We start from the raw sequence: 57671 nt of genomic DNA, 5'->3' as shown, positions 1-57671 counted from the left end.
TCGGGGCCCCACAGGAACAGCAGGGAGTGTCCGAGGCTGTTGGCTGGGGTGGAGACTGCTACGGTGAGGAAGTTGGCTCCTTCGAGGTAGGAGCTTGCCAAACCGTGGGTGTACCAGGATGTGACGAAGGTGGTGCCTGTTAACCAGCCACCGATGGCTAGGTAGGCGCAGGGGAATAGCAGGATGCCAGACCAGCCTACGAAGACGAAGCGATCGCGTTTGAGCCAGTCGTCGAGGACATCAAAGATGCCTCTTTCGGTCTGGGCGCGTCCGACTGCGATTGTCATTTACGCAAATCTCCAAATGGATATAATTACAACGGATCTGTCTCTAGTCATGAGTCTTCCACCGTTGCCTCTGCTTAGCAGAAAACAAGTTGGATTATGAACAGAGTTTACTTTTCTTTACCGTATTGACGATTATAGAGGTAATTCTTTACAAGAGCAAGTTTTTATTAAAAAACTTCCGACTTTTGACTTTTGACTTGTGGGAAGTCCCCGAAGCCCTCGAAGCCCCCGAAGTCTTTGCCCTGCATTTGGGAACTTCTACTATATAGGAGTCTCTGCGCTTTGCGTCAGAAGCCCGGTGGCTTGGTAGATATATCGGCCTCAACCTCTGATTTTTCTAAGAAACTGGGTTTCCGTGGGTAAGTCCTATATATATACTGAGGATAGAGCTCCAAACTTAGGTTTTTAAGACTATATGTTCAGCATTGACATCATTGTGAAGAATACGCCCGTCTCGCTGTCGGTGCAGCGGAAGTTGGAGGAGGACGCTGAGACTGTTTACCAGCAGGTGCTGGCGGCGATTCGCAACTCCCAACCGCAAATTTTGGAACTCACCTGCGAGAAAAATCCTGAGAAAAAGGTGGCTGTACTCAGCAGCGAGATTTCTGGGGTGGTGGTTTCTCAGAAATCGGGGGCGTCATCTACAGGCAGATCCCCTGGTTTTGTCTCGATGACAGCAGAATGAGGACTGGGGGTGTTGGTGCCGATATGAGCCAGTCAGCCGTTGCTGTGCGGGATTTGGGTTTTTGCTGGCCGTCGGGCGATCGAGTGTTGCAAGGTTGCTCTCTGGATGTACCTAAGGGCGAGTTTTGGATGCTTTTGGGCACTAACGGCAGCGGCAAGTCTACGCTGTTGAGGCTGATGGCTGGGCTGCTGCACCCCCAGTCGGGGGAAATTGACCTGGGCGGGCGGGTGGGTTTTGTGTTCCAAAACCCGGATCACCAATTGGTGATGCCGACGGTGGGTGCGGATGTGGCTTTTGGTTTGGTGGAGGAAAAGCTTTCTAACGTTCAGGTGCGGGAGAGGGTGGCGGAGGCTTTGGAGGCTGTGAATTTGCTGGATTTGCAGCGGCGGCCGATTTATGCTTTGAGTGGCGGTCAGAAGCAGCGAATTGCTCTTGCTGGGGCGATCGCCCGTCACTGCGAAATTCTGCTGTTGGACGAACCGACGGCTTTGTTAGATCCTGATTCTCAGTTGGATTTGGTGGCGGCGGTGCAGCGGTTGGTGAAAAATCGCGGGATTACGGCTTTGTGGGTGACTCACCGTTTGGATGAGTTGAATTATTGTGATGGGGCTTTTTTGTTGGAAAAGGGTCAAGTTGTCGATCGGGGAGATCCGGCGCGTTTGAAGCAGCGGTTGATGCAAAGTCAAGATGTTTAGCTGTTAAGTAGCGATTGAAAGCTATTTGTTGTTAATATCAACCATTAAGTTACTAGGAAGCCGACAGAGGAATCGCCCGCAAATAATTAGAGTTTTGTTACTTATTCCAATAACATACAGGAATAAATAGTATTTTGATTATTTAGGAGATACTCATGAACAATTATCCTGACTTATCTTACCAAGGATATGAGGTGATCCGCGAACTAGGACGTAATCGAGAAGGGGGACGAATTACCTGGCTTGCCTCAACTATTGATACTACTGAGATAAAACAGCAAGTGGTTGTCAAGCAGTTTTGTTTTGCTCAATCTGGTTCTGACTGGTCAGCTTTTAGTGTTCATGAACGAGAGATTCAGGTTTTGCAAGGACTCAACCATCCTGGTATTCCTCGCTACTTAGGAGGGTTTTCCACGTCGGATGGTTTCTGTATGGTGCAGGAGTATATCGATGCACCATCTTTAGGAGTGTTACGCAGTTTTGAACCCGAAGAAATCAAGCAAATTGCTGTATCTGTGCTAGAGATTTTAGTTTATTTGCAAAATCGAATTCCGCCAGTCATCCATCGAGATATTAAACCAGAAAATATACTGGTGGACGATCTACTCAGGGTTTATCTGATCGATTTTGGGTTTGCGCGAATTGGCAGTCAGGAAGTATCTGGCAGTAGCGTTTTCAAGGGAACGCCCGGTTTTATTCCCCCCGAACAGTTACGGAAACCTACAGAAGCCTCTGACTTATATGGGTTGGGAGCAACCTTGATTTGTTTGCTTACAGGTACGCCCTCGACAGCACTTCAGGACTTAACGGACGAGGATGACCCCTATCTTATTCGGTTCAGCCAGCTAATCCCACATCTAAGTTTACGATTTGTTAGCTGCTTGGAAAAGATGGTGCAACCGAGGCTCAGAGAGCGCTATCCAAATGCTGTTACAGCTTTGGAAGACCTTAAATCGTTGTATGTCTTTCGAGTACCAGAAGTCAGCTTAAATATAAATTCTCTGGTTTTCCAAGCAACTCGGTTAGGTGAAAAAATCACACAAAAAATTCAATTTCGCAACTTAATGTCTGACACTTTGCTAGAGGGAAGTTGGGAAGTAGCTCCTCATCTTCAAGATCCGCCACATACTCCAGATTCCCATGCTTGGATTTCTTTCTCACCTGCTAGTTTTAAGGAGAATTTAGTCAAGTGTGAAATTACCGTAGATACTTCCCTCCTTGCAGCAGATAAACATTACGAGCGTCATCTTCTTTTACATACAAATGCCTCGCCAGAAATACATGATGTAACTATCAGGGTTCAGACAGCACCTTTGCCAATTGATGTTAAGAAACCTCCCTACAAAAACATGGCAGTATTGTTGATATTTTCAACAGTAATAACAACTATAGTCATCGGTAGTTTAGGTTGGTCTCAACCAGCTATAGGAATTATTGCTCTAGCTGTTGCCACAGTAGCAACTATTTGGGGGACAGGAGCAAACCTTGGAATTAAAGCATGGAGTTGGATAGGGGGCGGTATAGGCTTAACTTTTATAGGACTGGCGATACAGATAACTCAAGGTTTCTCTAGTGCCCTTTTCGCGCTGATTTTTGGCGCGATCTCAGGTGCAATGCTTGGAGCGGTGTTTGGAGTTTGGGTTGATATAATTGTTATTCATCTTCTGGAGCGTGACTTTTTGAGAGAAATCACACTCGATCGCTTTGTGTTAACGCTGTCAGCACTAAGCACAGTGCTGGGAATTGCTTTAGGTATGGGATTTGTAGTCGGCTTTATAAATGTCTATACTTTGCTAACGTTGGGGGGATCGGGACTGCCTCTTGCAGCTATGTTGTTGTATCCATCCCTTAAACATCGCTGGTTGATTGCCCGCTACCGTAAGTCCGAACAAAACTTGATTCAGCCGTGAGATATAGGCGACGGCATAACAACTTCACAGAAGACTATTCTAACAAAAATTCATAGAGCGTGAAGTTCACTCTAAAAGTTTCTGGGAAATTAAAATTAATTCATCGGACGATCGTGATGAGTTAGACAAGAGCGGTGTAGCAATGTTTGATACCCAATCAATCTCGCAATCCTCGATCGCGCAACCAAGTATCTGCCCAAATTGTATCGGCTTCTGACAGCGGTGGTATGACTTCCCAGTTGCGATAATCTATCTTCAGGTCGTAACTTGCTAGGTCGTAAATTTGAGTGAATAATTCCTGCAAATTGATTATAGGTTCGGTATCGCCCGATCGCAGTGGTAAAGGAAAGGCAGGCAGCGGGTTCTGCACGTTAAAAGCGTACAAATCTGCTCTGGGACGGCGATTTCCCCGACACACCAAAACGCTATAGTGGCTTTCAATGTCATTGCCAATAACTGGCATTTTTTGACCGCGCCGCAATAAATCTATTTCAATTAAATGAGTGCGGCTACCTAAAATTTCTTCTCGCTTTTCTTCGTACATTTGTCGTCCTTTTCCTGTGCGCTTATTGCTAGGCGAGAGGATTTCAATCAGGGTGATTAATTCTTGGTTTCCTCTTTCTCTAATTTCTAAATAGCCTTCCCGAACCTGGTAGGGCATGGGAATATTTACTGTCAAGGGTTGGGTTGGTGGCGCTGCAACTGCTACGTTTGATGTGATTAATTCGGTTGTGGTTCTTGGCTGAATTACGTTTACATCAGGAATGCCAATTGATAAATTGTCGTCAGCGGTTTCATAGATTCTCACTTCCAAGGAGACTAAATACTTAGGACGAAGTTGGGGAGACAAAAATCTAAAAATTTCACTAATTAACAAGTGGTGTAGGGCGGGCCAGAGTTCGGGATGCTCTAAATACGGGTCCATACCAGGAAAGGGAGATGGCATTGATGTGACTCCTTGACTTAAATCTATTTACAGTTTAGCAATGTGGTTTTGGGAAAATTAGGGTCGATCGCACTTCCTGTCAAATAGAATAATTCCTATTTGTGGAAGGGCGATCGCACTTGTTAACGGTTAAACTTCGATCTGCAATTGTGTTTCAATTGGAACGCTGTTTTCATTTAACACAGACACCGCATTTACGAAAACAATTGTATGCGGGACTGCAGGCATTAAGCGGCGCAGCGCGTTCAAGTAAGATTCGGCATCGGGGCGGCGGGCGAAACGGGCGACTGTTAACCGCTGACAGTTGGGGAGGTGGCGAATTAGATGCCAAGGTTGAAGTCGATCGCGATATGTCGGTTGTTTTGGTATCATAGGAAAATCCTTCCCACTTTTGTGGGTGGTGAATGAAAGGCGATCGCTCTAGATTTCTCAGGTCGGAGGGCGATCGCTGTTAACTATCTTTATTAAAAGATATGAGCATAGCTGCTGTCAAGCATAAATGGGATTAATTCGATTACGAGTTCGAGAACTCGCTGAGGAGAAGGGTTGGACGCTCAAAGAAGTCTCGGACAGAACGGGAATTCCTTACAGCACGGTTAAAAAATACGCCCAAGCTCCTAAACTGGCAACAGTGGACTATACGGCTTTGCAGAAACTTTCTGCTGTCTTCGATTTGATGATCGAAGATTTAGTCGAGGTTTTGGAAAATTAAACTGATTTGTCAGCGGGAAAATGGGTCTAATTCGATTGCGGGTTCGAGAACTAGCCGAAGAGAAGGGTTGGACATTAAAAGAAGTTTCTGAGCGATCGGGCATTCCTTACAGTACGGTTAGAAGTTATGCCCATTCTCCCAAACTGGCAACGGTAGATTACACAGCTTTAAACAAAATGGCTCGCGTGTTTGATATTGCGGTCGAAGATTTAGTTGAGATTTTGGAACAGTAAAGAAAAAATAATGCTCGCGAAGATTCAAAGAGAGTTGATTGTCTGAGGACATAACATTGTTGTGCTTCTAGTATTTTACTCAAAAAAACCAGGACACAACATTGTTGTGTCCCTACTGTATTGTCGGCAATTGAGCAATCGTATTTTACTCAAAAAAGCCAGGAGACAACATTGTTGCGATTTCTTACCTCATCTCATATCCAAACAAATTCGGATCGACTTCTCCCAAATTCAAATCTGCCAAACCATACTCGGCCCAACGCCTTTCTACCATCGCCGCCACATCCGGATCTGACTCCAACACTTCCCCCCATTCGTGATCGCTTTCCGGCGGCATCTTCGTAGTAGCATCAATCCCCATTCTGCCTCCCAAACCAATCTTTTCACTGGCAAAATCTAACGTATCAAAAGGCGTATTCGGCAGAATAAATACATCCCGAACCGGATCGACTTTAGAACTAATTGCCCACACTACTTGACGCGGATCGCGAATGTTGATACTTTTATCGACAACAATCACAAACTTAGTGTAAGTAAACTGCGGTAATGCACTCCAAAATGCTAAAGCAGCCCGGCGCGCTTGACCGGGATATGCTTTATCGATCGAGATAATTGCCGCTTTATAACTCAGGGCTTCCATCGGTAAGAAGAAATCGACAATTTCCGATACTTGCTGCCGCAAAATAGGGGTATAAATACGGTTAAGCGCGATCGCCATCATTGCTTCTTCTTTCGGCGGGCGCCCGCTAAATGTGGTCAGATAAATCGGGTCTTTGCGGTGCGTCATGCAGTGGAACCGCACCAACGGCGAATCTTCCACGCCGCCGTAATAACCCATGTGATCCCCAAAGGGCCCGTCGGGCAGAACTTCACCGGGGGTAATCGTTCCTTCTAACACGATTTCCGAGTCCGCCGGTACTTCCAAATCTACCGTTTTGCACTTCGCCAATTGCACGCCGGAACCGCCGTAAAGTCCCGCAAATAACCATTCCGATAAATCTACAGGAATTGGCGTTGCTGCGGCGAGAATAATCAGGGGATCGACTCCAAGGGCGATCGCAACTTCCAACTTTTTACCAGCCTGCGCCGCTTTCCGCAAGTGTCGCGCCCCGCCCCGCACCGATAACCAGTGTACAGTCATCGTGTTTTTTGACTGCAACTGCAACCGATAAACCCCCACATTCGGAGTGCCCGTTTCGCAATCTTTGGTAATTACCAAACCCAGGGTGATAATTTTGCCCGCATCTCCCGAATAAGGGCGAATCATCGGGATTTTGTTCAAATCCACCCCTTCTCCCTCAAATACCACTTGCTGACAAGCTGGGAAAAAGTCGCGGCCCGGTTTAGCTTTCACTACATCAAACAGCACTTTGCCGAATTCTATCGCTTGGGAAATCTTTTTCGGCGGTTTTGGCTGTTGCAGCATTCCCAGTTTTTTGCCGAGCTCTTCTAGTTCGATCGGCTTTTCCATGTTCATCGCCCAGCAAACGCGCTCTTCTGTGCCCAACAGGTTGATTGCGACGGGGAAATCTGCCCCTTTGACGTTTTCAAACAGCAATCCAGGGCCGCCTTTTTGCAGCATTTGGTTGGAAATTTCGGCAATTTCGAGGTCGGAATCGACTAAAGCGCTAATCCGGCGTAGTTGTCCCCGTTCTTCGAGTAGTTTTAGGAATCCCCGCAAGTCTCTTGCCATTGTTGTTAAAGAATTGTTAAGTGTCCCTACTATTATGCGGCGATCGGGGGATGGAGTGCGGGGTGGGGGCGATCGGGCGATCGCTAAATAAATTTCTATTGTTATCGTTACTCTATGACTTGGTGTTTCTCTGATTCATCAAAAATTGACTTTAGCTAATTTTTATTTCCAATACTCTTAACCATAATTTAAACAAAGCTTATTCTATTGTTAGTTAATCTACTATTAACCAAAATTTAAAACAAGCTTATTCTATTAAATCCATTTGTTGGTGGATTTCAGTCTATCCTATGGAGGAGATTTGCAAAGCCTGCTATCAATAATATTGAGGACGAGGAGTATGAATTTCTTCACTGCACGTTGGCGACGTGGTTTTATAGTGGCACTAGCAGTAGCGGCATTCTCGCTGACTTTGATTAGTTCTGCTGTAGCTGCTGTCACACTAAACGGTTCGGGAGCAACTTTCCCTAAACCTCTTTACGATCGCTACTTCTCTCAGATGAGAAGTGCCAATCAAATTACTGTAAACTACGAAGGAACTGGCAGCGGTGCTGGTATCAAAGCATTAATTGCAGGCACTGTTGATTTCGCAGGCAGCGACGCGCTGATGACGGCGGCGCAAATAGCCGAAGTAAAGCGCGGCGTCATGGCAGTTCCGACTGCTGGCGGCGCTGTTGCAGTTGTCTACAACTTGCCAGGAGTGACCAATCTCAGGCTAAATAGCGAGGCCATTAAAGGCATCTTTGAAGGGAAGATTACTCGCTGGAACGATGCTAAAATAGCGGGAATTTCTGGACAAGCTAAAAACTTGCCAAATACTGCGATTCGAGTAGCTGTACGGGCAGATAGCAGCGGTACAACGTTTATTTTTGCTAACCACTTGCAGGCTATCGGCAGCAGCATCAAAGCTGCCGCTCAGCCGAAGTGGCCAGACAACGTTGTCAGCGGTCCAGGAAACCCTGGCGTAGCTGCTTTGGTGAAAAATACAGCGGGTGCGATCGGCTACGTTCAAGATACTTTTGCTCGGCAAAACAATCTCCAAACAGCGTTTCTTCAAAATAAAGCTGGTAGGTTTGTAGATCCTAGCTTGGCTGAAGCAGAGAAAGCTTTAGCAGGGGAAACATTCCCCGCAGACTTCCGCTTAGTAGAAGGCAATCCCAATGATGGTTATCCGATTGTTGGCTTGACTTGGCTGTTAATCTACAAACAGTATCCTGCTGCGAAAGCAGAGGCTATTAAAAAGATGGTTAATTGGGTGATGACTACAGGTCAAGGTATCAACAAACAGCTAGAGTTTACTCAGATTCCTTCAGCTACAGCTCAAAAGGTGGTTCAAACAGTTAATCAGACTGTGATTGCCAGAGGTTAATTGGGGCGATCGCACGGGGTTATGAGTTGACGAGTTAAATCGATGACTCAAAATTCATAAATTATCAGGTTAATGTGCGCTAAATTTACTGTGTAAGGTACGTAATGCGTACCTTACACACCAGGTACGTAGCGCGCAGCAAGCGCATTAGAATTACTCTTCTTACAAGCAAATATTTGCCTTTTTACGCACTGATTCCGCTATGACGAATATTTCAAAAAAACCGAAGAAATTGACTCGAAAATCGCCACAAGCAAACACAGAAGTAGACTTGACAGATACGGCTGGTGAAGGTCTATGGATGGAGTCAGGATTTACACTATTTGTATGGGGTTTTGCCCTAGTGACAGCGGGTACGTTGTTTTGGATGAGTGCGGTAATTTTTAAAGATGCTTGGCCTGCTATTAGCCAATTTGGACTCTCATTCTTATGGAATCCCAAGTGGGATATCGGCGAGTTGCAGTTTGGGGCTTTGCCGTTTATTTACGGCACTGTGATTAGTTCTGCGATCGCCATAATCATCGCACTTCCTTTAGGGCTGTCAGTAGCTATAGTTACTAGCGAGAACTTCTTACCCGCTTGGGTGCGATCGCCTTTGGGATTCATGGTTGAATTAATCTCGGCTATTCCCAGCGTAATAGTTGGCCTTTGGGGAATCTTTGTTTTGATTCCCTTTTTGTTGCCATTGCAGCAGTCATTGTTTGATAATTTCAGTTGGTTTCCCCTGTTCAGCAGCGAACCTTTAGGCCCCGGAATGCTCCCGGCAGGAATACTGTTATCAATTATGATTTTGCCAACAGTAGCCGCCATCAGCCGCGATGTATTGCTATCTGTTCCAGTAGATTTGCGAAGTGCTTCGATGTCCCTCGGTGCCACCCGCTGGGAAACAATATTTAAGCTGTTATTACCAGCAGCTAGTTCAGGGATTATAGGCGCTACAATCTTGGCATTAGGACGCGCTTTAGGCGAAACAATGGCCGTCACAATGGTGATTGGCAACTCGATTCAAATCAACCAATCCCTGCTAGCTCCCAGCTACTCAATTCCTGCGGTTTTGGCAAGTCAATTTCGGGAAGCTCTCGAACCGCTGCACATTGGCGCTTTGATGTATTTAGCCTTGATTCTATTTGTCATCACTCTGTTGGTGAATGCAGTGGCAGTATTGCTGGTTAAGCTAATGGGCGTTAAGGGAGCTAAAAATTAAAAATGACTCAAGCACAAAAATCAAACGGTGTTCTGGATGGAGAAATCTACAACCCCCTGTCACTGAGCAGAAATTTGTTCAGTCGGGGAATGACACTTATTGCCTGCTTTCTCACAGCTCTTGCCGTGCTACCTTTGTTCGCTATTTTGTACAAAATATTGGGGGAAGGACTTACACATTTGAGCTGGGAAGTGCTAGTATCTTTGCCCGCACCCGTCGGAGTTGAAGACCAGCCCAACGGCTTTGCCAATGCCATTCTCGGCACTGCTTTAATGGTGGGAATTGCGACATTAATCAGCGTGCCTATCGGCGTAATGACGGGAATATTTTTGTCTGAGTTTGGTAGAGAAAACAAAGCGATGGCCAATAGTATTCGCTTTATCACCGTCATTCTCAGCAGCGTTCCCTCGATCGTAGTTGGCGTCTTTTCCTACGCCCTAATTGTCGTTACCACCAAAGCATTTTCATCATTAGCAGGCGGTTTTGCCCTCGGCATCATCATGCTTCCAGTTGTTGCTCTGACAACAGAACAAGCATTAAAATTAGTGCCTACTTCTTACCGCCTCGCTTCTGCTGGTTTGGGAGGCGGACGCTTTCAAACTATGTTTCGCATTATCATACCCTCAGCACTTCCAACTATTACCACAGGTATTTTACTCGCTGCTTCCCGGGCCGCCGGCGAAACCGCGCCGCTGATTGTAACAGCGTTGTCGAGTCAATTTTGGCCTCCTTTAGTTGATAAATTAGGCGAGATAATGCAGTCTCCCATAGGTGCAGAAACTATCTCAAAACTCAAAGAAATGCCCGAGACACTGCTGACTCCGACTCCTTCTATGTCGGTATTAATATATAGCTACGCCAGCTCTCCTTACAAGGAGCAGAACGAATTGGCATGGACTGCTGCCTCTGTCCTTTTGGGCATGGTTTTAATTGCTAGCGTCGCATCCCGTACAGTAACTCGGAAACGCTTGCAAAACCGATAAATCAATAACTAAAGTGCATCTGTCAGTCAAATATTAACAATATAACCAGCCAAATAATGAAACCTAAAGCTAACTTGAAAGCAGAAAACTATACAGAGCAATTCCTAAACGATCTCACCCCGGAAATTGACCCCAATGCAATGCCAGCACTGCGGGTTCAGGACTTGAGTTTTTATTACGGAACTCACAAAGTCTTAGAAAATTTATCGATGAATATCCCTCACCCGCAAATTACGGCGATTATTGGCCCTTCAGGTTGCGGCAAATCTACCTTTCTCAAAGCTCTCAACCGGATTGGTGAATTGGAGGGAAAGGTTCAAATTAAAGGAAGAGTAGAGTTTTTTGGACAGGATATTTACAGCAATAAAGTAAACATTAATAGTTTGCGCCGCCAAATTGGGATGGTGTTTCAAAGACCGAATCCTTTTCCGCTGAGTATCTACGATAATATTGCTTACGGGGTGAGAATTTTTGGTCGCAAAAGCAAAGCAGAATTAGATGAAATTGTGGAATCTGCACTCAAAAGTGCGGCACTTTGGAATGAAGTCAAAGACGATTTGAAGAAATCGGCTCAGGGGATTTCGGGCGGACAGCAGCAGCGGCTTTGTATTGCTCGCGCTTTGGCGGTAAAGCCAAAAATTTTGCTGATGGATGAACCTTGTTCTGCTCTAGATCCGATTTCAACGATGAAGATTGAGGAGTTATTTCAGACTCTCCGGCAGCAGTTAACTGTTGTGATTGTGACGCACAATATGCAGCAGGCGGCTCGTGTTTCTGATTACACGGCATTTTTTAATACTGATGAAAGTCGCATCGGCCGGCTGGTGGAATTTGGGCCGACAAGTAAGATTTTTACTTCTGCGGGCAATTCGAGTACGAGAGATTACATTCAAGGCCGTTTCGGTTAATACTAGGGTTCTTCCCTTTCTCTCAGTCGCTATATTCCGACAGGGGCTTAAGTCCCTGTCTCGCAGTTAAAGTCCTCTTAAGAACACTATGAAATAGTAATAGTATTTGAGTTATATCAAATCCGTTAGCATCAGAATTATTCATCTCTCTGTTCTCTTCCTCTGCGTTCTCTGCGTACTCTGTGGTTTAATCATTCCAATGCAAGCAGAATTGATATTAGTGTTAACTCAGATTGGGCAACATTCTCAATAAGTATTTCAGTCCTCCTAGCTGGGGACTTGATTTTTGAGGCGGGAGTATAAGCCCTGCCGAAATTATTGCAAATATTACTAGATGTAACCTAATATCAGTATGGCACTGAACAGAAAACCGCTATATTTATGTCTTCACCGCTTCTTAAGCGAGAGTTGGGTATTTTCGGCGCAACTCTCATGGGCCTGGGCTCGATTCTTGGCACGGGAGTATTTGTGAGTATCGGGATTGCAGCGGAAGTGGCTGGGCCGGGAGTGATTTTGGCTGTAGGTATTGCGGCTTTAGTGGCTGTTTGCAATGGCCTTAGCAGCGCTCAATTAGCGGCAAATCATCCTGTTAGCGGCGGTACTTATGAATATGGCTACAAATATCTCAATCCTTGGCTGGGTTTCACTGCCGGCTGGATGTTTCTGTTGGCGAAAACGGCTTCTGCGGCTACTGCTGCTTTAGGTTTTGCGGGGTATTTTTTAAATGCAGTTGGTGTAGCCGATCGCACTTACCTGATCCTAACAGCTTTAGGATCCCTCGCCGCCCTCACTTTAATTGTATTGACGGGAATTAGGCGATCGAATATTGCCAATACTGCCATAGTCTCAGTTACACTTCTATCCTTAGCGGTGTTTGTTGCTGTCGGTTTGCCAGAGGTAAGGTGGGAAATGCCCGCCCTACAGAATGATAGCTCGATCGGCTCCATCCTCCAAGCAACCGCCCTGATGTTTGTCGCTTATAGCGGTTACGCCCGCATCACCACAATGAGCGAGGAAGTGCGGCAACCGAGGGAAACCATTCCCAAAGCCATAATTTTCACTTTGGTGCTGACAATGCTGCTTTACGTGGGGGTAGCAGTAGTTGTCGCGGGCGCGGGGGGAGCCGATAAATTGTCTTTACAACCAGGCGGCACGACTGCACCCTTGGAAGTCATCGCCCGCAGTTTCCCAATTCCAGGAGTTTCTAAACTGCTAGCCGTCGGCGCCATTACCGCTATGTTGGGAGTCTTGCTGAACTTAATTTTAGGGCTCTCGCGCATCTGGCTGGCGATGGGGCGGCGCTTGGATATGCCGAGAGTCTTGGCGCGGCTGAATCCTTCGGGGACAACTCCCTACGTGGCTGTGGTGGTTGTGGAAGTTACGATCGCACTTTTAATCCTCGTCGGCGATGTCAAAACCACTTGGTCATTTAGCGCTTTTAGCGTTCTGATATATTACGCTATCACCAACCTCGCCGCGCTGCAACTTTCCCCCGCCGAAAGGCTTTATCCGCAGTGGTTGGCTTGGGTGGGTTTGGGAAATTGTCTGTTTCTGGCTTTCTGGGTAGAAAGGGAAATTTGGCTGACAGGATTGGCATTAATTGCCGCCGGTTTAATTTGGCGGGCGATCGTCCGACTCCCGGCCAGAAACTAGAATTGTGATAAATTGAAACAGCATCCCGCATTGTAGAGGGCCATGCCCGATCGAACCCCCTTGCTGGCGACTCAAGAATCTCTCGCATTCAGCGCCATCAGTCGCTATATAGCTCAAACCCTAATTACCATTCAGGAACAGCATCCCGAATGGATAACTGAAAAATACAGGAAAACCCCCTGGGCCAAACCTGATTTTCAGTCAGTTTTGATTGGCAAATTGACAAAAAGTTTCACAGTAGCCAGCGATACAGATTCCCTGCTGCTGACTGCGAAAAAGTACCTACAAATTCTGCTGGTTCCAGAATTCGTTAATTCACCTCAATTCAGCAAATTATCTGCCAAAATTCAGCAGCTAGCCCAATCTCAAACAGCACCACCTAAATCACACAACTCAGTTTCGTCCAAGCCTCCCACTCCCACCACCCATCAAACAAATTCGCTTCCTATCGGCATTGCTATCTTGCTGCTAGATGTCGAAAACTTGCAACTCACCATCGAAACCGAAAAATTCCTAGAGGGAATTTGCCACTATCCAATCCAAATCAAAGTTGCCTTTGCCAACTGGCGCAGCATGGGCAAAAAAGATGCCGAATTTCACCAGCGCGGTTATCAACTAATTCACGTCCCCCCCGGCAAAGACAGCGCCGACTTAAAAATGGCTACAGTCGGCGCATCGATTTTCGTACATTATCCCACAGCCAAAGAGATTTTTGTCTGTTCGTCCGATCGCGCCCTCACTCACCTCAGCAATACACTGCAAGCCCACGGACTAACCGTATTTCAAGTCCGCAAACAAATAGATAAAATCATAGTTTTAAACAGCAAAACCGGACAAATGGAAACCCATTCCCTTGTAACCATACCGGAAATTACACCCCTCGAACAATTAGTTATTCAACTAAAAGAATTAATCAAAAAAGAGCAAAAACGCACCTCAAGTCAGTGGATCAAAGTTTCTACTATTTCAGCTTTATTTAGGGAAAATTACGGCTTAGTCCTCAATCAAGTTGTTGCCCATCATTTGCTCGGTACTAAAACCCGGGATATCTTTCTCAAATATCCCACCGATTTTGTCCTCCACAAACCCTCAGAAGTTTCTCAAACTTATGTCACTCTTTTTGAAGTAAGATTATCGCCCCCACCGCCAATACTTAGCCAAGAAATTCTGAATAACCACCAGACAGCACCTGCGACTTTGACAGATATTAATTCTCTGGAAGACTTGGAAAGAGCTCTTGTTAAAATCGTTGGCGACTTAACCGGCAACTCTCGTGAAAATTCTGTATTTCTCTCCAATGTAGGCAGCGAATTTCACCGACAATACGGCAAACAAATTACCCAAATAATTAAAGATTTTAATCTCGGTAGGAAATTTACTAAGTTTTTGCAATCCTGCACTTCTCTCCAGCTTAAGAAAGCCGAAAAAGGCTGGCAAGTTTCCCTCAATTAATTAAAAATTCAAATATATTGACATCCCCATTACCAGAAAGAATTGGTTTAAAGCCTCTCCCATAAGTGGGAGAAATTAAAAGAAGAATATTCATTACTCCAATCCTCTTCCTTCCAGGTAGAGGTCGCTATCAACAGTCAACTGTCAACTGTCAACTGTCAACTGAATAGCAACTTGAGTTATCATACAATCGAGACGTAAAGAAATGTAAAGGGATATGCAGGACAAAGTTGTGGTTGTGGTGGGTGCAACTGGTGGCATCGGTTCAGCGGTGGCCCGCCAACTCGCTGATGCGGGTGCGAGGCTAGTGCTCGCCGCCAGAGACAGCAGTAAATTAGACGCTTTAGCTAGCGAACTTTCAGCAACAGAGGTACTGTGCGTACCCACAGATATCACCGATTTGCCCCAAGTCGAGACGCTGATGCACAAAGCTGGGGGGCATTTCGGACAAATTGATGCCCTCGTAAACGCCGCCGGTGCCGGAATTCTCAAGCAGTGGAACAAGTTAGAACCCGCTGATTTAGACGCCATGCTTGACTTGAACTTGAAAGGCAGTTTTTACACGTCTCAAGCAGCGGCGAACGTGATGAAAGAGCGCAAATCCGGTCACATTTGCAATGTCATCGGCATTTTGGGCAAGCATTCGATGGCGATGGGAACGGCTTATTGTGCTTCAAAGTTTGGGGTAGTTGGTTTCAGCAAGTGCATGGCAGATGAACTGCGGCGCTACGGCATTAAGTTTACGCTATTCTATTTTGGCGGGGTGGATTCTCCGTTTTGGGATAATGTGAGTTTGAAGGTAGACAGGTCAAAAATGCTGACTACCGACACTGCCGCCAATGCGATTATGTTTGCTCTTTCGGCTGACCCGCAAGCTGTGCCGATGGAGATTAATATTCAGCCGGAAAGTCATTTGTTCTTTTAGCTATTGAGGAGTGATTTGAAGGTAGAACGCAGCGGAAGCTGAAGGCAAGAAAAATTATGATATTTTTAGGTTTGAGAACTTGTACATCCGTTAATTATGTAGGTGCATGGGCTCGCACACCTTACCCCTATAAATAGCACGTCAAACCATTTTTTTGCCTTAGTCCTATTGGTGAAGGCCTAGCGGTCAAACCTAAGTTATCGCACACACCGGGTTTCTTTTAAGGGCCGACTTATTTCTACCTTCAGAGGGAGCTAGGATATTCAATCTTTAGGTTATTATTAAGTGGGCGCGCAATAAAAAGTATGAAAAATATCCATTACTCAATTCCTGCCTTGCAATTTCGCCTTGAAAATCAGCAGATTTTCCATTTTTCAGTTTCCATTTTCAATTATTGATTATGGAGTTCGATCGCATTCAATTTTACGTTGAAAACGCTAAAGTATCCCGCGACTGGTTTGTCAGCCAGTTAGGCTTTCAATCAATAGCAGGTTATGCCGACAGCCACACTCACACTGAAGTTGTCAGCAGTGGCAATGTATGTTTTGTTTTATCTTCGCCCCTGACACCCGCTAGTCCCGCTGCTAGTTGGTTGAAGTTTCATCCTCCAGGGATTGCCGATGTGGGTTTTCGAGTAAAAGACATTGAATTAGCGGTAGCTAGAGCGGCTGCTGAAGGCGCTAAAATCCTGGAACCGATTCAAGAAGACCTAAATGCAGGAGGCTATTTTAAGCGGGCAAAAATTTCGGGCTGGGGAGATTTAAGCCATACGCTGGTGGAGCGAATTGGCAGCCATTCACTGCTATCGGCTTCGGATAAGCGGTCGTTGTTTACCCGGATTGACCACGTAGTGTTAAATGTTGAATCGGGCGATTTGTCAGGTGCAGTGAGTTGGTATCAAAAAATATTAGGTTTTCAACCGCAGCAAAATTTTGATATTCAGACTGAGAAATCGGCTTTGCGAAGCCAAGTTATGGTACACGCTGAAGGTGGGGTGCAATTCCCGATTAATGAACCGGCATCAGCTAATTCTCAAATTCAAGAGTTTTTGAGCGCAAATCGGGGGCCGGGAATTCAGCACATGGCTTTGCAAACTAATAATATTGTGGGTGTTGTTGCCGATTTGCGATCGTGCGGTTTGCCTTTTCTGCCGGTTCCTCCAACATACTACTCCGAATTGCAGGAGCGGCAAAACTATTTGCCTGCTGATTGGCAAGAAATTGCAGCTTGTCAAGTTTTAGCCGATTGGCAAGAAGATACTCCCGCAGCGATGCTGCTGCAAATCTTTACCCAGCCAATTTTTGCAGAACCGACTTTCTTTTTCGAGATTATTGAGCGCCGAGTTAGTTTAGTTAACGGCAAACAGGTGCAAGCGGGAGGTTTTGGGGCGGGGAATTTTCGAGCTTTGTTTGAGGCAATTGAACGCGAACAAATGAAGAGGGGAAGTTTGATAGATGATTGACAAAAATGCCACTTTGTCGGTCATATCGGCGGGTTAATCAGCACTGCGATATCTTTCCAACCGTAGGCAATTTCTTTGAGTGCAACTCCGGCTCTAATTGTTTGTTGTTCGTCAACTTTTTCACCTCCTAAGAATTCATAAAACCTATAGGCTGAATTGTCTCCTAGTACCCAAACTAGCATCGAGTTCAAACTTAATTCTGCCAATTTTGTGGCAACTGTTCTCACGAGTTGTCGTCCGATTCCTTGACGCTGATATTCCTCCAAAATATAGATGGCAAATAATTCTCCTTGATATGTATATTTGCCCGTGCGCTCGCCACCACCGGCAGCAAAACCCACAATTTCTCCCGATTCATTCTCAGCAACGCATACAAAAACTCCAGTATTTTTGACGTTTGCCAGGATTTCTTGCCAACGGCTTTCTGCTTTTTCATAGGACATTTGCGCGAGGTAATCTGTCGGTACAATTTTTCGGTAAGCTGTCCGCCAAGTATCTAGATTAACCCGTGCGATTGCAGGTGCGTCATCGATTTTAGCTTCTCTCACAATCATCAGAAAATACTCCTTTCGGGCCCGGAAATTCTATTTTCAAGTCTAGGCCAACTATATGATCGCGCCCTTCTAGTTTAGCTCGATACAGGGCACGATCTGCCTCTCCAATTAACTCCTCAATCGATAAACCAGCAGCAGGTACAGTAGTAGCGATCCCCATACTGAGAGTTATAAACTTACTTACCTTGGAAGCAGCATGAAAAATTGCCGCTGCTTTCAAATCGCTGCGAATTGCTTCAGCTACCTGCTTTGCTCCTTGCACATCAGTTTGCGACAAAATTACCGCAAATTCTTCGCCGCCGTAGCGGGCGGCTAAATCTCCTGCCCGCTGAGCGTGGCTAGCTAAAATCCGGGCTACTTGTTTTAAACATTCGTCGCCTCCTTGATGTCCGTAATGATCGTTGTAAAGTTTGAAAAAATCGATATCGCACAAAATTAAAGACAGCGACTCTTTTTCTCGCTCCATCAACAGCCATTCTAACTCCAATTTTTTGTCAAAACAGCGGCGGTTGGGAATTTGAGTCAATCCATCCACCGAAGCGAGCCGCTGCAATTCCATGTTAGCTGCTTGTAATTCTAATTTGGCTTGTTCTAAAGCTACATTTTGCCGAGCTAATTCTTCACTTTGGCGTTTTTCTTGTTCGTACAAAAATCGGATTGAAGCTTCAGCTTCTTGCAATTCTTGCTCTGCATATTTGCGCTTGACAAATTCCCCTAATTGAGAACTTACCACAGCTATGATCTGAAGTAAATCTTGATCCGGTGGCAGTTCTTCCCGGCAAAAAAAAGTCATTACTCCTACAACTTGGCTCCTAGCGTGAATGGGGAAACCGAATCCCGATCGCAGTCCTGCTTCCTCGGCCAAGCGCGATCGCACGAAATTGCGATCGCCCACAAGATCGGTAATCCACTGCGTAGTACCGCTTCTGGAAACCGCTCCCGGCAAACCTTCACCCGCAGCGAAAGTAATCTGCTGGTAGTTTTCGGCAAACTCGCTAACTTCCTCCGCGGCCTGCCAAACAGCCACCCGCCGCCAACCAGGAGTTTCCTCGATCGAACAGCAAAGTGGCAGGCACAAAAGCGGCTGTTTTTCGCGTTTTATTTCCGCACCCAATCTAGTTTCTTTCTCCCCCTCTGTCGGCGTCCAAAGTTCGCCAATATCCCACCCAAAACTTTGGCAAATAGCTTGCAAAATTCTCGGAGTTGCGCTATCTAGAGAAGTTGATTCTGACAGGATATGCGTAACAGCATACTGTGCTTCTTGACAATTTTTTATGCGCTGTTGCTTGGTAATGTCTTTGCCGATATAAACAAAATTTTGTATAACCTCGCTATCTGCATACTTGCTTCCTGTGCTTGTCTCGAAAGTAGAGCATGAAAACGCAACAATCAGCTTTAAACCTATTTTCGTTTGGCAAGCTACTTTTACTTGAGGCCAATATTCGCTTTTAAGTGCAGGAGGTAGCTGGCTGACTTTGCGTAACAATTCCTCCTCAGCGGTAATCATGGATATGGATTGGCCGATTAATTCCGATTCGGTATATCCAAATAATTGCTGTGCAGCTTGATTCACTTTTTTGATTTTTCCCGAGTTTGCTGTTACTAACAAAACATCGCCTAGGGAATTAATAATTTTGTCAATATAATCGCCAGTCGCAGCTAAGTAATCGACTTTAATACTGTTTTCGTTGGCAGCCTGAACCATTCTTTGCTGAGCTGCAATGCTATCGGTCACATCTTCGCATAAAATAATCAATCTGTCAGCATTGGCTTCTCCATGATAACCAAAGATGTACAAATCTAGATACAAATAAGAGCCGTCTTTGAGAACTCTGGTAATTGATTTTAACTGAAAGTCTTGCTCTCGTTGTTCAATAATACCTTCAAGGATTTCTTCAATTCCAATCAGTTCGGGAAAACTATCGCGCACGTCTTTTCCTTTGCCTACTTCCTCATGAAGGTCGGCAAACTCTTGCACTTTCAAAGATATTTCTTGAATCTTAAGTTCCCGATCGACTGTGAGGTATTCAATCCTGCGTAAGGATAAAAGCTTATAAAGAAGAATATTAATACTTCTTGGGCTGCTCTCTACAGTTAATATTGGAAGCATCTCGTTATTGTTGTAGAGCATCAATCTCAAAAATTAGCAGGTAAAGTTAGTTGTTTTTTGACTGCTATTTCTCATATAAATTTTTATACTGGCAGATGTCACCATCTGGTACCGCTGGCTAATTTATGCAAACAGTACACTTTGGATTCCCCAAGCAGTTTTTTGCTTATTTTAAAAATGAGGCAAAATATTAATTTTACCAAGTTTTTTTTGAGAAAGCGCAGTCACAATCATCCTCTATTGAGGTTGAGATTTATGAACAATACGTAGCGGTTTGCAGTATTTGTACGGCATATTTTAATTTTAAATTCAGCGATATGGCTGACAACCGCTAAAGTTAAGAAGTAGCACAGTTTAATTCAAATGTTTTCTTTAATTAGCACTATTCCTATAGACCTTACCTCCCCTGGGCATTTGTGTCAATTTTTGTAAAGAAAGTGTTACCTATAAGTGATATAGTATCGAAGTATTTGTATAAAAGCTTAAAAATACTCTGCTAAATGCTGAGACTTATTACCGACTTTGACGGCCCGATCATGGACGTGTCCGATCGTTACTACCGAGTTTACCAGTATTGTCTCGCCGAGACTAAGCGTTCGGATCAACCAGTGCGCGAACTCCCCAAAGCCGAGTTTTGGGACATGAAGCGCGCGCGGGTTCCCGAAACAGAAATTGCTATCCTCTCAGGATTAGATGCAGATCAAGCCCGCGATTTTGCCCAGAAACGCCGTCAAACCGTTCACACGCTCCCTTACATGATTTACGATCGACCAGCGCCCGGCGCTCTGGAAACGCTCGAAAAGGTGCAGCGCGCTGGAGTAGACTTAGCGGTGCTGACCATGCGTCGCGTCAGGGAACTAGACGAAGCCTTCAACCGCTGTAATTTAGGGCAATTTTTCCCTGAAAACCGCTGCTATTGCCTCCCCAACGATTACGTCAAAACCGGGGATGTCAAAGATAAGCCCCTCTTGATGGCAAGAGCTCTCGCCGAACTGCCGCCGGCTTCTGACATTTGGATGGTTGGCGATACGGAGGCGGACATTGTAGCAGCAAAAACGCACGGTGTCAAGGTAATTGGTGTTTTGTGCGGAATTCGCGATCGCACCCAACTAGAAATGCACCAACCGGATTTAATTGCGAACAATTTGAGCGAAGCAGTTGAGATTATTTTAGGTCGCAAAAATTAGTCATTAGTTATTAGTCATTAGTTATTAGTCATTAGTCATGAGTTATTAATTGTTAGCTGAGGTTATTTGTCGGAGGTCTTGATTCCACAGTTATTAGTGGTTGGCTGCTGACTAATAACTGCTGACTAATAACTGCTGACTAATGACTGCTGACTATCGCAGAAAACCGCTGACCAGCCACAGAATTAAAAACGTAAACAAAGCGATAAATTTCTCTGTTGTTATAAATGCCGGACTGACCAAAGAACCCAAAAAGCCTCCCAGCAACAAGCCGATAACCAAGCCAGCCACAGTCAGCAGCACAGCCCGACCAAATTTTTGTTCCTTGCGATTAACAAAATAAAGACAAGAGCCGACCCCAAGAGCCAGAGTCAACTGTAGTAAACCATCATTAGCTGCCGGATAAATACTCAGTCCGCCTAACCCCACATACACCCCAGCCGGCCACAAAATGTCCGATCGACTAGGAGTATCGATTAGCCGCTGCAACCAAGCTGGGCTGCCACTAGGAGGAGAGGGAGTAAAGCTTGGGGGTGGCGGAGTCAGCCGCTCGGGAAAGCGGATGCGTTCGGGTACTTTAATTTTACCCTCCTGTCGCTGCCGCAGGCGATCCATGAGGATCGCATCGTAAGCGGCTTCGAGCAATTCCAAACGTTTCTTGTCACCGCTGTACTGCTCAGCTAGGCGCGTGCGGGCCTCTTGCACTTCATCAAAGGAAGCATCTTCATCGACTTCAAGCAGTTGATAGGGAGTTGGCTCACTCATGGTAATAACCCGCTGAAGACTCTCGTTATAGAGCAATCTTAACAAGAGAGGAAAGCGGGGCGGGGGCTCTGCCGCTTTCCCAAAAGTTTTGCTGCTAGTTTTTAGTGCTTTAAAACAGGAACCAGCAAACCTTACGAAAATAGAAACTAGAAGGCATTTGGCATTCGTAAATAAAAAATAATGAATCCAAAGATTTTTATTTTTATCTTGGCCGTCTAAAATTTTACCTTCTGCCAAATGCCATCAGAAGGGACTTGTCCCGCAGGCACTCACAATTCCCGACCACTGGACTTTTTTAAGTCGATCGCGGCGGTAGGAAAAAAAGCGAGCCGAGTCAGAATAAGTACAGAAAGGAGCGATCGCCACTTGAGAAACATCGATTCCCAACTGCTGCAATTGCAGAGCATTGCAGAGGCGAACATCCAAGCGTACTTTTCCCGGTTCTGGATCGGCTAAGACAGGTGTTTCCGGCAGTTGGTGCAAAAACTCTAGAATGCCGTCGGCTGTCGCACTAACGACACTCTTAGGAGCAATGGTGGCTCCCAGTTCCGCTGCTACTTCCACAGATACCTGGTAAACCTCTCCAGCGATCGCCGGCCCCATAGCAATCTTCAGATTTTCTAGTTGACTGCCTTGTGCCACAAGTTGAGCGATCGCCTCTGGTAATATCTTAGCAGCAGTCCCGCGCCAACCCGCGTGAACTGCAGCAACCAGTCCCGTGCGCTCGTCAGCAATCAGCACCGGCACACAGTCAGCCGAGCAAACCCAGAGCGCCTCCAATTCTCGAGCTGCCACCAAGCCATCAGCCTCAGCATAGCTTGAAGCAGCGGTTTCCGGGCCCGGAGCCACAACCGGGGACAACTCACTCGTTTTGAGTACCGCATTGCCGTGTACCTGTTGGAGTCGGTAAACCTTAGCTCCAGGTTCGAGAACTTCCGTCAGCTCGATCGGCCCCTGGGGCGAGAAATCGCGAGTAAAAAAGCCGTGAGACCATCGAGAAAGCAAGCTACAAGTCAGATAAGGCAAGCCTTGCCAGCTCTGCCAGTCCCAACTGATACCGTCAGGTTGTCCGGCCAATTCAGAGTCAGGAAAATTTGTCAAGCGATCGCCAGCTACAGTCATGAAACCTATCCATCCCCAAGCGAATCATTTAGCTTGTATTCTAAACAATCAACAATTTTGTCCGCGAAGTTTAAAGGCAGGGCTAGCTTTCAGGAAACAATCGCGATGAAGCAGGCGGTTTTAGGACAACCGACTGCGCCGAAATTTTGCATAACCCGAGAAATATAGGTAACTAATTAACATAGAGGAACGCCAAAGCGCTATCATCAGTGTGGCCGTCACAGACTTCTAGGCAAGTGCCATCGGGATCAAAAAAACCGGATATCGATCGCGACTGAATGTGCAAGGCATTCGAGCTTGTTCTATGTGCAAAAAAAATTGCCTCAAGCCCGGTAAAATCAGTTAGGCCTGTATATAAAGACAAGGATTGCCATACATTCGATCCTGACTTCGAGATCCTTGTGCCCCCTGTTGAGTTGGGAAAAAAAATCGTGAAACCAGTTCCAGACAAGCAAATAACAGCCCCTTTGAACACCAAACAGCAAAAAAAGAACCCTACAGGCACCCGGACTCGATCGCGCCTTTTGTCCGATCGCTCACTGCTGGTGGGACTGGGTTGCCTTGCCAGTCTGGGACTGCTCAGCAAAGGCTTAGTTTGGGCTCAAGCCGAAACTCCGCCAGCCGAACAAGCTGTCCCCGGCGCGGCAGACCTCCAGCCATTATTTGAAGCTCCTCTCCCGCCCCCGGAACCCGAATTTAGCCAAGGGTCGCCAGAACCCTATTCTGAACCGCAGGCAGAAGTTCCGCCCTCCGAGCCTTTCGATGCCGCACCGCCGTCAGAGCCTGAGTACGCCAGCGAACCACCTCCCACGGAATATTATCTGCCGGAACCCGCGCTGATTCCCCTGCCAGAAGCGACGGCCCAAGAGCCGCCTTTTGAAGCGCCAGTTAACCCAGCCCACGCTGAAATCGACCAAACAGACTACAGCATTGGCGCTACCAGCGAGTACCAAGAGTACGAAGCGCCAACAAGTATAGAGTTTGCAGAACGATCGACCGGCTGCGAAGGAGGTGGCGGTTTGTGCGCGCCTCCTCCTGTTTCCGAGCCTGTGACAGCAGATGCCGGAGAACCCAACTACAGACAGGAACCTCCGATCGCAGACGACGGCTATATTGCAGCCCCTCCTCCTCGAAATCTGCCAGAAAGCCTTCCGGGCGCTGTTCGGGAAACTGTGGCAGGAAATAGTAGCGGAAATCCTGTCAGTAAAATCGGTCAAGCCGTTCAACAAATAGGCAGCCAGGTTTGGGGGGGTTCAAATCCCCCGGAATCTGCCTACGCACCCCCGCGCTACCCAGCAAACATCGGCTACTCGGCAGACGCAGGATACTCCGCAGACAGTGGATACTCGGCAAACATCAGCTACTCGGCAGACACTGGATACTCCGCAGACGCTGGGTATTATGCCGGGTCTGCATCTTACGGCGGCGGCGCTCCAGCGCCCAGCATGGGACTCGGGCCGGTTCAAGTCGGTGCGGTTAGTGTCAGCAGCGGCAGCAATACCGGTTTTGCTTACTACAATCTCACGCCGCGTCCCGCAGGCCTGCCCGGAAATGGCAACACCAGCTTGCTGTTTCCGCTATCTATTGCTTCGGCAATTACTTCGCCCTTTGGGTGGCGAACTCATCCGGTTATGGGCTACGGCAGGTTTCACACGGGAACTGACTTGGGCGCCCCGATGGGAACGCCCGTACTGGCAGCCTATGCGGGTCAAGTGGCGATCGCAGATTGGTTGGGCGGCTACGGTTTGACGGTGGTTCTCAACCACAACAAAAAGTCTCAGGAAACTCTCTACGCTCACCTTTCGGAACTGTTTGTGAAACCGGGAGAGTGGGTGAAACAGGGAGAGACTATCGGCCGCGTCGGCAGTACGGGAATGTCTACAGGGCCTCACCTTCACTTCGAGGTTCGGCAAATGACTGACCAGGGTTGGGTGGCGATCGACCCGGGCTCTCAGCTAGAATTCGCTCTGGCAAAAATGATCGGCAGTTTGGAAACCGCCAAAGTACCGCAAATGCCGAAAATGGTGGAAATACAAACCGCTAACTCACTCAAGGATTTGGAAAACGATCTGCCCCAGCTTCCACCTCTGCCACTGGGAATGGACATCGAAGTTCACAACCTCCAGCCGCCATTCCCGGAACTGTTAAAAGCTGACACTTCTAAGCCCAAAGATACTGAAGCAGTCAAACCCAAACCTCAGAAGCAAGCTAACAGGTAAAAATTAGGGATTGCTTAGATTAATTTTCTTGTGGAACGGTCGAAAAGCGCACCCCACAAGAAAATTAATGTTTTGTGCAACCAGCACGCCAACTCGTTGCTTTTCCTCGCTACCAGGCTCTTTCGGGTAACGAGGAAAAACTGATAAAAAATGGTAACTTGCAGCTTATGCTAATAGCGCAGCATTTGTGGGAATTAATTTTATTTCTGATTATTGTAGTCGGGCCGATTCCCTTAAGCTTGTCTCTTGCCTTCGAGAATCAGAAAGAAAACAATAACTATTCATTTCCCCATTTTCTCCTCGTACTCCTGACGGGATGGAGCATTGCACAAGTTTGTATCGGCTTGATTTTAGGAAGTGCCGAGCGACTAAATATTGCTGCGGTGATTATAGCAGAAATTTTGATTTGTGCGATCGGCTTCATCCTGATTTATACAAAAAACCACAAAACTTTTACCTTCTCGCAGTGGCAGATTCCCCAACTAAAGCAACCTTTGGGCAAATCCGAACGCCTAATTATTGTTGCCACCGCTGTTGCAGGAGTTTTGCTGTTGGAAACTCTGGCAACCAAACCAACAACCAATTATGATTCATTGTGGTTTCACCTGCCTGCGATCGCCCGATGGTATCAAACCAATTCATTTACATTATTAGATGCTGCGGGAAATTGGATTTTTGAACAAGAACAAGCCCGAGTATATCCTTACAATTGGCACGTTTTATCTGCTTTGTGCGTGCTTCCCTTCGGAGAAGATTTTCTAGCAGCTTTTCCCCTGCTAATTGCGTGGGTACTTGAGGGAATTGCAGTCTATCTATTAAGCGTAAAATTTGGAGCAACGCGAATTCACGGTATGGCAGCAGCATCTTTAGTATTGACAGTACCCATGATGCTCAACCAAGTTAACACCATTCACCCCGACTTACCGCTAGCTGCAATATTTACAGTCGGTTTGTATCTAGGTTTATCATATCATAGCAGCCGATCGCACTCGGAACTCTCCCTATTTTTGGCAGCCGCAGGAATGCTAGCCGGAATAAAAATCACTGGGATAGTCTATGCTGCCTCACTTTTAGGAGGGTTAGCAATATTAGAAATTAAAAGATTCGCGGTTAATAAAAAATCTACATCAGCTAAATTTAGAATTCGCCACTTTCTTAAACCAGTCTTGCTGTGCGGCGTAGCTTGTTGCTTGCTTTTAGGAGGTTTTTGGTATGCGAGAAACTTGCTGCAAATCAATTATCCTGTCAGCGAAGTCGGCGATATTAAAATTCCTTTAGAGCCTGTTCCCTTACCGTCTCCCGTACCTGGGCTAACACCTCCGGTACAGCAGCCACCCGCTTCGCCACTTCTAAAGATTTGGCAAAGCACTTTAGCAGCTCAATTTAATCCCAGCAATTTTTCCCACTGGCAAACTGTCGGCTTACAAATTATCATTAGGTTGCAACTGCCCTTTCTGGCGATCGCACTTCAGGTATTGGCAGCACCTCTGGCTTTTATCCAGGGTAAAACCAGAAGAATTAATCAAAATAATATTATTTTAATTGTACTTCTCGCCAGTACAGGAATTCTGTACCTAATTACACCTTACACCTCCGGTACTGTCGGAGAGTCGATCGGTAAACTCAGCCCTATACTCGGTTTTAACCTCAGATACGGATTTCCCTTTTTAAGCGTACTCGCCGTTGCCGCAGCAGCTACAGCAACTCTCTTGAAAACTCAAAATAAATTTATTCTGGAAGTGGTTTTGGTTAGTGTTTTTTTCGGAATTACTAGCAACACAATTTTTGATTATATTAAAAATGCTTCTTTCACCGGAGATAGTATTGTTTGGGGGAGTTTGTTGATTGACAATTTTAAGTCTAACCCAGTCGAAGCTATTAATAATATCGGAAAAATATTAGCCCCCAGTTGGCAAGATATATTAAGATCTCCGATATTTTATCTTGTGTCAATGACGCTGGCTGCGATATTGTTGAAAATCAATCCTGGCTTAGGATGGCTGAATCATCTATTTCCCACACGAAAAAAATCGATTTACATAGTGATAATTGGTGTCTGTATAGGATTGATAGTAATTGGTCATTGGAGGGAAAAGCGAGATTTTGCACGCACCGAGCTGTATCGTGGTATTTACGAATATATTGATAAAAATACAGTGCCAGATGAAAGAATAGGCTTCTTTTTAAGTTCGCGCAGCTACCTGTTTTACGGGAGAAATTTGGACAGACAAGTTTTATATGTGCCGTTTAGAGCCGATCGACTTTCGGCATGGATTGACAACCTGCGGCAAAATAAAATTAGGACTGTGGGATTCGGGCCCCTGACTGATACAAACGCAGCTACCAGAAAAGCTTTATCTTGGCTGACAAGTGCTCAGGGCCCGCTACAACCAGTTTTCGGGAAAGATTTTAATACTGAGTCGGTGCTATATCGCTTGAAAAATTGGTAACTGCTCATCGCGAAGCAGTTAAGTTTTTTATAGGCTGAATTTCCTTTTTCATTCACACAACTCTGCCTTTGTCGGTGGTGTGGCGGTAAGGTTCACTTGAGGGATCGTGTCAATATTTGTTGGATTTCGCTTGACAATGAGGGAAATTGAACGGTGAAAAATGTTCCCTATCGTTACCATTAATTCGATATTTTGGCGCCGGCTCTCTACCAACACCTCGCGGCTGATCAATTGGTTCTCCGAGGATGGCGTATCTTCTACTCTCACAGGTGCATCTAGAGCCTCCTGATGTTTCCAAGAGGGGGATAATAGGTTTAAAAAGTTCTTTTCCAATACTCTGTAAAAGCCAGAACGGGCTAAGGGTGAGATGCAGTCAGTTTTTAAAACTTGGAATAACCAAAAGAGCGTGGTGCGATCGCGGCCGTTGCGGCTGCTTTTGTTCGCTAAGTACAGCAAAAAATTAGATAATCGATGCAGAAAATCTGGAATTTCGGGATGCCGTTGCTTGGCGGCTTCCAGCATCAAAGAGTGAGACTTCGCCATTGTCGTATAGTTGGTAGACATAGTGTTATACATCCTGCGATAGCCAATTAAAAATTCCGGCACGGCTCGAAATTGATAAAGCTCTGCTATCCGCAGGTACAAGTCCCAGTCTTCACAGCATTGAGCATTCCGTTCCCTCAATGTCTTGTCATAAACCCCCACCTTTTCCAAACAACTGCGACGGATCAGAGAAGCACTAGCGTTTCCTATAAAGTTGTGGCAGATTAGGGTCGCGTACACGTCACCCTCAATTTTAAAAGACCGGAATCCTCCTGTTAGCAATCCTTTTTCATCCAAGTCCACTGTCCAGGAATAAACCACCCCTACTTCTGCTCCTCCCTCCAACATACATTGAACTTGTTTTTCAATGTTTTCAGGATACCAAATATCATCGGCATCAATGGGGGCAATATATTCTCCTCTCGACTTTTCAATTCCTAAGTTTCGAGCAGCAGCGACTCCAGAATTTGGCTGTTTCAGAAGCTGGACGCGAGAATCTTTCTTGCCAATTTTTTCTACAATTTCAGGGGTTCGATCCTGGGAACCGTCATCGACTACTAAAACTTCAATTGCTGGATAAGTTTGAGCCAGAACAGATTTCACCGCTTCTTCAATAAATGGCTCAGCGTTGTATGCAGGAATAATGACTGAGACGAGAGGAAAATTGGGGGATTTTTGAGAATCTGGCTGCATTGGCTTTTAACAAGGTTTTTCAAAATTTTTTTTGCTTTATAGATTGTCAGCTCTACCTTACACTCGTCGCAGTCAGGAGTTACACAGTCGGTGGAAGAGATAGCTAAAAATTCCTAATAACAATTTACCGCATTCTCTGTTCAACGTCAATGGTATGTAGCACGTTTCAATGAGTTTTTCCAACCAAGAGAATGGTGATAGAGTACAACTAAAAGTTAGATTTTTAGAGGTAAGGAGACGTTAATTGATAAAATCCAGGATAGCAAAGAAAATCTCCAGAAGTTACAAGAATTTAATTGAGGGACCGCAGTTAGTAGGTGCGTCAGCTCAGAGCAGTCAATTATTGATAAAATAATTCGTGGCTGACGCAGCCCACAGCTACTTCGTTCAGCCATGATTTTTCTTGTTTCATTGATTAAATAAATCCGTGTTCTGCTAAGAATTCCGGTGTAATAGTTTCCAAATTGTTGATTGCGGGGGTTTCTTCCCAAGGTTCGGAATGGGATTTTGAGCCGCTGCGGAGAAATTTGCCGACATATTTGCCCAGAATATCTGCTTCTAAATTAACTAAACTTCCTGGTTGCAAATAGCTGAGGTTTGTCTCACCAAAACTGTGGGGAATAACAGCAACTTCAAACCAATTGCCGTCAGCATCGCAATCTGCCACGGTTAAGCTGATGCCGTTGACGGCGATACTGCCCTTGGAAACAATGTAAGGTGCGATTTGACGCTGCCATCCCGAATTGGTTGCTGGTGGGGCAGTAAACCGCATCTCCCAAGCGTTGGCTGTTTGGGTTGATGTGGCTAAAGTGCCGATCGCATCTACGTGCCCCGTCACAAAATGTCCCCCCAATTTGCTACCGGCCCGCAGGGAGGTTTCTAGGTTCACCAAAGCATCGGGGAATGATCCCAGAGTAGTGCGGCGGAGAGTTTCTGGGGAAGCGACGGCGACAAAACCTTGTGGCAGAACTTCCACTACCGTCAAACAGACTCCATCCACGGCTACGCTGTCCCCAATGGCTAAATCTTGTAAAATCTGGTAGGAGCTGTTTGATGTGCAGGAAATTTGGAAATAATCGTTGCCTAGCGACTTCAGCTTTCCGAGAGATTGAATTAGTCCTGTAAACATAAGTATTTTTACCGTAGTTGATCGCTTATTTACATCAAACCATAGGGACAAACCAGAGACAGGAGGTTTTGCCGTCCCCCTGTCCCCCGGACTCAATCTAAAATCTAAAATCGACAGTCCCCGATCTGTTGCAGATTCAGGCGAAGATCAAGTCATACTGGATTTAGGTGATCTTTATGTCCAAGTTCTCTACTGCCTTACAGTTTCTTAATTCTATGAGGCCGATCGAATGATTGAAATGAAAGTCGCTGGAATTGCCTTAGATGCAGCCACGCGCAGTCCTATTGTCCTATTGAGAGACGCTACTGAGCGACGGGCTTTGCCTATTTATATCGGTCAGGAGCAAGCAAAGGCTATTATTAGCGCGATCGAAGGCCACAAGCCTCCTCGGCCCTTAACTCACGATCTGATGGTCAATTTTTTAGAGGCCTGGAGTCTTACCTTGGAGCGCATAGTTATTCACTCGCTGCAAGATAACACGTTCTATGCCGTGCTGATCGTCCGTCAGGGAGAAGTTAAAAAAGAGATCGATGCCCGACCTAGCGACGCTATAGCTCTAGCCCTGCGTACGAATAGCCCCATCTGGGTGATGGAAGAAGTCGTCGCCGATGCTTCGATACCGGTTGATCGAGATGCTGATGAGGCAGAACGCCGGGCCTTCCGGGAATTTATCTCAAACCTCCGTCCAGAGGATTTGATTAAAAGAAGCGGCTTCAGCCCGGGCGAAACTTCCTAAACTTTATGCGCTATCGACGGTTTGGCAAAACGGAGTTGCACCTGTCTGTATTTTCCTTGGGAACGATGCGCTATTTGGCTTCTGAGGAAACTGCCTGTCAGACTGTACAACAGGCAGTGTCTCAGGGAATCAATCACCTGGAAACGGCGGCGGGTTACGGTTGCAGTGAGGAATATCTTGGCGCGGCCCTTTCGGCTGGTTTGTGTGTCGATCGATCGCGCCTCCACGTCACTACAAAAATTTCCCCAACCGAGGATGCAGCAGCAATGGAACGCTGCATCGACGCATCCCTCAAACGCCTGAATTTAGACTATATCGATTGTCTGGCAATTCACGGTTTGAATACTTGGGAACATTTGGCTTGGGTGCGATCGCCCACAGGCTGCATGGAATCTGTACGCAAAGCCCTGGCTGATGGTCGCATTCGGCACGTCGGCTTTTCGACTCACGGGCCTTTGGATCTGATTTTGGCTGCAATCAATACAGATTGGTTTGAATTTGTCAATCTGCATTATTACTATTTTTTTCAGCGCAACGCCCCGGCAATTAAACTCGCTAAAGACAAAGATATGGGCGTTTTCATCATTTCCCCGGCAGATAAAGGAGGGCAACTCTACACGCCCCCGGAAACTCTCGCAAAATTGTGCTCGCCTTTCTCGCCCTTAGAGTTAAACTATCGGTTTTTACTCAGCGATACGAGGATTGGGACTTTGAGTGTGGGCCCTGCAAATGCGACAGAATTAGAGCAACCTCTGAAATATGGCGATCGCGACTTTCCCCTCACCAACGCTGAAATCGCTGCGTTCGATCGGCTAGAATCGGCTATTGCAGACACTTTGAAAACCGACAAATGCAGCCAGTGCTATGCCTGTTTGCCTTGCCCGGAAAACATCAACATTCCCGAAGTATTGCGACTCCGCAATCTCGCCGTCGGGTGCGACATGACTGACTTTGGCAAATACCGCTACGCCATGTTTGAAAATGCCGGACACTGGTTTGCCGGGAGCAAAGGCAACCGCTGCACCGATTGTGGCGAATGTTTGCCCCGGTGTCCCGAAGAGTTAGACATCCCAAGCCTGCTCAAAGATACTCACCAGCGACTGGGGGGCAAAGCAGGCAGGCGGTTGTGGGATTGAAAAAAAGGTAAAGCAGGGAAAAGCCGATCGAGCGTATCTAAGTGTTGCAATAATTACGCTAAACTTTGGTTTAACCTGAAATCTTCCACCATTCTCGCTTAACAGGCTTTGCGGCCTGTTCCACAAAAAGTGCATTTTCTTGTGGGGAGGGCCCAGATCCCGCCCCTACAAGGCTTATTGAGAATGGTGCAACATCTCAGTTTAACTGAATTTACGATACAGTCGATCGATAAACTACTTCGTTTTAGGACTGTATGTGGGAGCATCCCGATTTTGCAAAAAGCGTTTTTGAGGAGTGCGAGTACCTTGCACAGCAAAGCCTACATCTAACCGCGAACACTCCTGTGAAAGCACTCATTTGGATGCTCCCAACACACTTTAAATAGGAGCCGAAAATATTATATGTAAAAACAACTAAATAACACAATATGATTAACAGCGAGAAACAGATTTTTTTGAGAATCCCCCAGTCATTTTCTTGCTTGGTTGGCGGCGAGAGGCAACAATTTTATGAGGAGTGATTAGCCAAACTCGATATAAAATCTAAAATCGTTCAACTGACCGATCACGCCGAAGTATAAAATTTAAAATCTAAAATCTAAAATCTAAAATTGATTGCCTTCCCGATTAATTGATGGCCTATCATCTATAACCGATTCCCCATCTACTACTATGGCTCATACTCAGTTAAACGACAGCCAGCAAAATTGTCTGCAGCCAACTAAAGTTGCGACTTCCGAAAGAAGATTGAAAGCTGCTTTCAAGCCTTGTACCTACAACTTATCTGTTACCAGAAAACAGCTAATCGGACTGCTGACTTTACAAACAATCTTGCCCATAGGACTAACGGCAGCAGCACTTTGGCTCACATCAGCAGTTGGAAGCAATCAACTACAAAATCAAGCTAAATCCGAACTGAGCCTTAGTGAAATCAACTACAATCTCCAACTCGATCGCGCCGCCGAACGTTTGCAAAACTCCTCTGACAGCAAAACGATCGCCCAAACAGCCTTAGCTTACAACAGCGGTAAAAAAATATCAGATTTGCGAAAATCAGTCAAGCAAGTTCTAGAAAATCAAGTCAAAACAGGGGAAATAGACAGCGCGGCCTTAGTGGGAAAAAACAGGCAGATTGTCGTTAGCGTCAACTCCAACCAAAAGGGAAAAAGTTTTAACCTGCAAAAAATAGTCGAGCGAGTATTCGCTGCAAAAGAGCCAATTACCGCCACCGAAATTATTGCCAAATCGGAAGTTCAGAAACAATTGGGCTCTTTGCCGCCCGGAAATGGCGATCGCCCTGTTCTCCTCCACTACGCAGCAATTCCCATAAAAGATCCCAAAAATCAGACAGTGATTGCTGCCTTAGTGTTAGGAAAAATTATCAGCAAAACTTCGGCGGTTGCTAGCACCGAAAACCTCAAATTACAGGGCGGCGGATATCAGGCTATCTACGCACCGTTGGCTGACGGCAAATTTGTCTTGGCAAGTTCGCAAGCAGTTACAACAAACCAACACTTACCAGACTTGCTGGCAGAAAAATCGCTGCTGAAATCTGCACTCGCCGCCGGCGGCAAACCAGTCGCCGGAAACGTACAAACAGGCAGTCAAACTTATGCAGTAGCTGCCAAATCCCTTGGCAATTTAGCGGGAAAACCCGTAGCAATTTTAGTCCGATTTATCCCCAAAACCTCGATCGCAACTGGGTGGGGCAATAACTGGCTGCTGGCAATGTCTGCGGCTGCCGTTGTCTCCTTCGCCTTGGGAGTTGCCGTCACGCGCCGGATTGCCAAACCCGCTAACTCAGATTTATCAACAGCAGACGGGAATTGGCCCTCTAATTCCAGCGCCGAACCGCCGCAGCGAGCCCGGAAGTTTGATCTAATTTATGACAATTTAAATTTCGGCGAATTCCCCGATTTATTCCTTAAAAAATCGAGTTTAGATCGTCAATTAGCCGTAGATTTTCGATATAAAAAATTGGCGGGCGCTGGCCCGATCGCAAATCCCCACATCCCGCTCGCTTTCCAACCCCTAGAATTGCCCGAAAACTCTGTCTCAAACCAGTCGCGGCAGGTAAATACAGAACTAGAAAAAAGCGCGATCGCCTTAAATTTAGTCCAGGAAGCTTGGCAAGACTTAAATCGCCTCAACTTGGAATTGCAGCCAGAAATACTCGATCGCCAAAACACTCAAAAAGCCCTGCGAAAGAGCGAAGCACTGCTACAAGCTATTTTAGACAACTCAACAGCAGTAATTTACATCAAAGATGTTGACGGAAAATACCTGCTCACAAACCGCCATTTTGACAATTTGTTCGACATCGCAAAAGAGCAAATAACAGGGAAAACTGACGGCGATATTTTTCCCCTAGACAAAGCAGCAGCCTTGCGAGAAAACGACCTGAAAGTTCTCGAATCCTCCTCGCCTCTAACCATCGAAGAAATTATCCCTCAAGACGACGGCCCGCACACTTATATTTCTCTGAAATTTCCTCTCTGCAACTCCGAAGGCAAAGCTTATGCAGTCGGTACAATTTCTACAGATGTGAGCGATCACAAACTTGCCGAACTCACCCTAGAAAAAGCCAAAGCAGAACTAGAAATAGAAGTCGAACAGCGCACCCTATTCCTCAAACAAGCCAACGAACTCTTGCGGTTTGAACTCGCCGCCAGAGTCCGCGGCGCCATCACAGTCAGACAAATGACGGCTCAGGTAGCCCGACACGCCAGAACAGTTGACGGCATTCTCGGCGCTTCTCTTGACCTAATTTTTCTAGTAGATCGATCGGGAAAATACACTTATGTCAGCCGCACCGCGGCTCAAGCTGCCGGCATGAACCCCAGAGAAATGATTGGCAAAACCTGGCAGGAATTAGGCTGGTCGCCAACAATTATGCAGCGGGTTCACCAAGAATGCCACGGCATATTTGCCACAGCCGAGCCCGTGAAAGGCGAAGTAATTGTCCCCACCGCAAGCTGGGGAACCCGCGACTACGAGTACATTCTCAGCCCCGTTTGTGCGACAGACGGCAGCGTCGAAGCAGTGGTGGCGACACTGCGGGATATCACCGAACGCAAAGACGCTGAGGAAGCGTGGCAGTTGGCAAAAGAAGCCGCAGAACTCGCCAATCGCGCCAAGAGTGCTTTTCTGGCAAACATGAGCCACGAGTTGCGAACTCCCCTGAATGCGATTATCGGCTACAGCGATATGCTGGTGGAAGATGCCGAAGAGTTAGGCAACTTAGAGGTAGTCTCGGATTTAGATAAAATTCGCACTGCTGGCAAACACTTGCTGCGGCTGATAGAGGACATTCTCGACATCTCCAAAATTGAAGCTGACAAGATGGAGATTTACCTCGAAAGCTTCGATGTTGGAGGCTTAATCGAGGAGGTGATAACAACTATCAAACCGCTAATGGATAAAAACGGCAATACTTTGGAAGTATTGAGTTCTGACAATATCGGCGCGATGCACGGCGATTTGATGAAAGTGCGGCAGGTAATGCTGAATTTGCTCAGCAATGCTGCTAAATTTTCTGCTAATGGGACGATCGTGCTTACTGTCGAAAGAATTACCAGTGAAGAATTAAAAAATAAATATCAACCGAGAGTTGCTCAACTGTTAATTTTGGATGCAGAATTTTTAATTTTCCGAGTGACAGATACGGGCATCGGCATGACACCAGAGCAGCAAGAGCGACTGTTCCAACCTTTTACTCAAGCCGACAATTCAACTACTCGCAAGTACGGTGGTACTGGTTTGGGACTGACTATCAGCCAGCGTTTTTGTCAGATGATGGGCGGCGATATTGAAGTTACTAGCGAGTTAAATTGCGGCTCTACTTTTACTGCTTGTCTGCCTGCTTCATTGTTTAAGCGATCGGAATTTTAATAATTTTGCAGAAATAAGAGCAAGAAGAGTCGGCGGTTGAAACCGCTACTATACAAACAATGTCCGCCTCCGCGGACTGAAGAATAATAAAATTAACTTCCAGGCTGGAGCCTGGGAACCTAAATCTAGAGGCTCTGCCTCGCTTGGAAACATGGAGGCAGAGCCTCCGGATCTGCGTTACTAGGCTCCAGCCTAGTAACGAGTAATTTAAAATTATCTGCGTTTATCCGTGTTTATCTGCCTTACATCTGCGGTTTCTGTATCAATGAATGATTTATGCCATTCAAGTCTAATAATATGATGAATTACCACAAATTGCGCCCCAAAAATCAAGTTTTCCGCCGCAAACACGGCATTTTGACAAAAAGTTTATTTTTGTTCCTGACTGCGGGTTCTGCGTGCCTCGGAGCCTTGCTGTGTGAGGAATCTGCGGCATTTTCCCAGCAGCAGGCCTGCCCGACTGGCAACGCTGCTAATTTCCCGTCGCCCCCGCTTTCGCAAACCGAAAAAAGCGTGCCAAGTCTGTGGTTAGCTCAAAAACTCTATGGCGGCAAATTGCTCGATCGCTGGTTTGTCGATCCCGGCAATACTTGGGTAATTATCATAGTTAACCGCCAACTTTGGAGTTTGCTCGATTATATGGAACGCTATCAGTTTGTCAACCGCTTTGGCAGTGTCGCCAGCGAATACGGTTACAATGTGCGAGTCTGCAACCGTCAAGGCAATGCTTTGGCAGTTTATTCGTGCAAGGGCGATCGGCAAAGCTGTAAAATCGATTTAGAATCTCTGTCAAATCCCGGTCTTCGAGGCAAACTCAAAGGATTTTAGTAGGGTGCCTCAGCTAGAGAGATTTTTGGGATAATCGATAAATCAAAAGCTGATGCACCGTGCCTTTGAGCTAATAAATGCGGTTTATAATTCGTATTAAAAAATGAAAACACCCCTTGAGCTTCCTGCTGAATTAGAACCTTTTCGCCAAGAAATTGAAAGTTCAGAAAAGCCTGTTATCAAAATCACTTACGAACGCAAGGCTACAGATTTGTGGTCAAGCAAATTTGGCGGAGTTCCTTACTTGCCGAAAGGTTACAATTTTCCCAAAGATAGTGATGGAAAATATATGCACATTTTGGCACAACTCAATTTTGAGGAAATCTTTGCCCAAGTGCCAGATTTAGCACCTTTCCCCAAAAAAGGAATTTTGCAGTTTTATATCGGTGACACAGATTTATATGGCATGGATTTAGATAATTTGGACAACCAAAAAGATTTTAAAATATTGTATTTTCCTGAAATTGACACAAATAATTATCAAACAGATTTTGCTTTTTTGTTGAATCAAGAAGTTAAGGGATTTTCACCTTTAAACTATAAATACGTGAATAATTCGCAAGAATGTTTGGCTTTACAATTTAGTCCTGACAATGAGTGGGTTTGCCCAGCAGACTATCAATTTAATAATTTTTTTGGAGAACAAAAGCTTAAACTATTCTTTGATGTAATGGAGGCAGATGATTACAAATTAAATGATTGGTATTATGCTAATTTATACGACATCGACCATAAAATAGGGGGATACGGCTACTTTACGCAAACTGATCCTCGTGAGTATAGCCCGCAATACCAAGACCATAAAGTTGTACTCTTACACATGATTAGTGATGATGAAATTTGTTGGGGTGATGATGGAGTAGGTAACTTTTTGATTCGTGCTGAGGACTTAGAGAAATTAGATTTTTCTCAGGTGATCTATAATTACGATTGTTATTAAAATTAAAATACCAACACTTCAACCCGTGCTATTTTTTTATTTTCTAAGGTACGTAGTTGCGCTTCAGCACTCTTTGGAAGCATCTCATTTTTGTAAAAAGCATTTTTTCTTTGAATAATGTCCCGCTCGCCTATTGTATAATACGGGAGCGGGGACAGCACTATAAATGCAAAACTGCGATGCTCCCTGCTCTTTCATAGATAAAAGAGCACTGAAGCGCAACTACGTACCTCACAACGTAGTGAAATTTTAGCCTTTCACTACTTGCCTAGTTTCTTGCCAGAGCGATCGATATTGGGCAATCCCCGCATCCCCAAACGGCAGCAGAAAGTCGCTAGCAGCAAGAATCTTAGCATCCGGCAACAACACAGAATTAGTGCGAACAGCTTCCGGCAAATCCTCGGGTTTCATGCCGACAATTATCGGCGAACTAGCCTTAGCCAGCAAAGATAATTGAGGAGCAACCCGAGGCTGCAAGCAAAAATCAATCCATTTTTCCACTAAAGAAACTGAATTCCCTGATGCTGGTTCTACCCACAAATCTGTCCAAAGTGCAGTTCCCGAAACAGGAATTACTAAAGCAATATCCTTTTGAGTTTGCAGCAGCGGCAGCAAGTCCCCAGAGGAACCTACTGCCAACCAAGTATCGCCTAAAATTAATGGTTGCAGGTAAGAGTCCGAACTATAAAGTTTAACTTGTTGGTGCAGATTTGCGAGTTCTTTTTTAAGATTGGGGACTCGATCTAATTGCTGCGTATTGTAAGATTTTCCGAGTTTTTTTAATGTTAAACCGATAACTTCTCTGGCACTGTCCGGCAGAGAAATTCGATCGCGCAATTCTGATCGCCACAAGTCTTTCCAATCTGTCGGAGTCCACCCCAAAGCCTTAAATTTGTCGGTTCGATAGGCGATTACCGTACTTCCCCAGCGGTAAGGTACACCCCAAACGTTTTCTCTGGCATCTAAGAAACCGTCATCGTTTCGCGTTACCAAATTTCGCCACCTTTGGGGCAATTGTGCCCAATTAGGCAACTTAGCAGGATCGAGCGGCTTAATCAATTTTTGCCTAATTGCCAAAGTCAGCCAGTAATCTCCCAACATCACCAAGTTAGCTTGATTTTTTGATTGGGGAACCTGTTTCCACTCCTGCAACAGGGCGAATAATTCTTTTAATTGTCCTTCTTGCGTTACCTGCAAAAGCGGAGACGGTTGTACATCGCGGCTAAATTTGCTTACCAGTTGGGCCGGAATACCGTTTTTGAGCGATCGAATTTTGAGAATGGGCTTCGAGTCGCACCCTGCCGCCAATTGACTTAAAGTTAGGGTGGCGGCCCCCAATAGCAAAGACCTTCGTTTCACCTGTGAATCCGCTTTTCTAAATATTGACCGATCGTTTTGTGTTCTACAGCCCGGGAAATAATTGTTTGTCGAGTCCGGTAATTGGCGCCGATTTGTCTTATTTCTTCCTCAAACACAGAGCCATTGTACTCGGTTCTGCTGCGCTCTGAGTCTGTTGGACTCTTGCCCTGATTTTACCTTCTACCTTGTTGAGCGAGCTTTCCCATGCCGAAAACTCCCTCAACTTAACGCCTAATTTCTGTGCTGCAAGTTCCTTTGAGCCAGTTTGGCTCGCCAGCCGGGTCGATCGACTGCATCTGTGTTACATTTTTTAATATAACGAAAGAACCAGAGCGCTGCTATCTGCCGTTGGATGAGGCTTTTTACACAACAGAAGTGAAAAATTCTTTTTAAATCGGCGACAGCTTAATAACTAAAAAAACTAAAAATCCATTCATCTGAATCCTGAAAGGACTGGCGAGAGCGAAGTCAATCTAATAGGACTCTCGGCGATCCGACTCTCACAAACCCGACGTTTTAGCTCTGATTGAAGGTTTGAACGAAGTATGGGCGTTAACCCACCCGGTTCCTGTGTCCAAGACTATCTAGAATTTAAAATCTACAATCTACAATCGACTCACCAATGGCGATCGATTATCTTCAAGCTGGCTCCCTAAATCTACCGTCTGGATTAGGAACACAACAATTACGTCAAAAATTAAATAATTTAGTGATAAATCCAAGTTATGTAAAGATTTACCTAAAATATAAAGATATTAAGTTACGAGCCAAAGGATGATTGTATGGAAGCGCTCCGCCAGCAAGTTACAGTATTGAGCCAACAAGTCGAGGCCCTCTACAAACTCATAGAAAACCTCAATGAAAAGCTCTTGGAGTCGGCCAAGGAGACGAAGCTGACCCAGCAACAGAGAAACGATCGCTCTGGAACGGTAGGAAATGACAAAACCTCGCCCTATCAAAGCTACAGCAGTCTCGACGGCCTCCTCGAACATAAAGACATACTGTTAGATGACAGCTACTTCGACAAGAATTCTCAAAGCCTGGAAAAAGAGCTGAGCGCCGAGATTCAAATCCAGCGCTTAACAGCTCAGCTAACAGCAGCTTACAATCGAATTGCAGCCTTGGAAGAACAGTTGCTCTCCAAAAGAATGCACTCGCAACATCTAGGCGGGCCTAATTAAATATTGCTAGCGGGGATCGGGTAGTAATCAAAAAAAAATACAAGTTGCGTTGATTTATGCTCGTCTACTTATAGATTCATTGCATAGAGTTTTTTATCTCCCGTAATTAGCAGGGAGAATACTGCATCAAAGCCAAATATTGTGTAGAAAATTCTGTAAATCTGAGAGCAAAAATGCTACAGAAAGTGATATAATTATTCAGCCAAAACGAAGCTGGGTGAGCAGCAAAACAATGTTCGCAGCTCCATCGCCGCCTCTGAATTTTTAATGTTTAATTCCTAACATTCCTGGATGCACAGAAAACTAAAAACCCGGTTGGCGAGTGTATTCGTCGTGGCCAAACCCCAATATTTTCAATAAAAACCGGGTTTTTTGCCTCCAAGACTTTCTAATGTTTAATATCAATTCCGGCTGCGCCGGAATGATCTCAAATCCTTGCTTCATTCGTCGGGCGTAAAGTCGAATCAATCTGCCCACAAATAATTCGCGCAATTTTCATTTTTTTGACTCACAGTCAACAGTCAACAGTCAACAATCATTCCGGTGCGACCGGAATCGATATAATTTCACACCGCGAGGCTAAAGCTTCAACAGCTTGAAGGAGTTGAGGAGGAGTCCAATTTGCAGCCAAGCCACTGGCGATCGCACAGGCTCCCGCACCGACACCTTCCTTAACATAGCCGCGATCGTAAGCTTGCAGTTGCCCGTAGCGAGATCCAGCAAAACTTAGCTGCGTGGCAAACAGAGGCACACCGCCGATATCATTAGCGAGTCCTACAGTGTCTCCTGTAGGGTCTTCCACCACCCAGCGCGTAGTCCCCACCGCAACTTGTTCGGGACTCCATAGCAGAGCATATTCACGGGCTAAGGCTTGCATCAAAGCGTACACTGCCAGCATTTGCGTGCCCCCAGCCAGAAGCACCCCGCAAGTCCGACTCGCGGCGATCGCCATTGCCGCCACCACTATTTGCATCGGATCGCCCACCGCCGCTACCAATTCCAGGGGAGTGCTGTTTTTTCCGCCCATTTCCCACTCAGCATTATTGAGTCCCGCTGTCACCGCAGCCAATTTTTGAGCGTGATTGCAGCGAGGATGAGAACTGTTAACTTTGCCCGCCGCTGCAATACCCAAACCCATTAACACGCCCAAAGCAGTAGTCGTTCCCCCAACTACGCACTCCCCTAAAATTAAATAGCTGCCATTAGTTTGAGCGGCCAATTTAGTTCCCCAAATTAATCCTTGTTCGAGCAAATGTTTGACTGTTTCGAGTTCTAAAGCATTCCCAGAAATCAGACACTTTGCCGGAGTGCCGCCCAAATCAATTGCAGGTACCGGAGGTGGGAGGGGCAAACCAGCATTAAATAGGTAAAGGGGAAGTTCCAAAGCTTCGACTACAGCGCGAGATATTAGTACCGGCGAGGCACCCGCTTCTAGGGGCGGCAAAGGATATTGGGGCGACGGTTGGGGGCCGTTATACAAAAATTCTGCATCGGCTAAACAAGTAAATTGTCGATCGTGCGGGGTTGCTCCTGCTGCTGAAATCCCCGGAATTAAGCCAGTAGCGGTAAATCCTAACACGCAGGCAAATATTGGTTTGCGTCCCCGATAGCGATCGAGCCACCGCTGGCCCTGTTCGATTTCTGTATAAATACCAATCATAGTTAGTCAGTAGTCATTAGTCATTAATTATTAGTTGTTAGTCAACAGTCAACAGTCAACAATTCCCAATAACTACTCTTCATAATCGATCAACAGTTGCACCCAGCTTGGCGGCCGCGGAATCGGATTTCCCAAACGATCTAACAGGAGCAAAGCTACTAAATGCACTACAAATAAATAGACAATATTGTTAACCAAAATCATCCCGGCGGCGATCGCCCCAATTGTGTTCAAACTCGGTACATTCAGCCAGCCCAGCTTCACAAACACCCATTCCACCATCTCTGTTACCTGGGCGGTTACGTAAACCCATAGATCCTGACCCACCAACGCTGACAGCAGCCAAAACCGAAAAAAGAAGCCTACAGTACCAATGAGAGCGCCCACACTAATAGAGAGTGACCAACTCGCTTTGCGCCTCCAAAGTCCTCCCAGCGCAACTCCCATAACTCCAAAAGGGATCACGTATAAAATGCTCCGCGTCGGGCCCATCAGTACCGACAGCAGCAAACCCGATACCAAAGCTGCCATCCAAGCTGCTCGGTTGCCCCAGCGCAAGTAAACCAGGGCGATGGGTATCGGGAAAAAAACCCGCAGCAAAGGCCCCAGCGGAAAGTAATAATTTACCAGCCAAATTAAGCTAGCGGTACTTGCCAAAAAAGCCGTTTCTACAAGCCTTAAAGGCGCTTCCCCAGAGGCACGATTCCCCGGATCGGGATTGGTGCGATCGCCAGCCATTGCTGAAATATCGGCGGTTTGCGGCTCGTTATTTGTACTAGGAGAACTACCCGAATTAGACGCAGCATCTGCTGACAAAAAATCACTCATCCGATTTTAGATTTTAGATTTTAGATTGTAGATTTTACGGGACTTAGACCCGATACGGCTGATTCCCGATTTTAGATTTTAGATTTTAGATTTTAGATTTTAGATTTTACGGGACTTGCGCCCGATACGGCTGATTCCCGGTTTCAGTGTTTGGATGCCTCGCCGCCAAATTTAATATTGCTCGCAGAAACCGGGTTTAGGTAGGAACGCAAGTCTTATTTTAGATGGATTTTCTCAGCAAAAATTTTCAGCAGCATTATTTTTCGATTTTGACTTCCTGGATTACCAAAACCGAACAAGATGCGTGGTGAACGACATAATTGCTGACGCTGCCTAGGAAAGCTTCTGCGAGCCCGGTGCGGCCACGCCTCCCCAACACTATTAAATCTGCGCCCCAATTTTCGGCGGCTTCACAGATACAATGCCCCGGATCGCCGTCCATTTTGCAATCAAATTCTACCTGCAATCCTTTGTTTGCTGCGGCGTCGGAGTAATTTTTCAGCAAACGCGAAGCGTGTTTTTCCTCCCTTTCCAGCCGCAAACGTTGAGCTTGATAAGCTTGATCCATTAACTCAACATTCATGCCCAAATCTACCGGAATTGGCACTGCCGTCTCCCCCATGGTGCTGACAGTAACGCAGTTAAATAGCATCACCTGGGCGCGATCGTTCAGAGCTAATTCTAAAGCTTGAGTGAAGACGCGGTGACCCAGTTCAGAATCATCTAAGGCGGCGAAAATTTTCTTAAAACTCACAGCTTTACCTCCTGCGGAAAATCATTCATATCAGTTAGTTAACAGAGAGTGCTTTTGAATTAGATTCAATAAAAAAAAGCAAACTCTGAGACTTCTAGACTAACAGACGCTCTAAGGCGTGCAGGTCGGGAATGCACAAAACGTCACGTTCGCGCTGAATAGTTCCTTTTTTTTCCAGCTTGCTCAGCACTCGCGTTACTGTTTCGCGAGCCAGCCCGCTGAGGCTGCTTAATTCTCTGTGTGGCAGGTTTGGTATTTCTGTACCTCCTGTTTCCAGGATTTTTTTGCCTTGCCCCTCGGCCAAAAATAAGAGAATATCTGCTACTCGCGAGGTACTGTCGGACTCTCGCAAACGCAGGCGGCGGTTGACTTGTCGCAGGCGACGCGCCATCAGTTGAGCTAGGCGAATGCCTGCTAGCGGCTCGGTATGAATGAGCTGCACAAAATCCTGAGATGGCATATTGCCGATCAGTGTCGGGGCTAGGGTGATCACATCTGTCGATCGCGGTGCTTCTTCGATCGCGGCCATTTCCCCGAATAATTCTCCTTTCCCTAAAATATTCAGTGTTACTTCTTTTCCGTCTAGGTTGTAGGTGCGAATTTTCACCCAACCATCCAATATAAAATACACTGATGTTCCCCAGTCATTTTCGAGTAAAATCACTTGATTTGACGGATGACTGCGGGTAACGATGTGGACAGTTGCTCTCTCGATTACAGGATCGGGTAATCCTGCAAAAAAAGGAGTAGAAACTATCAATTGATTTATATTAGAATTCGGATCTCGGGTGTTAAAGCGGTCTTCCATGAGGCCATCATTTTAATTTATGCGCTTGAGCTGCGCTGGGCAGTTACAAATAGCTTGCAGCCGAGTCATTCGATTTGAGATTCAAGATTTGAGAAACAAGGATCTAAAATCGGCAATTTTACCTCTAAAGTTTTGCGGTCAAAGGCTCAATATGGTAATTAATAGCCTCAAGCTCTGATTGGGAGCTAGAAACTAAAGAATATACCATAATTTTTTAGATATATACCACTGAGCAAATTTTATTAACAAAATTTTAGCAATGTGGCAAACGACTGAGCTGATCGAATTACCTTTGAAAGCACTCGCTTAGAAAGCTTAACACTGGTGAGAGATTTGTTGTCACTCTTGCCCTGCTGTCGAGAAGGCAGAGTCCACGATCACAAGCCTGCAAGCACGGTAGACAGATCCCAAATCCGAGCAACTGCCTAGAACCTGGCAAATGTCAGCACGATCGGCAAAATCCACAGCCATTGCGAGCCTAAAGACTGGCGCTCTTGGCGAGCCAAACCCACCCACTTCCCAGCAAACTTTTCTGCTACCTCCAAGATTATTGTACCATTAGTATCTAGCCACGAATACAGATAAAAGGCTATGATAAAAGGTTACTCAAACCGACTGTAGGGGGACAATCCCGAATCTCGGTATCCCAAATCGCAAATTGTTTGAGGTTTTTTCCAAGTCGGTGAAAGATGAAGAGATAGTGGCGCGCCGCCATGCTAACGAAACTCGCGGTGACAGTGTGCGACCCGCCGTTCAACCAGGTGAAGGCAAAAGTTCGTCGGGATCGCAGCTCTTCCGAGCAGGAATCAGCCTCCGGGCCGGGAAACTCGCCCCTGAGCAGCAGAATTTGACAGCACTTGCAATTGATAGAAGCAGGCATTTGGTGCGGAAGTACCGGCTAACCTATCATAGGCAATAGAAGTTATCCGAAGACAAAACGTTAATTAACAGTTGTCAGAAAATATTAGTGAATTATTGACTGACTCGCATTCAGATTATTCTATCTATTGGCATCGCTGCCGCCTGACTTCAGTCTTTTTTCGGTAAAGTTTCTCCCAAGCCGCATTCCCAGAGGTTCCGCCCTTGAATTCTCAGAAGTACAAAATTCAAGCACTGATTGCTGAGATAGACGAGGTACTCAGCAAGCCCGCACCCCGCTTGCCTTGGACGGGTTCGATCGATACTGTCCACCAGCGCCAACTTTTAGAGCGAGTTCGTGCTTATCTGGTTTCCTCAGACTCAAAGCTAACGGCCCCAAAGGCCCCCGCGCGCCCAAATGTCCGCCCCGAACCAGTTCCAGTTCCCAAAGTGCCTCTGTCCCCCCCTCGCCCCTCAGCAGCAGAGCAAATCATGCTTGCCGTAACCGGAGAAATCAGCCACCTGCGTTCCAGCCTGACAGGGCCGCTCCAAGAAGACATAGAAGCTCTGCGGCAAGAGCAGCAAGCTCTAATTCAAGAAATCAAACAGCTAGAAGCAAAACGGCAGCAGCAACAATCCCTAGCTCAGCAACAAGCCAACCAACAGCAAATCATTGGTGAATTCTTGCAGGTACTGACTGCCCGCTTGGAAGAAACCTTGACTAGCGATTTCTCTCAAATTCTAAGTTCCCTAGAAAATCAGTTATTGCAAAGCAGCGCAGCACCATACTCTTTGGGCAGAGCGCCTGATGAACAATCGGCTATTGACGTAACACTTAACCGACAAACCTCAGAAGAACACCCGCTGCTGACGCCGGCTCAGAGGTTGGAGCAAATGCAACTGTTCCAATCTCATGCTGACAGTCTGCTGATGAGTCTCGATTCTAGGATGGGTACGGTGTTCGAGGCTTTGCAAGCAAATCTGCAAAGCTATCAAGCTTCCTTGAGACAAGAACTCGAAAATATGTACGGTTTGAGTCAGCAGAGCGAGGCGATGTTCGCGGCTTTGGTTAACCACTTGGCCGCACAGTTGGGACGAGAAGCATCTTCCTACGTTCAACAGCCGATCGATTTAGCAAATAATATCGAAACCGTCACCCCAACCGCAGCAGATCAATCTTCTGTCGCTCCCGCCCTTTCAAATACTGCGATCGAGCACTCAGCCGCAGAGACTCAGACGGGAGACTCTGTGCAGGAAATTCGCACCGGTGAATTCGGAGAACAAGACAGATTTCCCTACGCCGGTACAGAAATTTCTCCGCAATACGGACAGTTGAGGCGCGAACGCGACCGCATTCAATCCCCTATTTTGCTCCCGGAGTTGGAAGATAATTTGTTGGGTTCTACACCAGAAATATCTCGAAATGCCACTCGATTTACTGGCGGTGAATCTGAGAATAGGTTAACAGAAACAGACGAAGAAATTGAGGATTTGTATGCAAGTTTGTTTGCGGGAGAAGCGGTTCCTGAAGTAGAATTACAAAGCGAAACTTTCCCGGTAGAGAATACTGTAATTGAGACAGAAAGTGAAGGTGTAGAATATCAATCGGCGACGGATCAAGAAACTGCCGAGTCGCTAAAAATGACCGAAGATTTGTTGGTAAATTTGCTGGAGGAAGACGAATCTCTGGAAGAGATTTTAGTAGATGAAGATTCAGACTTTGTAATGGGTAATTCTGTAGACGCTCTAACTTTAGATACTGCAGATTTATTTGAACCGCAAGTGGCAACAGTAGCTCAAGTTTCAGAAGCACCACCCTCAACTGCTGAGTTGCAAATTGACGCGGACGATCGAGAAAATCTAGAAACGGCTCAAAACCGAGGCGAGCAGTTCGGCGCTACTGTCCCTGAATCAGCAGCTTTGCCGTTGAGAACGCCTGCCGAAATTAGCCCAAACCTCCCCAGTGCCGAGTCCCGTGTGCCGAGTGCCGGTGACGTTCAAACTGCCGAGTTCGACTCATCCTCGCAACGGCTTGATGATGGGTACATCCAAGCTTCGCCGGACGAGGATTTACTGCCTGTCGAGGCATTAGAAGATGACCTCGATCGAGCTCTAAATTTGGACAACAATACTCTGGAACTTTTGGAGGCAGACCTCTACAATCTGGAGGGATTGGAAAATACTAGCTTCGGGCGATCGAATTTCTCAGTCGCTAACAATTTGGATTTATCGGCGAGTTCCCCCGAAGGCATTGCAAACAATCCCTTTGCGGAGGCGGCAGAGGAAGAACTCGGCACGCTGGAGGATTTGTTCTCCGATGAGTTGGAACTGTCCTCGGATGATGAACCCTTTGTTTTGGAAGATGAACTTGAGGATGATTTGTTTGCGGAGGAAGACGACTCGAATTTGACGCTAGACGAGATTTTGGCTAGTTTGACCGAGACCGATCGCCCTTTGACTGATTCTCCCCCTCCAGAAACTGCCGAAACTAACGAACTGCGATCGAGTCCTCCAGAAAGTAAAAAAAAAACCTAATTTCGACAGAGAGTAAAGCAGGAGTTGTTGAGGGGAAAACCGAGTTTAGCGAGTTTGCCACACAGCAGCAAGAGTTGGCGCCTCCTTTTGTTGCAGGTGCGATCGCCCCATCCAGAGAACGCCGGAATTCTAGCTGGTATTTGGGCATTGATTTCGGTTCCAGTGGCCTGTCTGCGGCTTTGTTTGATCGCACCAGCGGCCAGTTGCACCCGATTTACTGGGAAGCATCGCAGGCTGAGGGTTCCCCAGCAGACGCCAGCTTTCGGATTCCCTCGGCTGCGGTGCTGGCGAACACAGCCCCAGGAAGCCTAGGGTCAGAGGTGACAGTCAAGTCGGTGGGATTCAGACCCCAGGCTTTGGCTGCAGGAGAATTTTTACTGGAAAATTTTAAATGGCCTTTAAAGGTGGGCATTCCTTATCAGCGGGAGGCTGCTGGGATGTACGAACCCTTGTTGCAGTGGTCGCCCTTGCAGACTTTTTCGATCGCCTTGCCGCTGCAAGGTGTGCGGGCACTGCTGGCTACTTTGAATCCGAGTTTGCGGGGACAAAAATTTGACGGATCGGGGGAAGTTTTGGATTCTGCACCAAGGGCGATTTTTGCAGGATTGCCAGTTTCCAATTTAATCTGTAGGGCTTCGGGACTAACGCCAGAAACTCTCGATGCGGCGCTTTTAGACTTGCAGGGTGTAATTTTGGGGACTCCGGCCGGCTGGTCGGATGTTTATATGTTCAATCTGCGGGAGGCGGTTTTGGGCGCGTCTCTGGTGGCTTCGGGTTCGCAAATTTTTGTGGTGGAAGATGCGATCGCCACTTTGCTTGCTGCTGTAACTCCTGTAAAAAATGGCATGGAAGTCGAGTCGTCAGCCGTGGATTCTGCTAAGGACGGCGAAGAAGCTGCACCGCTGAGTGTTAATGCTTCGTCTTTTAGCGGGGGAACTTTGATTTTGAATGCGGGGGCGGCGACAGTGGAATTAGCTTTAGTTGAGTTGCCGTCCAATCTTCAAGATTTAACTCGTGCTGATTTTACTTGCCAGAGTTTTGGTTTTGCTGGCGATGCTTTCGATCAGGATATTATCTGTCAGTTGTTGGCTAAAAATGAAACGTGGGGAATGTCGATCGATTTGCCACGTCCGGGGCATCCTGATTTGCCGAGCCGCTATCAATTGCAGCAGCGGTTACAAGGTTCTGCTTTTGGCCTGCAATTGTTAGAAGCAGCAAAGCAAATAAAAGTTATTTTGCAACATCAAAAAAGTTTTGCTTTGGATATTGACCAGCAGCATTGGGATGTGAAGCGCAAAGATTTGGAAAGTCTGGTTTTAGTGCCTTTTGTGCAGCAGTTAAACCGTGAATTGAATGCTTTGCTCAGCCGCGCGGGAATGTCGCCGGCGGGGATTAATCAGGCGATTTGTGCAGGGGGTATGGGTGCTTGGCCTGCGATCGCCCGCTGGTTGCGGCAGAAGCTGCCGAATGCGATCGTAGTTCAAGACCACGAATTGCAGGTCGATCGAGATATTTTTGAGATTGATAATTCTGCATTAAATTCTGTATCTCAAAGTACAAATTCTCCCCAAAAATTTGGTCGAGTTGCCTGCGGGTTGGCGAGTTTGGCTCTCTATCCTCACATTTTGGATGTGTCGCAACAGCAGTACAGCGACTTTTTTCTGCTGTGGGAATTAATGAAGGTTTTGGGCGGGGAAACTTTGAGCTTTCAGGAAATTTTGCAGTTGTTGGAACGCCAGGGCGTGAATACCCGTACCTGCGAACCCCGGATTTTGCGGATTTTGGAAGGAAGTTTGCCGGCGGGACTTGTGCCTGCGGAGGAAGATTTCATGCTGCTGGCCGAGGAGTCGAGGCAAAATCCTGATTGGGAAGCAATTTGGGCTGAGCCGCTTTTCTTTGAAGATGTCTCACGGGGTTATCGGTTGAATCTCGAACACGCCTTTGTTGTTCGCGAATATTTAGGCAAACTCGCCTCTAGCAGCCAGCAAAAGTTGTTAGAGCCGCTAACACTTGCTTGGGATGTTCGCACTGATATTTATCGCTAAACGGCAAAAAACCCGGTTTCTCAGTAGAATCTTCCCTGTCTTCCGGGAAGAGTCCTAGTCGAAACCAGGTTTTTTTGCGTCCAGGACTAACTTTTTTCTGTAAATGTACGTAAGTTTACATAAACTTTATACGTTTTTATAAAAAATACATAGAAACTTTATAAAAGTGTTATTGATTTTTAAAGATTGTGCAAAGCTCAGCATTTCAGGTTCTGCAGATTTGAGATGGCTAATAAGATGGACGTAAGAGATCGTTAAAGTTGAGACAAATCATATGAAAGTTCCGATGGGTGCCTCGTCGAAATCATCATTATCAGAAATGCTGTCCTTATTTTTTCAAGAATCTACTTACAGAGTCTGTGTATCAAAACAACAACATCACCGCTCCGTAACGAGCAAGGTAAAACGGTTAATCGATATTTTGGGCTCGCTGCTGGGACTGGCAATTGCTGCAGTGGTGGCGGTGCCGGTGGCAGTGGCGATGCTGTTGGACGATCGGGGCCCGCTGCTGTACAGTCAAGTCCGCTGCAGCTTCCAAGGGCGACATTTCAGAATGTGGAAATTTCGATCGATGGTTGTCGATGCAGAAAAGCTCAAACATTTAGTTAGCAACCAAGCCAAGGGTCACATTTTTAAGAATGAAAATGACCCGCGAATTACCCGCGTCGGCCGCTTCTTGCGGTGCACGAGTTTGGACGAGTTGCCTCAATTCTGGAACGTGTTAGTCGGCGACATGAGTTTGGTGGGAACTCGACCGCCCACTCCTGATGAAGTTGCTGCCTATGACGATTTTCACTGGCAACGTTTAAATGTCAAACCCGGGCTGACTGGGGAGTGGCAAGTCCACGGACGGTCTGGAGTTAAAGACTTTAACGATATTGTGCAGATGGATCTCGACTATCAGGGCAAGTGGTCTGTTGTCTACGACATCACTTTGATTTGCAAAACAATTTGGGTGGTCTTCAGCAAAAACGGTGCGTGTTAATAGACTTCCTGTTTTGCGGGGTTTTTGGATTTTAAATTTTAGGAAAAAATAGGAGATGAAATAGTAGGAAACGGATTAAATATATGTTAATAGAATTAGCGATTGGTGATGCTTACGGTGCGGGTTTTGAATTTGTTGACCCGCAGACAATCGAAATGTACAACAATCTCAACGGCTACATCAAGCATCCCCGTCACGATATCCAGCCTGGATGTTACACGGACGATACGCAGATGAGTTTAGCCGTCGCAGAAGCTATCGTCAGCCGAGAACCTTGGACACCAGAACTTTTAGCCAGCAAATTTGTTGCAGCTTTTCAGCGCGATCGGCGATTTGGTTATGCTGGCAAATTTTACAATTTTTTGCTACAAGTTCAAGACGGAAAAGAATTCTTAGAAAAAATTCACTCGGCTAGCGATAAAAGCGGCTCTGCGATGCGAGCAGGCCCCATCGGCATTTTTCCTACTATTGAAAAAGTCATTGAAAATGCTACCATTCAAGCTGCAATTACTCACAATACTCCTGATGGCATTAAAGCAGCTATAGCGGCCGCTTTGATGTCCCATTACTTTATTTATCAGCTAGGTTTAAAGAATAATTTGGGAAATTTTCTAGAAAACCACATCCCTGGTGAGTGGTCCATACCTTGGCAAGGAGAAGTCAGCGTTAAAGGTTTGGACTGTGTTAGAGCAGCTATTACTGGGGTTATGCGAAATGATAGTATGAGCAAACTGCTCCAAGATTGCATTGCCTTTTCGGGAGATGTCGATACAGTAGCAACTATTGCTTTAGCTGCTGGTTCCTGTAGCAGTGAAATTGCCCAAGACCTGCCAGAAAATTTGGTACAAGGATTAGAAAATCAATCTTACGGCAGAGACTATATCATAGAACTGGATCGACAGTTAATGAATTGCGCGATCGACTTCTGACTTCTTCCTGAGATAGGTTACATCCGTTAAATCCCTTACACTGCTTCGTTGCTGAACTTCTTTCTATTAGGACTAAGACCAACTGTCACAAATAGGGTTAAATTTTAGGTATGTAGTTGCGCTTTATCGCTCTTAGCTTAGGAAAGAGCGCTAAAGCGCAACTACATACCTTTGTTTGATTTTGCCGTTGGCCTTAGTCATATCTATTATGAATTTGCCTAATTTGATTACTTTTTCTCGCTTGCTGGGAGTACCTTTCCTGCTCTACGGTTTGTACGACCCAAGCGCTCAAAGCCGCTGGATTTGCACCGCAATTTTTGTGGTAGCTGCGGCTACTGATTGGCTGGACGGCTATTTGGCTAGGAAGCTGAATCAAATTACCGATTTGGGTAAGTTTCTCGATCCTTTGGTGGATAAATTGTTGGTTCTCGCGCCGCTTTTAGTGTTGATTGAGTTGGGTCGAGTCCCGGCTTGGGGAGTGTTTTTGATTTTGGGCAGGGAGTTGACAATTGCGGGGTGGCGTGTTAATAAAACTACGATTTCGGGAGCTAATATTTGGGGCAAATTGAAGACGGTGAGTCAGATTGTGGCGATCGCACTTTTAATTGCTCCTCTGTCTGAAGCGTGGAATTTTCCCGCAGTAATTGCTTTTTGGGTCTCTGTGGCTTTAACTTTGATTTCTGGCGCTATTTATCTGTGGCCGGAAAAGACTGCTGAGGACAAGTAAATCTGTTTTTTAACCGCAGATGAGGGCAGATGAGCGCGGATTAACGCAGATAAAAACTTCGATGTATTTGTAGGGACACGGCAATGCCGTGTCCTAGCCCTAGCTTAATAATGAGTCCCCGATTTCCGGTAATGCACCGCTGTCACCCCGTCATTTTGCAGCAAATGACCGTTGTCAATCGCCGCATAAACTACCCAGTGATCGCCGCATTCCATCCGACTTATCACTTGGCATTCCAGATAAGCTAGAGCATCAGTCAAAACGAGACAGCCGTTGCTAGCTTCCATTGTTTCGACTCCGGCAAATCTGTCTTCTCCCGGAGCAAAGTTTTTCATGAAATACTTCCGCAACTGTCGCCCTTCTGCTAAGATGTTGAGCACAAATTTATCTCCGGCATACATCAAAGATTCAATTGATCGATCTTTCGCCACCGCAATCGTCACACCGGGCGGATTAAAAGTTGCTTGCGACACCCAGGAAGCCAGCATCGCACTTGTGACATCCTCCCGCTTCGCCGAGACTACGCACAGCGAACCAACGAGTCTGCCTACGGCTTGTTCAGTGCGATCGCTTCCTGCTGCTAACTGCGGTTTCGGTGCCCGCAATTTTTGCGATCGAATCAAAGCTTGAGCAAAATCCGTTCCCGCTTCTGTGCACTCGTGAATCGTCGCCGCCGTCGGCTTAAATTTGGCTCGAATCGGCTCAAATCCAATTCTATAGCCAGCATCTTTCAGCTTGTTTTCCACTAAGTCGATCGCCTCTCCACTCCAGCCAAAAGAACCGAAAACCCCCGCTAATTTGCTCTTAGTTGCGGTAGATAAAACAATTCCCAAAGCAGTTTGAATTTGCGTCGGAGCGTGTCCTGCTAACGTCGGGGTTCCTATAATAAATCCCGCGCATTTTTCGATCGCCTCTTTAATTTCTCCCGGTTCGGCAAATTCGCAGTTGATACTTTCCACCGCAACGCCGGCTTTCGTAATTCCTCTGGCGATCGCCTGCGCTAAAGTAGCCGTATTTCCATAAGCCGAAGCATAAATCAAAGCAACTGTCAAGTCTTTTGAATTTTGTTGCTGGCTCCATTCCCGATACAAATTGCTCAGTTCATTCAGGCCGTAACGGACGATCGGGCCGTGACCGGGAGCATAAAATGCTGCTGGTAAATCGGCGAATTTATCCATTGCGGTCAGCACTTGTTTTGCTTGAGATGCGTGCAGGGAATCGTAATAATAGCGCCGATCTTCGCTGTAAACGCTCCAGCCTTCATCGAATACTTGGTCGCCGCAAACGTGAGCTCCAAATAGTTTGTCAGTGAACACGATTCGAGTGTGCGGATCGTAGGTGCAAAGTTGGTCAGGCCAGCGGGGAGTCGGAGTCGCAATGAATTTTAAGGCGTGACCTTTTCCTAAGTTGAGAGTTTCTTCTCCCCGAACGACCATAATGTTTAATTCTTGGTCTGGGAAAGCAGCTCGCAAACTAATTGCCGCTGGATTCGTGCAAACCAAAGCTACTTCAGGAGCTAATTCTAACAGAGCTTTAATCGTGGTTGCTCTGTTAGCATTGAAATGCCCCAAAATTATGTAATCCAGCTTTGTCAAGTCCACCCGTTTCTGCAAAAACTCCAGGTAATTTTCAGTAAAAGATTCCCCTGGCGGGTCGAACAAAGCAGTTTTGTCAGCTTGAATAATATAGCTATTGGCTGTCGTACCCTTTTGCAGCGAATACTCGACTTCAAATTTGAGTCTGTCCCAAGTGCGCGATCGCACAATAAAAGTATCGAGTGCGATCGGGATAAACTGAACGTCGCGGGGTTTGGCATCCGATGCGAGTCTAGGGGTCAAAGTGTTAGTCATTAATTGCACCTATGAGAAACTGAACTACAGAACTTCTTTTGATTTCGTGCCAAAACTTGGTATCTACAATGTCAAACTTTGCCCCTCTACCCTGTAAATTGGTATCCAGGTCAGTCAGAAATTCCCTGGTTTTCAAATCATCCCCAATTTGGATAAAGCTCACTCCAATTTCTTCATCTTTCTCTATTTTATTTGCCGCACTTACAATAATTTCAGCGACAGCAGCGGTATTTTCTGGTTTTTGATCTAGGACTGCAACAATTATTGCTCCTTTCTTCCCTTTGCCATCTGTTTTGTTTGCGAAATAATCGCTAAAAGTTGCTTTAAGAGCTTCTTCCAAATTAATTGCAGTGGGGTTTGCTGAATCCGGTTGCGTATTTTGTCGCTGCAAAATTTCAGCTAACCGGGCAACATTGGAATTTTTATACTTCCACATAGGAGTAGAAGCTTCGTAAAGAGTGATGCCGTCGCTGTCAAATTCCTGACATTTTTTTGCTAAGTCGATCAGAGATGCCTGTGCTTCTACCCATTCCTCATACCAAGGATGTTGAGGGTCTCTGCTGGCATCGCTTCTGGCAATAATAATTGTGTAATCTCGGTCTTCTAAAAGATTGGCAGGCATTGGCAATTCCCCTAGTGAAAATGGAGAAGCAAAAGGTAAGAAAAGGCTTATGGCGCACCGTAAGTTTAGCTGCCGGTAAGGTTCGCCATAAGCTCCCCACGTTGAGAGTTTTTGCGTAGGTAAGATGCCGCATAAGCACCCGAACTTCCTACCTAATAATGATTTCCGACCTTGCGGTGGTGAACTGCCGGCAGTGCATCGGGATTGGATACGCGGCCGCTATCGACGATCGCATATACGATATGATGATCCGAAAGTTCCATCCGGCTGACTACTTGGCATTCCATGTACGCCAAAGCATCCGTCAAAATCGGAGAACCATTGGTTGCTGGTTGAGTTTTAACTCCGGCAAATCGATCGGCACCAGGAGCAAAACGCTTTAAAAAGTGCCTCATCAAAGTTTGATAATTGCCTTCTTCGAGCACGTTGAGAACAAATTTATCTCCCGCGTGCATCATCGATTCAATCGCCCGATCCTTCGCAACTGCTATTGTTAAACCCAGCGGTTTAAAGCTAGCTTGAGTTACCCAAGAAGCTAGCATCGCACCACTAACATCACCTTTTTGGGCGGTAATGATGTACAGTCCGCCGCTGATTCGTCCCAAAGCTTTATCGAGGTCGCTGTCGAGGGATTTCATCTGTTTGACTGCTTTGTCCCGCGTCAGCCACTGTCCCAAGTCGGTGCCGGCTTCGTCGCAAAGTTGATAACTCGCTTCAGTCGGTGATTCTTTAATTAAAATGTTGGGAAATGCTTCTTTTAAACCCAACTCTTTGAACTTGTTTCGCAGCGGGTAAATAGATACGTCATCGCCGCCGCCAGATTCGCACAAACCGAAAGATTGTTTGTTGTTAGCAGCAACTAAAATTGTGTTGATGGCAGCTTCGGCATTCGCAGCAGCAGTACCACTACTCGGCGGCGAACAAATTACGATACCGGCAGCATTACCGACAAGTTCCGCAACTTCTTGTAAGTCGGCGATTCTCAAATCCATCATTTCCACAGCGACACCGGTTTTGGTGATACCGTGGGCGATCGCTTGGCTGAGCCGATCGCTAAATCCGTAGTCAGAGGTGTAAAATACCGCTACAGTGGTTTCTGCCTTAGCTTGCGCTTGGCTCCACTTTTTGTAGCGTCCGGTAAGTTCCACCACATTGTGCCGCAGCAGCGGGCCGTGACCGGTCGCAACTGTACCGATTTCTCCCAACTCTGCCATCCGCTTCATCGCAGCGAGTACCGATCGAGCATTGGGAGCCATCAAACACTCATAATAAAAGTGGTAATCTTCCTCAACTGCTGCTAAATCGTCATCGAAGGTGCTGTCGGAACAGTAGTGCATCCCGAAAGCGTCGCAGGTAAACAGCACTTGACTTTTGCTGTCGTAGCTGAAAATAGTATCAGGCCAGTGCAAGTTGGGCGCCGATACGAATTCGATAATGTGACCGTTTCCTAAATCTAGTTTGTCCCCGTTTTTTACTACCAATCGCTCAAATGGTTGGTGTACAAGGTTTTCTAAAAATTGAATTGCTACTTTTGCCCCCACGACAATCGCTTGGGGTGCCAGCGCCAGCACGTCTTTGACTAAACCGCTGTGATCTGGTTCGGTGTGGCTGATAATTAGATAGTCAATCTCTTTGGGGTCAATTTCGCCCGTCAGAGTTTCCATGTATTGCTGGCGAAACTTCTCGTGCGAGGTATCGACGAGGGCGGTTTTTTCACCGCGAATGATGAATGAGTTGTATGTTGTACCGTTTTTGAGTCCGAATTCGATGTCAAAGCGGTCTCTATCCCAGTCCAGGCATCGAATTGCCGTTGTGTCAGAGGCAATTTCGACTTTTTCCACCGTCAATCTGCGTTGGACTCGTTCAGTCAGCGCTACCATCAGTGCCTCCTTGTCTTTTACCCATTACCTTATTGTCTTCATTCTGACACGTTTCTTTTGTAAATCTTTATAAAATTTCTTATGAGGCTGTTAAGTATCCCAAAATTTATGGCGTAAGGCAGTTCGGCAACAAAGCACTGTACCGGATGTAACGGATTTGAGGAAGAAGGAAAATTTAATGAAATCAATTTTCGGCCTATAAACAGTTGACAATAAACTTATTTCTGTGGTAAAGAAACTGAGTTTACGTGGTTGGGCGATCGCCGCTTTAGAACACTATCACTCAAATGCGATTCTAGATCGCGCGGCGATTTGGATTAGGGACAATAACTCGGCATTTAAGTCAACCTAATCAAACGTCAAATGCGATCGCGCTTTCTTATCCCCGATGTCTTTAAGAAGTCGGGAATTTGGGGATAATGATAGAAGAAAAAAATTTCCAATCCGCCATCAAAAAATTACTCATTGATGTAAAGCTATGTCTGAAAGTTCCTTTGAGAAAACTAATTTTGGTTGGCAATTAGGACAGTCGCAACAGCGATTGCAGGAGTGGTGGGAACTAAAAACTGCCCAAAATATACCGAATGTCAAATTGCCATCTTGGTTTGATTCCCCCATCTTGGGGGCGATCGCTAAAGCCGCATTTTGGTTAATCTTAGCATTGCTCGCAGTCTGGGCGAGTTGGCAGATTTGGCAACTGTTACGTTTTTATATTCATAATTTCAAAAAGAGGAATCAAACAACTGATGGAAGTGCGAAAAAAACAATTAAGGATTTGTCGGTAGCAGAGTGGTTGTTGCGATCGCAAAATTTGCAGCAACAAGGGAAATACCGCCAAGCTTGCCGCTGTCTTTACATGGCGGTGTTGCAGCGGTTAAATGATGCGGGAACCGTGGTTCACCAACCCAGTCGCACTGATGGCGAATATTTGGAATTAATCCAGCAATTACCCCAGCCAGTTCCTTACGAAACTGTGATAACAATACATCAGCAACTATATTTCGGGAATACAGAAGCTTCCGCCTCAACCTTTGAACAGTGTCAGCAAGCTTATCAAAAAATTAAGGATTAAGTAGGTAAACGCCAAAAAACAATAATATCCAATCGATAATTTTATGGTCTGGTTTTACCAACAATAATTACCAAAAACTGACAATCTCAAAAACCCCCACCCAATACCAAATCGCCACCTACTTCTTTCAATATACAAGGGTTCAAGGTCGTACTCAA

48 protein-coding genes and 1 pseudogene (1 of these 49 running past the window's edge) are annotated in these 57671 nt (G+C 46.1%); 30 read left to right on the top strand and 19 right to left on the bottom strand.

The features are described from left to right. Positions 1–287 (bottom strand): annotated as a pseudogene (locus QUA42_RS06450) (photosystem II D2 protein (photosystem q(a) protein)) (its annotated part extends 252 nt beyond the left edge of the window); the annotation flags it as partial. 89 nt (positions 288–376) lie between these two features. Between QUA42_RS06450 and QUA42_RS06445 the strand changes: the two are divergent. The 4 genes from QUA42_RS06445 (at position 377) to QUA42_RS06430 (ending at position 3577) form a co-directional block, all read left to right on the top strand. Then, positions 377–556 (top strand): hypothetical protein, encoded by a 180-nt coding sequence (locus QUA42_RS06445; protein ID WP_333136115.1) that lies wholly within the window; start codon positions 377–379, stop codon positions 554–556. A 146-nt stretch (positions 557–702) separates the two neighbouring features. After that, positions 703–972, top strand: coding sequence for a hypothetical protein (locus QUA42_RS06440; protein WP_190663726.1), 270 nt, complete (start codon positions 703–705; stop codon positions 970–972). Positions 973–995: 23 nt separating this feature from the next. After that, positions 996–1667, top strand: coding sequence for an energy-coupling factor ABC transporter ATP-binding protein (locus QUA42_RS06435; RefSeq protein ID WP_281363590.1), 672 nt, complete (start codon positions 996–998; stop codon positions 1665–1667). Between the two features lie 155 nt (positions 1668–1822). Continuing rightward, the gene (locus QUA42_RS06430; protein WP_333136113.1) at positions 1823–3577 is read left to right on the top strand and encodes a protein kinase domain-containing protein; all 1755 of its coding nucleotides are present in this window, start codon (positions 1823–1825) and stop codon (positions 3575–3577) included. A 157-nt stretch (positions 3578–3734) separates the two neighbouring features. Here QUA42_RS06430 and QUA42_RS06425 read toward each other — a convergent pair whose 3' ends face one another. Continuing rightward, positions 3735–4523: a DUF4058 family protein gene (locus QUA42_RS06425; protein WP_333136112.1), complete on the bottom strand. Its 789-nt coding sequence runs from the start codon at positions 4521–4523 to the stop codon at positions 3735–3737. A 129-nt stretch (positions 4524–4652) separates the two neighbouring features. Further along, positions 4653–4895, bottom strand: coding sequence for a hypothetical protein (locus QUA42_RS06420; protein WP_333136110.1), 243 nt, complete (start codon positions 4893–4895; stop codon positions 4653–4655). Positions 4896–5022: 127 nt separating this feature from the next. On the opposite strand from QUA42_RS06420, the gene QUA42_RS06415 reads away from it, so the two are divergent. Both QUA42_RS06415 and QUA42_RS06410 read left to right on the top strand, forming a co-directional pair. Next, on the top strand, positions 5023–5235 hold the full coding sequence (locus tag QUA42_RS06415) for a helix-turn-helix transcriptional regulator (RefSeq protein ID WP_333136108.1): 213 nt from the start codon (positions 5023–5025) through the stop codon (positions 5233–5235). A gap of 20 nt (positions 5236–5255) precedes the next feature. After that, complete coding sequence (locus QUA42_RS06410) at positions 5256–5468, top strand: helix-turn-helix transcriptional regulator (RefSeq protein WP_333136106.1); 213 nt, start codon at positions 5256–5258, stop codon at positions 5466–5468. A 184-nt stretch (positions 5469–5652) separates the two neighbouring features. On the opposite strand, the gene QUA42_RS06405 is transcribed toward QUA42_RS06410, so the two are convergent. Then, on the bottom strand, positions 5653–7161 hold the full coding sequence (locus QUA42_RS06405; RefSeq protein WP_333136104.1) for a UbiD family decarboxylase: 1509 nt from the start codon (positions 7159–7161) through the stop codon (positions 5653–5655). A 340-nt stretch (positions 7162–7501) separates the two neighbouring features. Here QUA42_RS06405 and pstS point away from each other — a divergent pair, with 340 nt between their 5' ends. The 8 genes from pstS to hppD all read left to right on the top strand — a co-directional run bounded on the left by pstS (position 7502) and on the right by hppD (position 17117). Continuing rightward, a complete protein-coding gene (gene pstS / locus QUA42_RS06400; protein WP_333136102.1) occupies positions 7502–8530 on the top strand; it encodes a phosphate ABC transporter substrate-binding protein PstS in 1029 nt (342 codons plus the stop codon). A 202-nt stretch (positions 8531–8732) separates the two neighbouring features. After that, entirely contained in the window at positions 8733–9734 is a 1002-nt protein-coding gene (gene pstC / locus QUA42_RS06395; protein ID WP_333136100.1) for a phosphate ABC transporter permease subunit PstC, read from the top strand. A gap of 2 nt (positions 9735–9736) precedes the next feature. Then, positions 9737–10717 (top strand): phosphate ABC transporter permease PstA, encoded by a 981-nt coding sequence (pstA, locus tag QUA42_RS06390; protein WP_333136098.1) that lies wholly within the window; start codon positions 9737–9739, stop codon positions 10715–10717. 56 nt (positions 10718–10773) lie between these two features. Continuing rightward, on the top strand, positions 10774–11625 hold the full coding sequence (gene pstB, locus QUA42_RS06385; RefSeq protein WP_333136096.1) for a phosphate ABC transporter ATP-binding protein PstB: 852 nt from the start codon (positions 10774–10776) through the stop codon (positions 11623–11625). A gap of 381 nt (positions 11626–12006) precedes the next feature. Beyond that, positions 12007–13278 carry an APC family permease gene (locus QUA42_RS06380; protein ID WP_333136094.1) on the top strand — a complete coding sequence of 424 codons (1272 nt, stop codon included), beginning with the start codon at positions 12007–12009 and terminating at the stop codon, positions 13276–13278. 42 nt (positions 13279–13320) lie between these two features. Next, complete coding sequence (locus QUA42_RS06375; RefSeq protein WP_333136092.1) at positions 13321–14730, top strand: NYN domain-containing protein; 1410 nt, start codon at positions 13321–13323, stop codon at positions 14728–14730. A gap of 217 nt (positions 14731–14947) precedes the next feature. Then, positions 14948–15655 carry an SDR family oxidoreductase gene (locus tag QUA42_RS06370; protein WP_333136090.1) on the top strand — a complete coding sequence of 236 codons (708 nt, stop codon included), beginning with the start codon at positions 14948–14950 and terminating at the stop codon, positions 15653–15655. A 400-nt stretch (positions 15656–16055) separates the two neighbouring features. Beyond that, entirely contained in the window at positions 16056–17117 is a 1062-nt protein-coding gene (gene hppD / locus QUA42_RS06365) for a 4-hydroxyphenylpyruvate dioxygenase (protein WP_333136088.1), read from the top strand. Positions 17118–17137: 20 nt separating this feature from the next. Here hppD and QUA42_RS06360 read toward each other — a convergent pair whose 3' ends face one another. Next, a complete protein-coding gene (locus QUA42_RS06360) occupies positions 17138–17671 on the bottom strand; it encodes a GNAT family N-acetyltransferase (RefSeq protein WP_333136086.1) in 534 nt (177 codons plus the stop codon). Beyond that, positions 17652–19781 (bottom strand): diguanylate cyclase domain-containing protein, encoded by a 2130-nt coding sequence (locus tag QUA42_RS06355; RefSeq protein ID WP_333136084.1) that lies wholly within the window; start codon positions 19779–19781, stop codon positions 17652–17654. Before QUA42_RS06355 ends, QUA42_RS06360 begins: the two co-directional genes overlap by 20 nt. Positions 19782–20281: 500 nt before the next feature. Between QUA42_RS06355 and QUA42_RS06350 the strand changes: the two genes are divergently transcribed. Continuing rightward, complete coding sequence (locus tag QUA42_RS06350; protein WP_333136083.1) at positions 20282–20968, top strand: HAD family hydrolase; 687 nt, start codon at positions 20282–20284, stop codon at positions 20966–20968. A gap of 153 nt (positions 20969–21121) precedes the next feature. On the opposite strand, the gene QUA42_RS06345 is transcribed toward QUA42_RS06350, so the two are convergent. Continuing rightward, positions 21122–21733 (bottom strand): CPP1-like family protein, encoded by a 612-nt coding sequence (locus QUA42_RS06345; protein WP_190663744.1) that lies wholly within the window; start codon positions 21731–21733, stop codon positions 21122–21124. Between the two features lie 243 nt (positions 21734–21976). Next, the gene (pgeF, locus tag QUA42_RS06340; RefSeq protein WP_333136080.1) at positions 21977–22855 is read right to left on the bottom strand and encodes a peptidoglycan editing factor PgeF; all 879 of its coding nucleotides are present in this window, start codon (positions 22853–22855) and stop codon (positions 21977–21979) included. A 431-nt stretch (positions 22856–23286) separates the two neighbouring features. On the opposite strand from pgeF, the gene QUA42_RS06335 reads away from it, so the two are divergent. Both QUA42_RS06335 and QUA42_RS06330 read left to right on the top strand, forming a co-directional pair. Continuing rightward, on the top strand, positions 23287–25074 hold the full coding sequence (locus QUA42_RS06335; protein ID WP_333136079.1) for a peptidoglycan DD-metalloendopeptidase family protein: 1788 nt from the start codon (positions 23287–23289) through the stop codon (positions 25072–25074). Between the two features lie 74 nt (positions 25075–25148). Then, positions 25149–27524, top strand: a complete 2376-nt coding sequence (locus tag QUA42_RS06330) for a hypothetical protein (protein WP_333136077.1) — start codon at positions 25149–25151, stop codon at positions 27522–27524. Between the two features lie 48 nt (positions 27525–27572). On the opposite strand, the gene QUA42_RS06325 is transcribed toward QUA42_RS06330, so the two are convergent. Continuing rightward, a complete protein-coding gene (locus QUA42_RS06325; protein ID WP_333136075.1) occupies positions 27573–28760 on the bottom strand; it encodes a glycosyltransferase family 2 protein in 1188 nt (395 codons plus the stop codon). Between the two features lie 415 nt (positions 28761–29175). Next, entirely contained in the window at positions 29176–29889 is a 714-nt protein-coding gene (gene ribE, locus QUA42_RS06320) for a riboflavin synthase (protein ID WP_333136073.1), read from the bottom strand. Positions 29890–30118: 229 nt separating this feature from the next. Here ribE and QUA42_RS06315 point away from each other — a divergent pair, with 229 nt between their 5' ends. The 5 genes from QUA42_RS06315 (at position 30119) to QUA42_RS06295 (ending at position 37420) form a co-directional block, all read left to right on the top strand. Further along, positions 30119–30625 (top strand): bifunctional nuclease family protein, encoded by a 507-nt coding sequence (locus QUA42_RS06315; RefSeq protein WP_333026715.1) that lies wholly within the window; start codon positions 30119–30121, stop codon positions 30623–30625. A gap of 5 nt (positions 30626–30630) precedes the next feature. Further along, entirely contained in the window at positions 30631–31761 is a 1131-nt protein-coding gene (locus QUA42_RS06310; protein WP_333136071.1) for an aldo/keto reductase, read from the top strand. A gap of 672 nt (positions 31762–32433) precedes the next feature. Further along, complete coding sequence (locus QUA42_RS06305) at positions 32434–35652, top strand: PAS domain-containing protein (protein ID WP_333136069.1); 3219 nt, start codon at positions 32434–32436, stop codon at positions 35650–35652. 297 nt (positions 35653–35949) lie between these two features. Then, on the top strand, positions 35950–36480 hold the full coding sequence (locus tag QUA42_RS06300; protein ID WP_333136067.1) for a hypothetical protein: 531 nt from the start codon (positions 35950–35952) through the stop codon (positions 36478–36480). 103 nt (positions 36481–36583) lie between these two features. After that, positions 36584–37420, top strand: a complete 837-nt coding sequence (locus QUA42_RS06295; protein ID WP_333136065.1) for a DUF1963 domain-containing protein — start codon at positions 36584–36586, stop codon at positions 37418–37420. Positions 37421–37669: 249 nt separating this feature from the next. Here the strand turns inward: QUA42_RS06295 and QUA42_RS06290 are convergent, their stop codons facing one another. Both QUA42_RS06290 and QUA42_RS06285 read right to left on the bottom strand, forming a co-directional pair. Continuing rightward, positions 37670–38779, bottom strand: a complete 1110-nt coding sequence (locus QUA42_RS06290) for an extracellular solute-binding protein (RefSeq protein ID WP_333136063.1) — start codon at positions 38777–38779, stop codon at positions 37670–37672. Then, positions 38776–38895, bottom strand: a complete 120-nt coding sequence (locus tag QUA42_RS06285) for a hypothetical protein (RefSeq protein WP_333067056.1) — start codon at positions 38893–38895, stop codon at positions 38776–38778. The genes QUA42_RS06290 and QUA42_RS06285 overlap by 4 nt, the downstream gene beginning before the upstream one ends. Before the next feature lie 666 nt (positions 38896–39561). On the opposite strand from QUA42_RS06285, the gene QUA42_RS06280 reads away from it, so the two are divergent. Next, positions 39562–39960, top strand: coding sequence for a hypothetical protein (locus QUA42_RS06280; protein WP_333042890.1), 399 nt, complete (start codon positions 39562–39564; stop codon positions 39958–39960). Between the two features lie 535 nt (positions 39961–40495). On the opposite strand, the gene cobT is transcribed toward QUA42_RS06280, so the two are convergent. From cobT to QUA42_RS06260, 4 genes are all read right to left on the bottom strand, one after another. Beyond that, positions 40496–41620 (bottom strand): nicotinate mononucleotide-dependent phosphoribosyltransferase CobT, encoded by a 1125-nt coding sequence (gene cobT, locus QUA42_RS06275; RefSeq protein WP_333136061.1) that lies wholly within the window; start codon positions 41618–41620, stop codon positions 40496–40498. Between the two features lie 72 nt (positions 41621–41692). Then, positions 41693–42448 carry a DUF2232 domain-containing protein gene (locus QUA42_RS06270; protein WP_333136059.1) on the bottom strand — a complete coding sequence of 252 codons (756 nt, stop codon included), beginning with the start codon at positions 42446–42448 and terminating at the stop codon, positions 41693–41695. A gap of 256 nt (positions 42449–42704) precedes the next feature. Next, positions 42705–43202: a universal stress protein gene (locus QUA42_RS06265; RefSeq protein WP_333136056.1), complete on the bottom strand. Its 498-nt coding sequence runs from the start codon at positions 43200–43202 to the stop codon at positions 42705–42707. A 94-nt stretch (positions 43203–43296) separates the two neighbouring features. Continuing rightward, positions 43297–44010, bottom strand: coding sequence for a Crp/Fnr family transcriptional regulator (locus QUA42_RS06260; RefSeq protein WP_190663937.1), 714 nt, complete (start codon positions 44008–44010; stop codon positions 43297–43299). Positions 44011–44692: 682 nt separating this feature from the next. Between QUA42_RS06260 and QUA42_RS06255 the strand changes: the two genes are divergently transcribed. From QUA42_RS06255 to pgsA, 6 genes are all read left to right on the top strand, one after another. Further along, positions 44693–44929 carry a hypothetical protein gene (locus QUA42_RS06255; RefSeq protein ID WP_333136054.1) on the top strand — a complete coding sequence of 79 codons (237 nt, stop codon included), beginning with the start codon at positions 44693–44695 and terminating at the stop codon, positions 44927–44929. A gap of 164 nt (positions 44930–45093) precedes the next feature. Further along, positions 45094–47403 (top strand): hypothetical protein, encoded by a 2310-nt coding sequence (locus QUA42_RS06250; RefSeq protein WP_333136052.1) that lies wholly within the window; start codon positions 45094–45096, stop codon positions 47401–47403. 74 nt (positions 47404–47477) lie between these two features. Next, positions 47478–49448, top strand: coding sequence for a hypothetical protein (locus QUA42_RS06245; RefSeq protein ID WP_333136050.1), 1971 nt, complete (start codon positions 47478–47480; stop codon positions 49446–49448). A 274-nt stretch (positions 49449–49722) separates the two neighbouring features. Further along, complete coding sequence (locus QUA42_RS06240) at positions 49723–50433, top strand: sugar transferase (protein ID WP_333136048.1); 711 nt, start codon at positions 49723–49725, stop codon at positions 50431–50433. Between the two features lie 83 nt (positions 50434–50516). Continuing rightward, the gene (locus QUA42_RS06235; RefSeq protein WP_333136046.1) at positions 50517–51362 is read left to right on the top strand and encodes an ADP-ribosylglycohydrolase family protein; all 846 of its coding nucleotides are present in this window, start codon (positions 50517–50519) and stop codon (positions 51360–51362) included. A 208-nt stretch (positions 51363–51570) separates the two neighbouring features. Continuing rightward, on the top strand, positions 51571–52089 hold the full coding sequence (pgsA, locus tag QUA42_RS06230) for a CDP-diacylglycerol--glycerol-3-phosphate 3-phosphatidyltransferase (protein WP_333136044.1): 519 nt from the start codon (positions 51571–51573) through the stop codon (positions 52087–52089). Positions 52090–52193: 104 nt separating this feature from the next. On the opposite strand, the gene QUA42_RS06225 is transcribed toward pgsA, so the two are convergent. From QUA42_RS06225 to QUA42_RS06215, 3 genes are all read right to left on the bottom strand, one after another. Continuing rightward, positions 52194–53939 carry a diflavin flavoprotein gene (locus QUA42_RS06225; protein ID WP_333136042.1) on the bottom strand — a complete coding sequence of 582 codons (1746 nt, stop codon included), beginning with the start codon at positions 53937–53939 and terminating at the stop codon, positions 52194–52196. Next, on the bottom strand, positions 53932–54561 hold the full coding sequence (locus QUA42_RS06220) for a hypothetical protein (RefSeq protein ID WP_333136040.1): 630 nt from the start codon (positions 54559–54561) through the stop codon (positions 53932–53934). Before QUA42_RS06220 ends, QUA42_RS06225 begins: the two co-directional genes overlap by 8 nt. 152 nt (positions 54562–54713) lie before the next feature. Continuing rightward, positions 54714–56441 (bottom strand): diflavin flavoprotein, encoded by a 1728-nt coding sequence (locus QUA42_RS06215; protein ID WP_333136038.1) that lies wholly within the window; start codon positions 56439–56441, stop codon positions 54714–54716. Between the two features lie 478 nt (positions 56442–56919). Here QUA42_RS06215 and QUA42_RS06210 point away from each other — a divergent pair, with 478 nt between their 5' ends. Continuing rightward, positions 56920–57513 (top strand): DUF4129 domain-containing protein, encoded by a 594-nt coding sequence (locus QUA42_RS06210; RefSeq protein ID WP_333136036.1) that lies wholly within the window; start codon positions 56920–56922, stop codon positions 57511–57513. Positions 57514–57671 lie beyond the last annotated feature (158 nt).

Source organism: Microcoleus sp. Pol11C2, assembly GCF_036701505.1.
GTDB lineage: Bacteria > Cyanobacteriota > Cyanobacteriia > Cyanobacteriales > Microcoleaceae > Microcoleus.
The sequence above is the reverse complement of the archived record's forward strand: the minus strand, read 5'-3'. Positions and strand labels throughout refer to the sequence as shown.

Excerpts from the sequence above, each read along its gene's own strand:
- pstS (WP_333136102.1), top strand. The coding sequence starts at position 7,502 with ATGAATTTCTTCACTGCACGTTGGCGACGTGGTTTTATAGTGGCACTA.
- pgsA (WP_333136044.1), top strand. The coding sequence starts at position 51,571 with ATGAATTTGCCTAATTTGATTACTTTTTCTCGCTTGCTGGGAGTACCT.
- QUA42_RS06210 (WP_333136036.1), top strand. The coding sequence starts at position 56,920 with ATGTCTGAAAGTTCCTTTGAGAAAACTAATTTTGGTTGGCAATTAGGA.
- QUA42_RS06300 (WP_333136067.1), top strand. The coding sequence starts at position 35,950 with ATGATGAATTACCACAAATTGCGCCCCAAAAATCAAGTTTTCCGCCGC.
- QUA42_RS06370 (WP_333136090.1), top strand. The coding sequence starts at position 14,948 with ATGCAGGACAAAGTTGTGGTTGTGGTGGGTGCAACTGGTGGCATCGGT.
- pgeF (WP_333136080.1), bottom strand. The coding sequence starts at position 22,855 with ATGACTGTAGCTGGCGATCGCTTGACAAATTTTCCTGACTCTGAATTG.
- QUA42_RS06295 (WP_333136065.1), top strand. The coding sequence starts at position 36,584 with ATGAAAACACCCCTTGAGCTTCCTGCTGAATTAGAACCTTTTCGCCAA.
- QUA42_RS06350 (WP_333136083.1), top strand. The coding sequence starts at position 20,282 with ATGCTGAGACTTATTACCGACTTTGACGGCCCGATCATGGACGTGTCC.
- QUA42_RS06310 (WP_333136071.1), top strand. The coding sequence starts at position 30,631 with ATGCGCTATCGACGGTTTGGCAAAACGGAGTTGCACCTGTCTGTATTT.
- QUA42_RS06440 (WP_190663726.1), top strand. The coding sequence starts at position 703 with ATGTTCAGCATTGACATCATTGTGAAGAATACGCCCGTCTCGCTGTCG.
- QUA42_RS06315 (WP_333026715.1), top strand. The coding sequence starts at position 30,119 with ATGATTGAAATGAAAGTCGCTGGAATTGCCTTAGATGCAGCCACGCGC.
- QUA42_RS06375 (WP_333136092.1), top strand. The coding sequence starts at position 13,321 with ATGCCCGATCGAACCCCCTTGCTGGCGACTCAAGAATCTCTCGCATTC.
- QUA42_RS06270 (WP_333136059.1), bottom strand. The coding sequence starts at position 42,448 with ATGAGTGATTTTTTGTCAGCAGATGCTGCGTCTAATTCGGGTAGTTCT.
- QUA42_RS06305 (WP_333136069.1), top strand. The coding sequence starts at position 32,434 with ATGGCTCATACTCAGTTAAACGACAGCCAGCAAAATTGTCTGCAGCCA.
- QUA42_RS06405 (WP_333136104.1), bottom strand. The coding sequence starts at position 7,161 with ATGGCAAGAGACTTGCGGGGATTCCTAAAACTACTCGAAGAACGGGGA.
- QUA42_RS06435 (WP_281363590.1), top strand. The coding sequence starts at position 996 with ATGAGCCAGTCAGCCGTTGCTGTGCGGGATTTGGGTTTTTGCTGGCCG.
- QUA42_RS06415 (WP_333136108.1), top strand. The coding sequence starts at position 5,023 with ATGGGATTAATTCGATTACGAGTTCGAGAACTCGCTGAGGAGAAGGGT.
- QUA42_RS06240 (WP_333136048.1), top strand. The coding sequence starts at position 49,723 with ATGAAAGTTCCGATGGGTGCCTCGTCGAAATCATCATTATCAGAAATG.
- QUA42_RS06360 (WP_333136086.1), bottom strand. The coding sequence starts at position 17,671 with ATGATTGTGAGAGAAGCTAAAATCGATGACGCACCTGCAATCGCACGG.
- QUA42_RS06235 (WP_333136046.1), top strand. The coding sequence starts at position 50,517 with ATGTTAATAGAATTAGCGATTGGTGATGCTTACGGTGCGGGTTTTGAA.
- QUA42_RS06325 (WP_333136075.1), bottom strand. The coding sequence starts at position 28,760 with ATGCAGCCAGATTCTCAAAAATCCCCCAATTTTCCTCTCGTCTCAGTC.
- QUA42_RS06225 (WP_333136042.1), bottom strand. The coding sequence starts at position 53,939 with ATGACTAACACTTTGACCCCTAGACTCGCATCGGATGCCAAACCCCGC.
- QUA42_RS06280 (WP_333042890.1), top strand. The coding sequence starts at position 39,562 with ATGGAAGCGCTCCGCCAGCAAGTTACAGTATTGAGCCAACAAGTCGAG.
- cobT (WP_333136061.1), bottom strand. The coding sequence starts at position 41,620 with ATGATTGGTATTTATACAGAAATCGAACAGGGCCAGCGGTGGCTCGAT.
- QUA42_RS06260 (WP_190663937.1), bottom strand. The coding sequence starts at position 44,010 with ATGGAAGACCGCTTTAACACCCGAGATCCGAATTCTAATATAAATCAA.
- QUA42_RS06410 (WP_333136106.1), top strand. The coding sequence starts at position 5,256 with ATGGGTCTAATTCGATTGCGGGTTCGAGAACTAGCCGAAGAGAAGGGT.
- QUA42_RS06425 (WP_333136112.1), bottom strand. The coding sequence starts at position 4,523 with ATGCCATCTCCCTTTCCTGGTATGGACCCGTATTTAGAGCATCCCGAA.
- pstC (WP_333136100.1), top strand. The coding sequence starts at position 8,733 with ATGACGAATATTTCAAAAAAACCGAAGAAATTGACTCGAAAATCGCCA.
- QUA42_RS06220 (WP_333136040.1), bottom strand. The coding sequence starts at position 54,561 with ATGCCTGCCAATCTTTTAGAAGACCGAGATTACACAATTATTATTGCC.
- pstA (WP_333136098.1), top strand. The coding sequence starts at position 9,737 with ATGACTCAAGCACAAAAATCAAACGGTGTTCTGGATGGAGAAATCTAC.
- QUA42_RS06420 (WP_333136110.1), bottom strand. The coding sequence starts at position 4,895 with ATGATACCAAAACAACCGACATATCGCGATCGACTTCAACCTTGGCAT.
- hppD (WP_333136088.1), top strand. The coding sequence starts at position 16,056 with ATGGAGTTCGATCGCATTCAATTTTACGTTGAAAACGCTAAAGTATCC.
- QUA42_RS06345 (WP_190663744.1), bottom strand. The coding sequence starts at position 21,733 with ATGAGTGAGCCAACTCCCTATCAACTGCTTGAAGTCGATGAAGATGCT.
- QUA42_RS06380 (WP_333136094.1), top strand. The coding sequence starts at position 12,007 with ATGTCTTCACCGCTTCTTAAGCGAGAGTTGGGTATTTTCGGCGCAACT.
- QUA42_RS06215 (WP_333136038.1), bottom strand. The coding sequence starts at position 56,441 with ATGGTAGCGCTGACTGAACGAGTCCAACGCAGATTGACGGTGGAAAAA.
- QUA42_RS06430 (WP_333136113.1), top strand. The coding sequence starts at position 1,823 with ATGAACAATTATCCTGACTTATCTTACCAAGGATATGAGGTGATCCGC.
- pstB (WP_333136096.1), top strand. The coding sequence starts at position 10,774 with ATGAAACCTAAAGCTAACTTGAAAGCAGAAAACTATACAGAGCAATTC.
- QUA42_RS06355 (WP_333136084.1), bottom strand. The coding sequence starts at position 19,781 with ATGCTTCCAATATTAACTGTAGAGAGCAGCCCAAGAAGTATTAATATT.
- ribE (WP_333136073.1), bottom strand. The coding sequence starts at position 29,889 with ATGTTTACAGGACTAATTCAATCTCTCGGAAAGCTGAAGTCGCTAGGC.